Source organism: Streptomyces sp. NPDC006516, from assembly GCF_040611875.1.
Taxonomy (GTDB): domain Bacteria; phylum Actinomycetota; class Actinomycetes; order Streptomycetales; family Streptomycetaceae; genus Streptomyces.
Genome location: NZ_JBEXPD010000009.1, coordinates 1 through 57,671, shown reverse-complemented (window position 1 = coordinate 57,671; position 57,671 = coordinate 1). Strand labels below are relative to the sequence as shown.

At 70.4% G+C, this 57,671-nt stretch carries 45 protein-coding genes (1 of these 45 running past the window's edge); 29 read left to right on the top strand and 16 right to left on the bottom strand.

What is annotated here, in order from left to right; all coding sequences use genetic code 11:
- Positions 1-425, top strand: the final stretch of a protein-coding gene (locus tag ABZY45_RS23285) for a MerR family transcriptional regulator (RefSeq protein WP_356742597.1). 559 nt of this gene lie to the left of the window's left edge; 425 of the gene's 984 nt are visible here — the last part of the coding sequence; its start codon lies off the left edge, out of view; its stop codon occupies positions 423-425.
- 96 nt (positions 426-521) lie between these two features.
- Here the strand turns inward: ABZY45_RS23285 and ABZY45_RS23280 are convergent, their stop codons facing one another.
- Entirely contained in the window at positions 522-1,721 is a 1,200-nt protein-coding gene (locus tag ABZY45_RS23280) for a phospholipase D-like domain-containing protein (protein ID WP_356742595.1), read from the bottom strand.
- A gap of 258 nt (positions 1,722-1,979) precedes the next feature.
- On the opposite strand from ABZY45_RS23280, the gene ABZY45_RS23275 reads away from it, so the two are divergent.
- The 6 genes from ABZY45_RS23275 to ABZY45_RS23250 all read left to right on the top strand — a co-directional run bounded on the left by ABZY45_RS23275 (position 1,980) and on the right by ABZY45_RS23250 (position 8,375).
- Positions 1,980-2,528, top strand: coding sequence for a YciI family protein (locus tag ABZY45_RS23275; RefSeq protein WP_356742954.1), 549 nt, complete (start codon positions 1,980-1,982; stop codon positions 2,526-2,528).
- 128 nt (positions 2,529-2,656) lie between these two features.
- Positions 2,657-3,091, top strand: a complete 435-nt coding sequence (locus ABZY45_RS23270; RefSeq protein ID WP_356742594.1) for a VOC family protein — start codon at positions 2,657-2,659, stop codon at positions 3,089-3,091.
- 535 nt (positions 3,092-3,626) lie between these two features.
- Positions 3,627-4,469: a hypothetical protein gene (locus ABZY45_RS23265; protein ID WP_356742592.1), complete on the top strand. Its 843-nt coding sequence runs from the start codon at positions 3,627-3,629 to the stop codon at positions 4,467-4,469.
- Positions 4,470-4,946: 477 nt separating this feature from the next.
- Complete coding sequence (locus ABZY45_RS23260; RefSeq protein ID WP_356742591.1) at positions 4,947-6,359, top strand: PepSY domain-containing protein; 1,413 nt, start codon at positions 4,947-4,949, stop codon at positions 6,357-6,359.
- Positions 6,360-6,564: 205 nt separating this feature from the next.
- Positions 6,565-7,260 carry a hypothetical protein gene (locus ABZY45_RS23255; RefSeq protein ID WP_356742590.1) on the top strand — a complete coding sequence of 232 codons (696 nt, stop codon included), beginning with the start codon at positions 6,565-6,567 and terminating at the stop codon, positions 7,258-7,260.
- A 443-nt stretch (positions 7,261-7,703) separates the two neighbouring features.
- Positions 7,704-8,375 (top strand): sigma-70 family RNA polymerase sigma factor, encoded by a 672-nt coding sequence (locus ABZY45_RS23250; RefSeq protein ID WP_356742952.1) that lies wholly within the window; start codon positions 7,704-7,706, stop codon positions 8,373-8,375.
- A gap of 155 nt (positions 8,376-8,530) precedes the next feature.
- Here the strand turns inward: ABZY45_RS23250 and ABZY45_RS23245 are convergent, their stop codons facing one another.
- The 3 genes from ABZY45_RS23245 to ABZY45_RS23235 all read right to left on the bottom strand — a co-directional run bounded on the left by ABZY45_RS23245 (position 8,531) and on the right by ABZY45_RS23235 (position 10,685).
- On the bottom strand, positions 8,531-9,067 hold the full coding sequence (locus ABZY45_RS23245) for an isochorismatase family cysteine hydrolase (protein ID WP_356742588.1): 537 nt from the start codon (positions 9,065-9,067) through the stop codon (positions 8,531-8,533).
- Positions 9,068-9,236: 169 nt separating this feature from the next.
- The gene (locus ABZY45_RS23240) at positions 9,237-9,608 is read right to left on the bottom strand and encodes a VOC family protein (protein ID WP_356742587.1); all 372 of its coding nucleotides are present in this window, start codon (positions 9,606-9,608) and stop codon (positions 9,237-9,239) included.
- Positions 9,609-9,797: 189 nt separating this feature from the next.
- Entirely contained in the window at positions 9,798-10,685 is an 888-nt protein-coding gene (locus tag ABZY45_RS23235; protein ID WP_356742586.1) for an SDR family oxidoreductase, read from the bottom strand.
- Between the two features lie 155 nt (positions 10,686-10,840).
- Here ABZY45_RS23235 and ABZY45_RS23230 point away from each other — a divergent pair, with 155 nt between their 5' ends.
- The 4 genes from ABZY45_RS23230 to ABZY45_RS23215 all read left to right on the top strand — a co-directional run bounded on the left by ABZY45_RS23230 (position 10,841) and on the right by ABZY45_RS23215 (position 14,398).
- Positions 10,841-11,746, top strand: coding sequence for a metallophosphoesterase (locus tag ABZY45_RS23230; RefSeq protein ID WP_356742585.1), 906 nt, complete (start codon positions 10,841-10,843; stop codon positions 11,744-11,746).
- Positions 11,743-12,435, top strand: a complete 693-nt coding sequence (locus tag ABZY45_RS23225; protein ID WP_356742583.1) for a 4'-phosphopantetheinyl transferase superfamily protein — start codon at positions 11,743-11,745, stop codon at positions 12,433-12,435. The genes ABZY45_RS23230 and ABZY45_RS23225 overlap by 4 nt, the downstream gene beginning before the upstream one ends.
- A gap of 292 nt (positions 12,436-12,727) precedes the next feature.
- A complete protein-coding gene (locus ABZY45_RS23220) occupies positions 12,728-13,477 on the top strand; it encodes an SDR family oxidoreductase (RefSeq protein ID WP_356742582.1) in 750 nt (249 codons plus the stop codon).
- Between the two features lie 216 nt (positions 13,478-13,693).
- Entirely contained in the window at positions 13,694-14,398 is a 705-nt protein-coding gene (locus tag ABZY45_RS23215) for a TetR/AcrR family transcriptional regulator (RefSeq protein WP_356742581.1), read from the top strand.
- Between the two features lie 210 nt (positions 14,399-14,608).
- On the opposite strand, the gene ABZY45_RS23210 is transcribed toward ABZY45_RS23215, so the two are convergent.
- Entirely contained in the window at positions 14,609-14,986 is a 378-nt protein-coding gene (locus tag ABZY45_RS23210; protein ID WP_356742579.1) for a tetratricopeptide repeat protein, read from the bottom strand.
- A 120-nt stretch (positions 14,987-15,106) separates the two neighbouring features.
- On the opposite strand from ABZY45_RS23210, the gene ABZY45_RS23205 reads away from it, so the two are divergent.
- Positions 15,107-16,072: a pirin family protein gene (locus ABZY45_RS23205; protein WP_356742578.1), complete on the top strand. Its 966-nt coding sequence runs from the start codon at positions 15,107-15,109 to the stop codon at positions 16,070-16,072.
- Positions 16,073-16,469: 397 nt separating this feature from the next.
- Here ABZY45_RS23205 and ABZY45_RS23200 read toward each other — a convergent pair whose 3' ends face one another.
- Positions 16,470-17,273: an SDR family NAD(P)-dependent oxidoreductase gene (locus tag ABZY45_RS23200; RefSeq protein WP_356742577.1), complete on the bottom strand. Its 804-nt coding sequence runs from the start codon at positions 17,271-17,273 to the stop codon at positions 16,470-16,472.
- A gap of 624 nt (positions 17,274-17,897) precedes the next feature.
- On the opposite strand from ABZY45_RS23200, the gene ABZY45_RS23195 reads away from it, so the two are divergent.
- From ABZY45_RS23195 to ABZY45_RS23170, 6 genes are all read left to right on the top strand, one after another.
- Entirely contained in the window at positions 17,898-18,140 is a 243-nt protein-coding gene (locus ABZY45_RS23195) for a DUF2945 domain-containing protein (RefSeq protein WP_356742575.1), read from the top strand.
- On the top strand, positions 18,137-18,478 hold the full coding sequence (locus tag ABZY45_RS23190) for a DUF3140 domain-containing protein (protein ID WP_356742573.1): 342 nt from the start codon (positions 18,137-18,139) through the stop codon (positions 18,476-18,478). The genes ABZY45_RS23195 and ABZY45_RS23190 overlap by 4 nt, the downstream gene beginning before the upstream one ends.
- 187 nt (positions 18,479-18,665) lie before the next feature.
- Positions 18,666-18,863, top strand: coding sequence for a hypothetical protein (locus ABZY45_RS23185; protein WP_356742571.1), 198 nt, complete (start codon positions 18,666-18,668; stop codon positions 18,861-18,863).
- Between the two features lie 173 nt (positions 18,864-19,036).
- On the top strand, positions 19,037-19,363 hold the full coding sequence (locus ABZY45_RS23180) for a plasmid stabilization protein (RefSeq protein ID WP_356742569.1): 327 nt from the start codon (positions 19,037-19,039) through the stop codon (positions 19,361-19,363).
- Between the two features lie 85 nt (positions 19,364-19,448).
- Entirely contained in the window at positions 19,449-20,117 is a 669-nt protein-coding gene (locus ABZY45_RS23175; RefSeq protein WP_356742951.1) for an HAD family hydrolase, read from the top strand.
- A gap of 352 nt (positions 20,118-20,469) precedes the next feature.
- Positions 20,470-21,948 carry an aminotransferase class I/II-fold pyridoxal phosphate-dependent enzyme gene (locus ABZY45_RS23170; RefSeq protein ID WP_356742568.1) on the top strand — a complete coding sequence of 493 codons (1,479 nt, stop codon included), beginning with the start codon at positions 20,470-20,472 and terminating at the stop codon, positions 21,946-21,948.
- 204 nt (positions 21,949-22,152) lie between these two features.
- Here ABZY45_RS23170 and ctaD read toward each other — a convergent pair whose 3' ends face one another.
- From ctaD to ABZY45_RS23145, 5 genes are all read right to left on the bottom strand, one after another.
- Complete coding sequence (ctaD, locus tag ABZY45_RS23165) at positions 22,153-23,886, bottom strand: cytochrome c oxidase subunit I (protein ID WP_356742566.1); 1,734 nt, start codon at positions 23,884-23,886, stop codon at positions 22,153-22,155.
- 339 nt (positions 23,887-24,225) lie between these two features.
- Positions 24,226-26,292, bottom strand: a complete 2,067-nt coding sequence (locus ABZY45_RS23160; RefSeq protein WP_356742565.1) for an iron ABC transporter permease — start codon at positions 26,290-26,292, stop codon at positions 24,226-24,228.
- Between the two features lie 6 nt (positions 26,293-26,298).
- A complete protein-coding gene (locus ABZY45_RS23155) occupies positions 26,299-27,282 on the bottom strand; it encodes an iron-siderophore ABC transporter substrate-binding protein (protein ID WP_356742564.1) in 984 nt (327 codons plus the stop codon).
- Positions 27,279-28,178 (bottom strand): ABC transporter ATP-binding protein, encoded by a 900-nt coding sequence (locus ABZY45_RS23150; RefSeq protein WP_356742562.1) that lies wholly within the window; start codon positions 28,176-28,178, stop codon positions 27,279-27,281. Before ABZY45_RS23150 ends, ABZY45_RS23155 begins: the two co-directional genes overlap by 4 nt.
- Before the next feature lie 403 nt (positions 28,179-28,581).
- Positions 28,582-29,529: a methionyl-tRNA formyltransferase gene (locus ABZY45_RS23145; RefSeq protein WP_356742561.1), complete on the bottom strand. Its 948-nt coding sequence runs from the start codon at positions 29,527-29,529 to the stop codon at positions 28,582-28,584.
- 248 nt (positions 29,530-29,777) lie between these two features.
- Here ABZY45_RS23145 and ABZY45_RS23140 point away from each other — a divergent pair, with 248 nt between their 5' ends.
- The 8 genes from ABZY45_RS23140 to ABZY45_RS23105 all read left to right on the top strand — a co-directional run bounded on the left by ABZY45_RS23140 (position 29,778) and on the right by ABZY45_RS23105 (position 49,929).
- Positions 29,778-31,133 (top strand): lysine N(6)-hydroxylase/L-ornithine N(5)-oxygenase family protein, encoded by a 1,356-nt coding sequence (locus ABZY45_RS23140; RefSeq protein ID WP_356742559.1) that lies wholly within the window; start codon positions 29,778-29,780, stop codon positions 31,131-31,133.
- 146 nt (positions 31,134-31,279) lie between these two features.
- Complete coding sequence (locus ABZY45_RS23135; RefSeq protein WP_356742558.1) at positions 31,280-32,338, top strand: iron ABC transporter permease; 1,059 nt, start codon at positions 31,280-31,282, stop codon at positions 32,336-32,338.
- Positions 32,335-33,396 (top strand): iron chelate uptake ABC transporter family permease subunit, encoded by a 1,062-nt coding sequence (locus ABZY45_RS23130; RefSeq protein ID WP_356742557.1) that lies wholly within the window; start codon positions 32,335-32,337, stop codon positions 33,394-33,396. Before ABZY45_RS23135 ends, ABZY45_RS23130 begins: the two co-directional genes overlap by 4 nt.
- Before the next feature lie 53 nt (positions 33,397-33,449).
- Positions 33,450-34,274: an ABC transporter ATP-binding protein gene (locus ABZY45_RS23125; RefSeq protein WP_356742556.1), complete on the top strand. Its 825-nt coding sequence runs from the start codon at positions 33,450-33,452 to the stop codon at positions 34,272-34,274.
- A gap of 115 nt (positions 34,275-34,389) precedes the next feature.
- The gene (locus tag ABZY45_RS23120; RefSeq protein WP_356742554.1) at positions 34,390-35,448 is read left to right on the top strand and encodes an iron-siderophore ABC transporter substrate-binding protein; all 1,059 of its coding nucleotides are present in this window, start codon (positions 34,390-34,392) and stop codon (positions 35,446-35,448) included.
- Between the two features lie 43 nt (positions 35,449-35,491).
- A complete protein-coding gene (locus ABZY45_RS23115) occupies positions 35,492-37,279 on the top strand; it encodes an ABC transporter ATP-binding protein (RefSeq protein ID WP_356742552.1) in 1,788 nt (595 codons plus the stop codon).
- Between the two features lie 58 nt (positions 37,280-37,337).
- Positions 37,338-48,242: an amino acid adenylation domain-containing protein gene (locus tag ABZY45_RS23110; protein ID WP_356742550.1), complete on the top strand. Its 10,905-nt coding sequence runs from the start codon at positions 37,338-37,340 to the stop codon at positions 48,240-48,242.
- A complete protein-coding gene (locus ABZY45_RS23105) occupies positions 48,229-49,929 on the top strand; it encodes an ABC transporter ATP-binding protein (RefSeq protein ID WP_356742548.1) in 1,701 nt (566 codons plus the stop codon). Before ABZY45_RS23110 ends, ABZY45_RS23105 begins: the two co-directional genes overlap by 14 nt.
- Before the next feature lie 63 nt (positions 49,930-49,992).
- Here the strand turns inward: ABZY45_RS23105 and ABZY45_RS23100 are convergent, their stop codons facing one another.
- Positions 49,993-51,084 carry an alpha/beta hydrolase-fold protein gene (locus tag ABZY45_RS23100; RefSeq protein WP_356742546.1) on the bottom strand — a complete coding sequence of 364 codons (1,092 nt, stop codon included), beginning with the start codon at positions 51,082-51,084 and terminating at the stop codon, positions 49,993-49,995.
- Positions 51,085-51,435: 351 nt separating this feature from the next.
- On the opposite strand from ABZY45_RS23100, the gene ABZY45_RS23095 reads away from it, so the two are divergent.
- Positions 51,436-51,648, top strand: a complete 213-nt coding sequence (locus ABZY45_RS23095; RefSeq protein WP_356742544.1) for an MbtH family protein — start codon at positions 51,436-51,438, stop codon at positions 51,646-51,648.
- Between the two features lie 46 nt (positions 51,649-51,694).
- Here ABZY45_RS23095 and argB read toward each other — a convergent pair whose 3' ends face one another.
- The 3 genes from argB to ABZY45_RS23080 all read right to left on the bottom strand — a co-directional run bounded on the left by argB (position 51,695) and on the right by ABZY45_RS23080 (position 54,838).
- On the bottom strand, positions 51,695-52,678 hold the full coding sequence (gene argB / locus ABZY45_RS23090; protein WP_356742542.1) for an acetylglutamate kinase: 984 nt from the start codon (positions 52,676-52,678) through the stop codon (positions 51,695-51,697).
- Between the two features lie 358 nt (positions 52,679-53,036).
- Positions 53,037-54,428 carry a hypothetical protein gene (locus ABZY45_RS23085; RefSeq protein ID WP_356742950.1) on the bottom strand — a complete coding sequence of 464 codons (1,392 nt, stop codon included), beginning with the start codon at positions 54,426-54,428 and terminating at the stop codon, positions 53,037-53,039.
- 326 nt (positions 54,429-54,754) lie between these two features.
- Positions 54,755-54,838: a putative leader peptide gene (locus ABZY45_RS23080; RefSeq protein ID WP_356742948.1), complete on the bottom strand. Its 84-nt coding sequence runs from the start codon at positions 54,836-54,838 to the stop codon at positions 54,755-54,757.
- A gap of 453 nt (positions 54,839-55,291) precedes the next feature.
- Between ABZY45_RS23080 and ABZY45_RS23075 the strand changes: the two genes are divergently transcribed.
- A complete protein-coding gene (locus tag ABZY45_RS23075) occupies positions 55,292-55,783 on the top strand; it encodes a GNAT family N-acetyltransferase (RefSeq protein ID WP_356742540.1) in 492 nt (163 codons plus the stop codon).
- Between the two features lie 242 nt (positions 55,784-56,025).
- A complete protein-coding gene (locus ABZY45_RS23070) occupies positions 56,026-56,787 on the top strand; it encodes an IclR family transcriptional regulator (protein ID WP_356742538.1) in 762 nt (253 codons plus the stop codon).
- Between the two features lie 144 nt (positions 56,788-56,931).
- Here ABZY45_RS23070 and ABZY45_RS23065 read toward each other — a convergent pair.
- On the bottom strand, positions 56,932-57,671 hold a 740-nt coding region (locus tag ABZY45_RS23065; protein ID WP_356742537.1), incomplete at its 5' end, for an ABC transporter permease.

Below are 57,671 nucleotides of genomic sequence, written 5' to 3'. Positions count from 1 at the left end.
ACGCGTTCGTGGACCGCCCGTGCGGGGGGACCGAACCCACCCAGCCCCATGCGCACAGAGAGGCGGGAGCCCGGGACTCCGCGGTGCTCTACGCGGGCCTTGCCCAGGCGTACACCCTGGCCGCCGAGCGGATGCGCGCGGGCAGCGAGCCGCACCAGGGGGAGGCCCTGGACGGGTTCGTGGAGGCGTACGCGTCGGCCGGCGGCATCTCGGACACCCCGCGTTTCCGCCGGGAGCTCGCCCGCCGCCTCGCGGCGGACCCCCGCATCGACCGGTACTGGGAACTGACGGCCGAGCTGATCAGCCCTCCCGAGGGGAGGCCGGAGCCCACCCCGGGTTCCGCGCACGACTGGCTCCTGGCCGCGCTGCATGCCCAGCAGGGAATCGCGCTGCCTGCCCAGCGGCCCGGCCGGGCGAGGAGCTGAGTCCCGCTGACGGCCGGCTCGTCGAGCGTCCGGCCCCGCGTGAACCGTGGCGACGGCACGGGGCCGCAGGGGTGACCGAACGGGCTTCCGGGCGCGTCAGAGCCAGCGGCGGATGGGCAGGACTGCCGCCTCGCGCATGCGCTGTGCAGTGGAGCGGCGCTTCCACCGGCCGCGCTCGACACGTGTGCTCCGCTTCAGATCCTCCTCGAAGTGACCGTCCAGTGTGGCGGTGAACTCCTTGGCCAGGACCGCGAGCATCACTTCCTCGTCGTGTTCGAGCGAGCGGCGGTTGAAATTGGTCGAGCCGATCAGCGAAGCCACACCGTCCACCGTCAGAGCCTTGGTGTGGAGCATGGTCGGCTGGTACTCGTAGATCTTCACTCCGCAGGCGAGGAGATCCTCGTAGTAGTGCTGCCCGGCCAGCCGGCAGACCCGCTTGTCGGTATGCGGTCCGGGGAGCAGTATCTCCACGCTGACGCCCCGACGAGCCGCGGCACACAGCAGTTCGATGAAGTAGACGTCGGGAGCGAAGTAGGCCGTGGTGAGCCGCAGCCGCTCCTCAGCGGACTCCAGCACCACGCGCAGCAGCGTCTGCATGTCCTGCCAACCGAAGCCCGCCGAGCCCCGGACCACCTGCACGACCGCGTCTCCGTGCGCCGCGGCGCCGACGAACCTGTCCCGTTCGGTGAACAGCTCGTCGTGGCACTCGGCCCAGTTCTGCGCGAAAGCGGCGGCCAGTCCGTCCACCGCCGGGCCCTGTACCCGCACGTGGGTGTCGCGCCACTCGTTCTCGTCCCGGGCGTCGCCGCACCACTCCTCGGCTATCCCGACCCCGCCGGTGTACGCCGTCTCCTCGTCGGTGATGAGGACCTTGCGGTGGCAGCGGTGGTTCTGCTTGAGCGGCGAGAGGTACAACGGCTTGCGGAACCAGGCCACCTCCACCCCGGACTCGTCCATCAGTGCCAGCTGGTCCTTCTCGATCAGCCGGCACCCGAAGCCGTCCAGCAGCAACCGCACCCGCACCCCGGCACGGGCACGTTCCGACAGTGCCTCGGCGAACTGCTGGGCTATGTCACCGCGCCAGTACACGAACGTCATCATGTCGATGGTGTGTTCGGCGCTCCGGATGGAATCCAGCATCGCCGCGAAGATCTCGTCACCGTTGCGGAGCGGATCGAGCGTGTTGCCTTCGGTCGCGGCGATGCCGATCAGGCGCTCCAGCCGCCGCCGGAGCCGTTGCGCGCGGCGCGCGAACTCGGCTTCGTCGAGACTGGTGAGTGTGGATCTCGCATCCATGTCGCGGGACATCTTTCTTCGGTGGGTCAGAGGGACGGGCAGGCCGACTTTACTCCCGTACCCTCGAACGTCTGAGCCTATCGAGTGTTGTGCGACATACGGTTAAGCAGGTGCTTACGGGACATTTCGAGCCTGCAAGTCCCAGCGCCGGCCGGATTTCACCATCGTCGTCCGGGCGCTTGCGCCGCGTCGGTCCACCGATGGCCGCCGCAGCGGAACCCGCTCGACATGTCAGCCTCCGGGGCGAGATCCTCGGGCATGGAGTTCCTCTGTTACCACCGCGACAGGCCCGGCTCCGCGCCGTTGCGCGCTGAGCTACTGGAAGAGCACTGGTCCTACATGGATCGATATGCGAAAGAGATGATCGCCCGGGGCCCGACCCTTGCCGACGACGGCGACACCCCCACCGGCAGTGTGCACGTCGTCGACCTGCCGAGCCCCGCCGCCGCCCGCGCGTTCGCATTCGACGAGCCGAACTACCAGGCCGGCGTCTACCGGGACGTGCTGCTGAGGCGATGGCGCAACACGCTGGGGCGTACCATGTGGGACTTTCCGGGCGGGCCGGAAGGCGGCCGGCGCTATCTGGTGATCGGCCTGGGCGAAGGGCAGGCCGCCGACCTCGCGGTGCCGCCCTGCCGGGACGAGCTGATCGCCTACGGGCCACTGCTGTCCGACGACGGCGCCACCTGGCTGGGCACGGCGGCGTTGGTCCGGGCACCGGGCCCGGACGCGGCGCGCTCCGTCCTGACTCCGAACCGGTATGCCGGTATCGAGGTGCACAACTGGCAGTTCGGCGGGCGTTCGTGACGGCCGGGAGTCCGCCACCGGCGAACGGATCCTCGCGTCGCCGCTGACTGATTGACTGCCCGCCGGGGCGGACCCCGGCGCGGAAGAAATCCGTGGTGACGCCACGGGCCCCGCTCTACGATGGGCCGATGGCGTCGATCAAGCAGGTCCAGGTCACCTTCGACTGCGCGGATCCCGAGCGCGTCGCTCGCTTCTGGTGTGAGGTGCTGGGGTACGTCGTACCGCCGCCCCCGGAGGGGTTTGCTTCCTGGGCCGATTACGATCGCTCGTTGCCGCCGGATCGTCAGGGTGCGTCCTTCGCGTGCGTCGATCCCTCGGGTGCGGGGCCTCGGCTGTACTTCCAGCGGGTTCCCGAGGGCAAGGTCGTCAAGAACCGGGTGCATCTCGACGTGCGGGTCGGCACGGGGCTCGTCGGCGAGGAACGTCTGGCCGTACTCGAGGCGGAATGCGCACGGCTGGTCGCGCTCGGCGCGGTACGCGAGCGGCTGCTGCTCGCGGACGACGAGAACGAGTCCTGCATCGGGATGCAGGACGTCGAGGGCAACGAGTTCTGTCTCGACTGAGTGACCGCACATAAAACCCTGCTCCGCCGGCCCGGTGACGCGCCGGCCCGATCGTCCGGCGGCCTGCTGATCCGCAGGCGCCCGGACGCCCGGCCCGGACCGAGGCGGTCCGAAATGGTCCGAGGGGCTTTCGCCCGGCGCAGCCGCTTGCGAGCGGTCGCGCCGGGCCTGGTCGTCCCGCCGGTGTCGACTGCCCCCGCGACGCACTCAAGTCGCAGCCCGTGCACGGTAGTCGGCGACATCGCCTGGCGCCCGCGACATGCCATGGCGAACTCCCGGAATCTCCGCAGGCGCGTGGTCCACCGCCGTATTCTCCGGACAGCCGTACGCCTTGAGCCCCTGCACGCCTCCGTTGCCGAGTGCCTGGGGGACTGGTGCACGACCTCCCTCGGCGGGTTCGTGGTGTGTCCGGAAACGGAATCGCCTCCCGTCCGGTTCCGAGACCCTTCAGCCCCCGATTCCAACGGAAACACAACACCCCTTAGCCTTAAGTGCAATAGTCTATTCAGCCGAGTTGCATACGAAAGGCGACAACATGACGGTTCCCGAGAGCACTCCTGGCGGTGTGGAGGCCACAACCGCTCTGCTGCAGGCGGAACTTCCGCGACTGGAGGAGCAACAGCAGGCGCTGGAGAAGGACCTCGCGTCGGTCACCGCACGCCTGAGCTCGGTTCGCTCCGCGCTGACCGCGCTGCAGGCCCTCTCCGCCGTGCCGCCGGTCCTGAACGGGACCGCGCCGCGACCCGCCGACAAGGCGGAGCCGCAGCCCGCGGTGTCCGCAGCCGTCGAAGAAGCGACGGCCACCGCACCCGCGGAGCCGTCCGAGGCCAAGGTCACTTCGGTGACGGCCGCGACGAAGGGCACTTCGGAATCGGCCGCGACGAAGGACGGGGCCGCAACCGGCCGCGGAAGTGCTCGCAAGAGCTCCGTCAGGCCCAGCACGCCGGAAACCTCACCGGTGGAGCAGGGAGAGCAGCCGGCGAAGAAAGCAAACGCCAAGCCCGCCGGAACGGCCAAGCCCGCCGGAACCGCCAGGTCCGCCAAGTCCGGTCAGACCGCCAAGTCCGCCAAGCCCGTGAAGCCGGCAAAGGCCGCGAAGGCCGCGAAGGCCGTGAAGCCCGCCCGTGCGCAGAAGGCGTCGTCCGCGACGGCGTCCGCTCCCGCGGTGCCGGAGGGCGGAAGCCTCACGGAGCAGGTCATGGAGATCGTGGCAGCCTCGGGCGGCAAGGCCCTGCGCGCCAGGGACGTCACGGAGGCGCTCGGCCGTGAACTCACCGCGGGCAGCATCAACACCGTGCGCGGCACGCTGGACAGGCTCGTGGCCACATCGCGCGCGCACCGTGCGGGCCGCGGTCTTTACCAGGCGCCCCGCAAGTAGCCGCCGACGTGTGACGCGAGGGCCGCGACGGTGAGCGGTTCGCGTCACACGCCGGTGTCCGGTGTGATGTGCGTTCCGGTGGCCGGCGCAGGGGGCGGCGCTCGCCCGGCTTCCCCTTTTCCGGATTCCGCTGGGCGGCCAGGGCATCCACTTCGCCCACGTACGGGTCCGCGCAGCGCGCGGTGGTCGCTTCGCGGCCGTCGAGGAGCCGGAACTCCATGCCGAGGAACCGCGCGACTTCTTCCGCCCCCACCGGGCTGCGGTGACGAAGTGAGAACGCCTCCTCGCGGTTGAAACGGCGATCGGGTCACGGGGAACCTCCGAATGACCCCGAACTTCCGTGTGGCAGTTTCGGTGTATTTCGGTTCCTGGAACGAGGGTAGTGAACTGCCGGGAACCAGCGCGCCCTCCGAGCCGACTACTGGACCGGCTGACCACGGTCTGCCCGTCCCGTTTCCGCCCGTGAGGAGAGCAGTCATGTCCGTCGAGCCGGCCGTACGACCTTCGCCCGACGGGCAGGAGTCGCGGCAACCCCCGCCACCGGCCGCGCCAGGCCGGGCATGGCTCCGGCCGCTGGTGCTGCGGCTGCACTTCTACGCCGGGGTGCTCATCGCGCCCTTCATCCTGGTCGCCGCGGCGACGGGCCTCCTCTACGCCGGCTCGTACCAGGCCGAGAAGATCGTGTACGCGGACGAACTGCGGGTTCCTGTCGGGAAGAACGAGCTGCCGATCTCGCGTCAGGTGGCGGCTGCCCGGGAGGCACACCCGGAGGGGAGCATCAGCGCGGTGCGCCCGTCGCCGGAGGACGGAGCGACGACGCGCGTGCTGCTGTCCGGAGTGCCCGGGGTGAATCCCGACCACACCCTGGCTGTGTTCGTCGACCCGTACACCGCTGAGCTCACCGGGAGCCTGGAGCAGTACGGCTCCAGCGGCGCCCTCCCTCTGCGCACCTGGATCGACGAGCTCCACCGCGATCTGCACCTGGGCCAGACCGGACGGCTGTACAGCGAACTCGCCGCGAGCTGGCTGTGGGTGATAGCCGGCGGCGGCCTCGTGCTCTGGTTCGGTCGGCGCAGGGCCCGCAGGAAGCTGCGGGGCACGCAGGGCCGGCGGCGCACGCTCTCGTTGCACGGCGCAGTGGGCGTATGGGCGGCGATCGGCCTCTTCTTCCTGTCGGCGACCGGTCTGACGTGGTCGACGTACGCCGGGCAGAGCGTGTCGGATCTGCGCGAGGCCATCGGCCAGACGACTCCGGCGGTCGCGGCCGGTCTCGCGTCCGGGGGTGAACACGCCGGCCACACGCCGGCGGGCGGAACGGGTGAGACGCCGGACGAGGGCGTCGGGCTCGACGCGGTGCTGGAGGCCGCCCGCGCCGAACGACTGTCGAACCCGGTGGAGATCGTGCCCCCGGCCGACGCATCGTCCGCGTACGTCGTGCGGCAGATCCAGCGGAGCTGGCCCGAGAAGCAGGACGCCGTCGCCATCGATCCGTCCAGCGGTGAAGTCATCGACGTGGTGCGGTTCGCCGACTTCCCGTTGCTCGCCAAACTGACCCGCTGGGGCATCGACGCCCATACCGGCGCGCTCTTCGGACTCGTCAACCAGATCGTGCTCGCCGCGCTCACCGCCGGGCTGATGCTGCTGATCGTGCTGGGCTACCGGATGTGGTGGCAGCGAGGGCGGGGATCGGCTTTCGGCCGCCCGATGCCGCGCGGCACCTGGCAGAAGGTCCCGCCCCACATCCTGGTTCCCCTGCTCGCGGCGATCGCAGCCCTGGGGTACTTCGTGCCGCTGCTCGGCATTCCCCTGGCCGCCTTCCTGGCCGTGGACATCGCGCTGGGTGAGATCGCCTACCGGCGGGGGAGGCGTACGTACGCTTCCGCCGACTGACGGCGCCCCTTCGGACCGTGCCGGAACCGCGGGGTACGGTCCGAACTCCCCGGCGTCCCGCGACGTTCGGGAGGCACTCCTGCGCCGCGACGTCCGTGGGTGCGAGTATGGGGCCGCCATGGGACCAGGCCGGTGTTCACGAGCTGTACGGGCTGCGGTGTTCGCAGTCGTCTGTGTGCTGCTCGCTGCCACGGGCCATGTCCTCATGTCGGGAACAGCGGTAGCCGGATGGGCGATATGCCTCGCACTCGCAGGCACGGCTGCGGCAGCCTGGGCGCTCGCGGGACGTGAGCGGGGCCTGTTCGCCGTCACGTCGGCGGCCGTGGTGGCACAGACGGCGCTGCACACCGTGTTCGCTCTCGCCCCGTCTCCCGCCCGGCCTTCACCACAGACGGTCTCCTACGCCCGCCAGTGGGCGGAACGGCTGCTGTGCGGCGAGGGCTCATCCGTGCTCTCCGAGCGGGAGGCAGCCGACGTCGTCACGCACGCGGGCCTGGGCGGGCTGATTCACCAGCCCCCTCCCGGCTTCGAGGCGAGCGGCCACGGCCTCCACGCCATGCACGGCATGACGGCCGACGCGGCCGGGGGAGCGGTACCGGCTGTACACGGCGTCCCCGAGTCCCTCCTGACCTCCTCGACGGGGATGTTCGTGGCGCACCTGCTGGCCGCCGTGCTGTGCGGCCTGTGGCTCGCGTACGGGGAGCGGGCCGCCTTTCGAGTCCTGCGATCCTTCGCGATGCGGCTCTGGACTCCGCTCCAGCTCCTTCTCGCTCTGTCGGCGCCCCCGCAACGGCCTCGCCGGCGCGTCCGGTGTCCCCGCACGGTCCCGGCACCGGCACGGCTCCTGCTCGTGCACAGCATCACCTCGCGCGGGCCACCCACGGGGACAGCTGTCGCATAGACGGCTTGGTTCCCCGAGGCGTGCGCAGAGGATCCGCGGCGCCCCGGGCTTCGGCGCTGCCGTCCGGCAGGCCGCTCCCGTCACCGGCCCCGCCACGCGCGCAGCCGGATCTCCTGTGCCGTAAGGACTTCGTTGCGATGTCCCATGCCCAGTACGTACTTTCCGAGCATCCAGATGCCGACTTCTCCCGCACCGAGCGTTGGCCTGCCGAAGGTGCACACGCCGACCACCCGAGCCCCGACCATCCGTCCGCCGAGCACATCCACCTCATGCGAGCACCCGCCGCTCACTCGCCCACCGCGCATGCGCACCCGGAGCATGGGGACACCGGTCACTCACGCGCCGAACACCCGGCAGAAGCGCGCCCAGCTGTCCCTCACCCGTCGGCCCAGCACCCCTCGGTTCAGTACTCACCGGGCCCGTGCTCACCGGACGGCGAATCGCTGAGGCCCACCTGGCACACGGACGCCTCCGATGCGGTGGCGACCCGGCTCGCGTTGGCGGCACGGGACGGGGACCCCGCGAAAGCTGAGCGTTTCGTGCGCGCGCTCCACCGGGACGTCAGACGCTACGTCGCCCACCTCAGCGCCGATCCACAAGCGGCCGACGACCTCACCCAGGACGTGTTCCTCCGGGCGCTCACGAGCCTCCCCGCCTTCGAGGGCAGGTCCTCGGCCCGCACGTGGCTGCTTTCCATCGCGCGCCGCACCGTCGCGGACAGCCTCCGCCACGCCGCCGCCCGGCCCAGGCTCGCCGATCGCTCCGACTGGCAGAGCGCGGCCGAGCGGAGTCAGCCGTACGACCTGCCGGGGTTCGAGGAGGGAGTCGCCCTTGCCGAACTCCTGGCGGTGATCCCGGCCGAGCGACGTGAAGCCTTCGTGCTCACCCAGCTCCTCGGCCTGCCCTACGCCGATGCGGCAGAAGCAATAGGCTGCCCGGTCGGAACCGTACGTTCACGGGTCGCGAGGGCGCGCACCTCGTTGACGTCGCTGCTGAGGAACGCCGAAGCGGGTCCTGCGACCGCGGCCGTCGTCGCGGTGCGCGGTCCGGCTGACTGGAGGCGGCTGCGTGGCGGCCAGGCGGTTGCCGGAGCGGCGCCGCCTCCCGCCGGGTGAGACCGCCACCGCCGGGCGAGACCGCTTCGCCGGCACGTGGGGAGTGTCGGGTGGACGAGTTCCGACGTCGGCGGGAGACGGGACCCGGCGGCGGTCCCCCTGCAGGCGGGGTGTCGGGGCAACAGAGGGATGGCGAACGCGGAGGCTGTCGCTGCTCAGAGCTCGACGGCCTTGGCGTTCCCCACCGTCGCGCCCATGTTGCGTTCCATCATGCGCAGAGCGGCCACTGCCAGGTCCTCGTGGATGTGTGCCACGGCGTCATCGGGAACGGTCACCTGGAGGTGTCGGATATGCGCGTCGAGGGCGGAATAGAGGACGCACTGCTCGGTGACCTGACCGCAGAGCACCACGCGTTCCACATCCAGTTGTGAAAGGAGATAGGTGAGCGGTGTCTCGTAGAAGATCGAGTGCCTGGCCTTGATGACGAACAGTGAGTTCTCGTCGGGCAGCACCGGCTCGACCAGTTCGCGATGCGGACCCGACAACGTCGTCTCGATGATCTCACCGTGGTGGGACCGCCACTCCCCGAAATTGTCGTTCACATAGATGACGGGGACGCCGCCCTCCCTCGCCCGTCGGATGAGTTCCACGACGTTGGGGAGAGCCGCACGCACGGAGGGGATGAGGTGCTCGGCGTCGGGATGGTCGTACGTGTTGAGCATGTCGATGACAATCAGTGCGCTTCGGCTCATATCCACATGTTCTCACCGCATCGTGCATGGCGTCGTGAAGTCATGGTGTCGTGAAGTCGCTGCCGGTTCTCGAGCCGCACGAAGCGCCGAAGCCCGCGCACGGGGTCCCGAGCGCTCGGCGGCATCGAACCGCAGCGGCGGCGCAGTACGTCGCCGGGGCACCCGTACGTCAGTCGCGGCACAGGCAGAACGGGTGCCCCGCCGGGTCGGCGTACACCCGGAAACCACGCTTTCCGCCCTCGTCGTCGAGGTCCAGTGGAGTGGCCCCGAGTGCCAGCACCTGCTCCTGGGCGCGGTCGATGTCCGTGACGTCGAAGTCCAGATGCGCCTGCTGGGAGTTGCTGTCGCCACGGGGCCACTCCGGTGGCCGGTGGTCCGTGGCCCGCTGGAAGGCGATGCGCACTCCGCCCGGTGCGTGCAGGTCGTACCAGTCCTCGTTGTAGACCGTGACTTCGCCGCCCAGAACAGCCTGGTAGAACGCCGCGAGCGCGTCGGGGTCGGGGCAGTCGAGAGCGACGAGGGAGTACGTGGCGATGGGCATGTCCGAACCTTTCGTCGGCTGCGGGGCGTTCCGTTCCGCCCGGCCGCGGGTCAGGGGCGTCCGTCCTCCATGCGGACTCGGACGGTCGGGGCCTGTCCGGCGTGGGCTGCCGAGGCACCGAGGGCGGGCGCCTCAAGGTGATCTGCGCGCATGCGCGACGCCTTCCCTGAGGCACCCGGCGCATGCACATCAGGGCAGCGGCGTGCCGCCGGTGGCGTTCATGATCTCGCCGGTGATGAAGGACGCGTTCGCCGAGGCGAGGAAGACGTAGGCGGGAGCCATCTCGGCCGGCTGCGCGGGGCGGCCCAGCGGGCTCTGCTTCCCGAATTCCGTGGTGTCGGGCATGGTCGCGGGGATCAGCGGGGTCCATACCGGCCCGGGCGCGACCGCGTTCACACGAATCCCCTCGGAGGCCAGCATCTGGGCGAGCCCCTGCGTGAAGGTGACGATGGCCCCCTTCGTCATGGCGTAGTCCAGGAGGTGAGGGCTGGGCTTGAACGCCTGGACGGACGTGGTGTTGATGATCGAGCCGCCGGCCGGGATGTGCGGCAGGGCTGCCTTGCACAGCCAGAACATCCCGTAGAGGTTGGTGCGCACCACTCGGTCGAACTGCTCGGTCGAGATGGCGGAGATGCCCTCGGGCTGGGACATCTGGTAGGCGGCGTTGTTCACCAGCACATCGATCCGGCCGAACTCCGACACCGCCGTCTTGATCAGCTCGCGGCACTGCTTCTCGTCCCGGATGTCGCAGACCACGGGGACCGCCCTGCGACCGGCCTGTTCGACGAGACGGCAGGTCTCCTGCGCCTCGCCCTTCTCGTCGGGCAGATACGTCAGCAGGACGTCCGCCCCTTCGCGGGCGAAGGCCAGCGCCACGGCCCGGCCGATGCCGGAGTCGCCGCCGGTGACGACCGCCTTGCGGTCGAGCAGAAGGCCATGGCCCTCGTACGAGTCCTCGCCGTGGTCCGGGGGCGGATCCATGGGGCCCGTCCAGCCTGGGTGCTGTTGCTCCTGCTGGGGGAATTCGGGCTGCGGATGGGCCTCGGTCGGATCCTGCGGCTGTCCGGTGTCAGGCATCGCTCTCTCCTTGTCTCGGTCGCGGGCCACGGCCGTGGGGGACATGTGCCGCCGCGTGCCCCGGAGGCGCTCGGTCAATCATCCTGGGCGGACGAACATCGAGCATGTCGAGCGGCGAGCCCCGTACCGCACGGCGAAGACTGTAAATTCGAACAATGAGTCTTGAGACTGGCGCCGTTCCGCACGCGGCGAAGGGGGGCGGCCGGCTTCTCGCGGTGAGCGATCTCCACGTCGGTATCGCCGACAACCGGCCGATCGCCGACCGGCTGCATCCGACTTCCGACGAGGACTGGCTCATCGTCGCGGGGGACGTGGCGGAACAGGCCGCAGAGGTGGAAGCAACCCTGGAACTGCTGGCGGGGCGCTTCGCCAAGGTGGTGTGGACCCCCGGGAACCACGAACTGTGGACCGTGGACAGGGATCCGCTCCAACTACGCGGGCGGGCGCGGTACGAGCACCTCGTTGCGGTGTGCCGCGAGCTCGGCGTGACCACACCCGAGGACCCGTACCCGCTGTGGCCGGGGCCGGACGGTCCCGTGGCCGTGGCAGCCGTGTTCCTCCTGTACGACTACACCTTCAGGGCGCCCGGAACGGCCACCAAGGAAGAATCTCTGGCCAAGGCCCATGAAGCGGGCGTCGTCTGTACCGATGAGTATCTGCTGCACCCCGACCCCTATCCGACCCGGGACGACTGGTGCAGGGAACGAGTGGCACTCACCGAACAGCGGCTGGCCGCGCACGACCCCGACGTGCCCCTCGTCATCGCCGGGCACTGGCCCCTCCTGCGCGAACCCACCTCCGTCATGTGGTACCCGGAGTTCGCCCAGTGGTGCGGCACGGAGCTGACCGCCGACTGGCACACCCGGTTCAACGTCGCGACGGTCGTCTACGGCCATCTGCACATCCCCCGTACGACCTGGCATGACGGTGTGCGATTCGAAGAGGTCTCGATCGGCTACCCCAGAGAGTGGCGGAAACGAGGGCACCCGCGCGGTCTGATGAGGCAGATCCTCCCGTACGACGGTGAGCAGACCTCGTCCGAGGGGAGCGAACGCGCGTGATCGAGCGCCTTGTCCCCGAGTACGTCGCGAGCGCGGACACCTACGACGTGGACGCTCCGGCCGGCAGCCTCTATCCGGAGGAGGAACTACTGATCGCCACGAGTGTGGATCGCCGCAGACACGAGTTCGCGGCGGTGCGCGCCTGCGCGAGACGGGCCATGGCCACGCTCGGCCTGCCACCGGCGCCTGTGCTGCGCGGCCTGCGCGGCATGCCGCTCTGGCCCGCAGGGACCGTCGGCAGCATGACGCACTGCGACGGATATCGCGCGGCGGTGCTGGCCAGGGACTCGGAGGTACGAGCGATCGGCATCGACGCCGAGCCGAACGCACCGCTGCCGCCCGATGTCTGGGAAGTGATATCCCTGCCTTCGGAACGGAAGCGAATACCCACGGGCCCGGCGAATCGCGCGGTCCACTGGGGACGGCTTCTGTTCAGTGCCAAGGAGAGCGTCTTCAAGACGTGGTATCCGCTCACCCGGACCGAACTCGACTTCTCCGAGGCGGACATCACCTTCCACGGGCAGCCGGGCACCCTCCACGCGCACCCGGACACCGCGACCGAAGGCACGTTCACGGCCGAACTGCTGCGCACGGCGCCAGGGATGCCGACGTCGTACACGGGCAAGTGGCTCGTCGACGGCGGCTTCGCGGTGACCGCGATCGTGCTGCCCGCGGATTCGGGTGTGTGACGCGGTCGCGGACGAGCGGTCGCGGCCCGGCGGCAGCGGCAGCGGGAGGGGGTGACGAACGCTGACGCTCGGGGCGGCGGGCGGTGCGATGCGCCGGCCGGTGCGCTCCGTCGCGTCTCAGTGATCTGTCCTGTGGCGGGCCTGCCAAGGAGCAGCGACGCTCCCGCCCCGGGCGGCAAGAGATAGCGACGTTACTCCTTTCGGGGGTAGCGACGATAACGCCATGGTGTTAGCGTTGTTGTCGAAAGGGTTCATGGAACCGGGGCAATCTCTCTGTCGCAGGAGCATCCTCATGACCGAGCAGCACACCACCACCGCCCGCAGGGTCGCCGTCGTCACCGGGGGATCGCGAGGCATCGGCCGTGAAAGCGTCGAACGGCTGGCGGCGGACGGTTTCGCGGTCGTGGTCAACTACGCGGGCAGCAAGGACGAGGCCGACGCGGCGGTGGCGGCCGTCGTCTCTGCCGGAGGCGCCGCCTTGGCGCATCAGGCCGACGTTGCCGACGAAAGGGCGGTTGCCGCTCTTTTCGACGCTGCGGAGGAGGCTTTCGGGGGCGTCGATGTGGTCGTCCACGCCGCAGGCGTGATGGCGCTCGCCCCGCTGGTCGACCTTGATCTGGACGTCCTCGACCGAATGCACCGCACCAACATCCGCGGCACCTTCGTCGTCGGCCAGCAGGCGGCACGCCGTCTTCGTGGCGGGGGCGCGATCATCAACTTCTCCAGCTCCGTGCTGGCGTTGGCCCTGCCCGGCTACAGCGCCTATGCCGCGACCAAGGGGGCCGTCGAGGCGATGACCCTGATCCTGGCCCGTGAGCTGAGGGGGCGCGACATCACGGTCAACGCGGTGGCGCCCGGGCCGACCGCCACGGCGTTGTTCCTGGACGGCAAGGACGAGGAGACCATCGCCGCAATGGCCGCGCAGCCTCCTCTCGAGCGGCTCGGAACCCCCCAGGACATAGCTGAGGTCGTTTCCTTTCTCGCCGGCCCGGCCCGCTGGGTCAACGGCCAGGTGCTGCGCGCCAACGGCGGCATCGCCTGACGAGGGAGTCCGGGTGCACCAGTTCACTGACCGGCGGGAGGGCTCGGCCAGAGGATCGCGGCGCGAGGGGTGTGGCGATGCCGGACGCCGCCGTGGCCACGGACCGGACGAGCGGTGCAGCAGCTCTTGTGCTTCTCCGCGCCACCGCTATGTCGCTGCGCCCGTCCCCTCCGGCCGTCCGCTCGGGCCTGCGCAGCGCTTGGTAGCGTCCCTCCGGTGAGTACACGAGCGCGCATTCTCGAAGTCGCGGCCCAGCTGGTCGCGGAGTCTCCCGACGGGGACATTTCCACGCGAGCCGTGTGTGAGGCGGCGCAGGTCGGAGCGCCGGCCCTCTATCGCCACTTCGGGGACAAGGCGGGGCTGCTGTCTGCGGTCGTCGACCAGGGCTTCGACGCCTACCTGGCGACCAAGCGCGAACGGGGCGACACCACGGATCCCGTCGAGGATCTCCGCAATGGCTGGGACAGTCATATCGAGTTCGCTCTCCGAAACCCGAACCTCTACCGGTTGATGAACTCCCCCGCGATGCGGACGCCACCGGCTGCCGCGCTGGAAGCGCACCGCATATTGACCCGCGACCTGGAGAGGGCGGCCGCTCTGGGGAAGCTGCGCATCGCTCCTGAGCTCGCAGCCCAGATGATCATGTCCTCCACGACGGGTGTCGCCCTGATGCTGGTGTCCAGGCCCGCGACCTTCCCGGATGCGGGGGTGTCGGCGCGTGTGCGCGACGCTGTGCACGCGGCCGTCTTCACCCCGGACGCGCGGGAGGGCAAGCCGGTCGAGACCGACGTGCCCTCCACGGCCGCTCGCCTGAGTGCCTTGATGCGCCGGTCGCAGGGGACCGGGCTCAGCACGGCCGAATCGGCGCTCATGACGGAATGGCTGGACCGAGTGTCGAACGCCGAGCGAACCACCGGCTGACGGGAAGGGGGGCGGGGGAGGGGCGCTGCTGCCGGCTCCGGCTGGGCGAGCGCTTCGCCGACGCGGTCCCCGCCCCCTGTCCCGTCGTGTTCCCGATCTCCCTCAGGATGCTTTGTGGGGGTGAGCAAGCTGCCACCCCTCTGGCCGGGGCGGGCCCCTGCTCGGCCGACCAAGCGTGGGCCTGCTCCGGGATCCGGATCCCGAGGCCTGTCAGTCCTGGACCCTGCCCTTTTGCAAAGCAGATCCGGACCCGAACTCCCCGGCCATGGCGTCGGCCATTCGCAGGTGCGGGGCGGCTTCCGCGTGCCGGCCCTGGCGCTCCAGGGTGCGCCCGAGCATCAGTCGCGCGTAGTCCTCGACCGGGTTGCGCTCCAGCACCTCCCGCAGTTCGGCTTCGGCCTTGCCCAGTCGCGCCGAGTGGTAGTAGGCGCGGGCCAGCAGGAGGCGCGGCGCCACCTGCTCCGGGGCCTCCTGGACGAGCCCGCCGAGGATCCTGGCCGCGGTCAGGTACTCCTTGGCCTCGAAGAACAGCTGCGCCCGGTCCCACCGGTCGGCGGGCGTACCGAACTCGTAGTAGTTCTCGTCCACTTCTCCTCCTCCACCGAAATGCTTACGGACCCGTCAACACAGTGAGGTAGTTAAACATTCCACTAAATTTTCGGCGTGGGGGCCGGTGCTCCACGACCGTCCGGGAATAGGTTGTGCGCCATGAGCAATCTCGATCGCCAGGCCACCCCCTCGGTCTGCGGAGGGCGGGGCTTCGTCGTCGCCGAACCGGTCCGTGAACTCCTCACCCCGCGTCGTGTCCAGCTCGGCGAGTCCACCGAGGTGCGCAGGCTGCTGCCCAACCTGGGACGCCGCATGGTCGGGGCCTGGGCATTCGTGGACCACTACGGTCCCGACGACATCGCAGACGAGCCAGGGATGCAGGTGCCGCCGCATCCTCACATGGGCCTGCAGACGGTCAGCTGGCTGCACGAGGGGGAGGTGCTGCACCGTGACAGCCTCGGCAGCCTCCAGACCGTACGGCCACGCGAACTGGGCCTGATGACCTCCGGCCGGGCCATCAGCCACTCCGAGGAGAGCCCGAAGAGTCACGCCAGGTTTTTGCACGGCGCCCAGCTCTGGGTCGCCCTGCCTGACGCGCATCGGCATGTGGACCCGCACTTCGAACATCACACCGCCCTGCCCACCGTCACGGCACCAGGTCTCACCGCCACTGTGATCCTGGGTGAACTCGACGGCTCGACCTCGCCAGGCAGGGCCTACACCCCGCTCGTCGGTGCAGACCTGGCTCTGGCCGACGGCGCCGAAGCCAGACTGCCGCTGGACCCCGACTTCGAATACGCCGTGCTGTCCATGTCGGGCGAGGCCGAGGTCGACGGCGTCCCGGTGCTGCCCGGGTCGATGCTCTACCTCGGCTGCGGCCGTACGGAACTGCCACTGCGCGCCGCATCCGAAGCAGGGCTGATGCTGCTCGGCGGCGAGCCGTTCGCGGAGGAGATCGTCATGTGGTGGAATTTCGTGGGGCGTTCGCACGAAGAGATCGAAGAGGCCCGGCAGGCGTGGGCGGAGGGCTCCCGCTTCGGCGAGGTGCACGGCTACGACGGCGGCCGACTGCCCGCCCCCGCGCTGCCGCCGGTAGCCCTGAAACCGCGAGGACGGGTCCGCTGACCTGCAATGATGCACCGCTGTAGGGCTGCGTCGCGCGTGGGCTCACCAGCGCAGCCGCACAGGGCGCCACGTTCGATGACGAACCGGGTGGACTGCGACCGCGCTGACCGACGACCGGGGCGGTAGCGGCGCCGCCGGAGCCACACACCAGGTCGGCCCGTCCAGTGACCCGACTGAATCCGGAGCCGGCCGAGTCGCGGGGGTGACGTGTTCGACGTTCTGCGCGCTTTCGGCAACACCACCGACCGCAGCGTATGCAACTGCGTCGACCGCGTGGAGTGACGCTGTTCTGCCCGGGATCCCGATGTGACGTTCTGTCTGGTGTACCGCCGCAGTGAAGACGCGGCCTACAGCGCGGACCGGTCGTGCGGGATCCGGCGACGACGAGCCATGGCGCTCATTCCGGGTTGCCCGAGCCGGGCTCGGCCAGCTGCCGGTGCGCTTCGCCCTTCACTTTGTCGGGGAGCACCTTGTCGGCGATCGCCTGAGCCTTCGTCTTGGCCGAGCCGGTGACGGCTTTCTCCTTGCCCGAGAAAAGGGCGTCGAGGGCTTGCCGTGCGACCTCCGCCGGATCGTCCTTGTCCTGTCGTCCGACCTTGGTGTCGTCCATGCCGGCCCGGTGGAAGAAGTCGGTTTCGGTAGGGCCCGGCATGAACGAGGTAAGGGTGATGCCGGTGTCCTTGAGTTCGTTCTGAAGAGCTTGGGTGAAGGACTGCAGGAACGACTTGGAGGCGTTGTACACCGCCTGGAAGGATCCTGGCATCATCGAGGCGACTGAGGACGTGACGAGAATGCGGCCCTCATTCCGGGTCGCCATGTCGCGCACGACGCTTTTGGCCAGTTGCACCGTAGAGCGGATGTTGAGGTCGATGATCTCCAGCTCGTCCGCCAGGTCCGTGTCCTTGAACGCGCCTCCTTGCCCGACCCCGGCGTTGAGTACGACGACGCTCAACGGCTTTCCCTGGGTCGTGGCGGTGGCGAAAAGGGCGTCGGCCTGCTGAGGCACGCGGAGATCGGCCTTGACGGCCTCGACGTTCGCGGCGCCCGCCGCTCGAACCTGTCGGGCCGCATCGTGCAGGCGTGCGTCGTCCTCGGCGTTGATGACGAGATCGAAGCCGCGTTCGGCCAGTTGCCCGGCCAGTCGCAGACCGATGCCGCTGGAGGCGCCGGTGACCAGGGCGACAGGCCTGGCAGTGGTCATTGCGCTGTCTCCTTCCAAGCGGAGATGCCGGGCGGTCACGCGGTACGCCGGTCAGGGCCGGGAGCGATCGTCTGTCGGGTGTGACGCCGCTGCGCGCGCGTCCGCCCTCTGCCGGTCGCCCTCGCTCTTCATGCGCGCGTCACCCAGAGCGATGCCGTCACTCCGCCTCTTCAACCCTGCGAGTTGCCGGACCTTCGAGGTGATCAACTCTGCCGTTCTGGTCATCGGTCCTCCGTTTCGTGGACGGTGAAACGCGGCGCCCGGCCATTGCGAGCAGCCTGTGCACCGCGGGGCGCCATGAGGGCTGCCAGGCAGGGTGCCCTTCCCACCACAAGCCTGACATATCCCCGCGAACGTCAGCATCGGCCGCGAGTCCTGCGTGACCGCACGGCCACGCCTCTCCCGGCTTGCGGCGATGCAGCCGACTCCCGGAAGGCTGCCGCACCGCTTTCCGGCCAATGCCCCCACTGCCGGACAACAGCCCGCTGGGTGGCCCCGCCGGAGTACGAGCGCCCGGAGGGCGAGCTCCCGCATGCGTGAAGGGCGCGTACCCGAGATGCTGGCGGAGACCGGGCGCTGGTCGGCGTAGCCGTTCTCTGCGCTCACGAGAGAGAGGACGATCCGATGGCAGGCAAGGGCAAGGGCAAGGGCAAGAATCTGTCCAGTGGTGACGACGTGACGTGGAAGAGCCACGGGCAGGAGGTCGAAGGCACGGTCACGCGGAAGGTCGACCGACGGACGGAGGCCGCCGGGCGGACCGTGGACGCGTCCAAGGACGAGCCGCAGTACGAGGTGGAGAGCGACAAGACGGGCAGGACCGCGGTCCACAAGCCCGAGTCGCTCCGCAAGAAGGCCGGCGGCTCTTGAGCGGCGGACAGGGCGAGGAGCGGCAGGAGACCCTGGACCGCTTCGGGGAGGCGGTCAACATGACGGCCGGCGAACTCGAGAAGTGGCTCGAAACGGACCAGGCGCAGGAGGTGGGGCAGAAGAACGGCGGCGGGGAATCGACCGGCCATGCGTCCGGCCGCCGGATCGTGGAGCTCCTGCGCACCAAGAAGGCCGACCTGAGTGACGACGACCTCGCGCACATGCGCAAAGTCGTCGGTTACGTCCACAGGCACACCAAGCAACGTCCCGAGGGGGACGTCACCGAGACCCCCTGGCGCTACTCGCTGATGAACTGGGGGCACGACCCCGAGAAGTAGGTTCCGAGCGCCCTTCCGCCTCGGTGCGTGACGGCCGCCCGGACCGGGCCGCCGCGAGCGCTCCCGCTGCGCCAACGGTGATGGAGACCGAAGCTGGAAGAAGGAGGATCTCGAGGGCACTCGGCCGGAAAGCCGGGATCCCCACGCACCGACCCGATTCCTACGTACGGAGCAGGGAGCGATCGCCATGTCGAATCCGCAGCAGCCGGAGCAGAGGCGCAGCGACAAAGGTGCTGCGACGCCTCAGGGCAGTGCCGAGCTGAAGGCTGAGGAACGGAAGACACCCGGGGGCGGCGGCCGGGCACACGGCACGGACAAGGACGGGGCGAAGGGCGGTGGCCGCGGCGGCGACACTCCGCCCGAGCAGCAGCCCGACCATCCGTGACCACATCGCCGAAAGCACGGGGCCTCTTCAGGCCACGCACGTCGCCGATGTCGCTGTGCATACGCGGAAGCGACTCCGTACGGCCCCCCTCGGGCCCAGGCGTGGCCGGCCGCACCTGGCCGCGCGGATCGGATTCGCCTGCCGACAACAGCGAGCCGGAGAGGGAGGACGGCATGCCTGCTGGATCCAGCGCGAAGCGGGAACGTCAGTACGAACACATCAAGGAGAGCCAGGAGAAGCGTGGCTCGTCCGAGGGGCGGGTCAAGGAGATCGCCGCCAGGACCGTGAACAAGGAGCGGGCCCGGTCGGGCGAGTCGGAGCAGGCCGGCAAGGCGTCGACGCAGGACAAGAAGTCCGCCTACAGCCGCGGGGGCGGACGCTCTCACAAGGGTGCTCAGGGGCCTACCAAGGACCAGCTCTACGAGGAGGCCAAGAAGAAGAACATCGACGGGCGCTCCTCCATGAACAAGGACGAATTGCGCAAGGCGCTCGGCCGCTGACGGCGGTCCGGGCATCACCGGAACAACCGGACCCCGCGGGCCGGGGCGGATGGCCCGTCCCCGGTGAGGAGGGAAGCGGATGAACATCGCAGGCGCGGCGATCTTCGACGTGGACGGCACGCTGACCGACACCAACCACCTCCATGTGGTGGCGTGGTGGGAGGCGTTCCGGCAAGCGGGGCACCTCGTGCCGATGTCGGACATCCACCGGGCGGTCGGGCTCAGCTCCGGAGACCTGATCGAGCGGCTGCTCGGAGCCGACCGCGACGCTGAAGAGGACTCCGCCATCAGTGGCGCACACAAGGTGCTCTACGGGACGTACTACGACCGGCTCCCAGCGTTCGAAGGCGCGAGCGCTCTGCTGCGTGCCCTGGCGGAGCGCGGCTGGCGCGTCGTGCTCGCCACCTCGGCGAGCGGCCCGGAGCTGACGGCCCTGCGCCGAGCGGTGGACGCGGACGATGCCATCTGGGACACGGCGAGCTCGAGTGATGTCGCCGAGGGAAAACCCTCTCCTGAGCCGGTGCGCCTGGCCTGTGAGCTGGCGGGCGTCCGCGCCGGCGACGCCGTGTTCGTGGGCGACAGCGTGTGGGACATGGAGGCGGCAGGCCGGGCCGGGGTGCGTTCGGTGGCGGTGCTGTCCGGCGGCATCCCTCGCGCCGAGCTGGAGCGGGCGGGCGCGGGCATGGTGTACCAGGACGTCGGCGAACTGCTGGCTCACCTGGGCGACAGCGCGTTCGGGCCGAGGGTCTCCTGACGGAGCCCCGGCTCGCACCGCCGGCTGGGTCGTCGCGGGCCTGCCGATGCCCTCGGTGGGGGCCAGGGGCTACGGGCGGTGGTCGGGGAATTGCCAGGAGGGAGCGGCGGAGGAGACCTCGCCGCTCAGGCCCGGCCGGGCGGAGTCGGTGGGCGGCCGTCACGCCAGGTGCGAAGGTGAAGGAACGGGTGGTGCCGGTCAAGGCGAACAGCCGTTGGAGCTGTCCGGGCAGCGGCACGAGCACGATCAGGCGGCTGCGGCCGCTCCCGTCCAGGTCCGCAGATGCTCGTACCGCCCCTTCGGGCCTTCACTTCGCTCGTTTTCGCCCTCCTGTACCGGGAAGCCGCACATCATGGACCACTCGAAAGCTCCCGTCCTGGACGCTCTGAGGGCGTACCAGGCGCAAGAGCAGTTGCCGTTCACCCCGCCCGGCCACAAGCAGGGCCGTGGGGCCGATCCGAGGGTGCGGGCTGTTCTCGGAGACGCTGTCTTCGGCGCGGACATGCTCGCCGTGTCCGGCCTGGACGACCGGACACAGTCGCAGAAGGTCCTGGAGCGGGCGGAAGACCTGATGGCCGATGCCGTCGGCGCGGAACACACGTTCTTCTCCACCTGCGGCAGTTCACTTTCGGTGAAGGCCGCCATGCTGTCCGTCGCCGGGCCGCACGAGAAGCTGCTGGTGGGACGGGACGCGCACAAATCGGTCATCTCCGGATTGATCCTCGCAGGTATTCGCCCGGTGTGGGTCGATCCCCAGTGGGACCCCGATCTGCACCTTGCCCACCCGCCCGCTCCCGAGGCTTTCCGGGCGGCATTCGAGCGGCATCCCGATGTGCGGGGGGCGCTGGTCACCAGCCCCACCCCGTACGGAACCTGCGCCGACATCGGAGCTATCGCGACTCTGTGCCACGAGCGCGGCGTACCCCTGATCGTGGACGAGGCGTGGGGCGCGCACCTGCCCTTCCACCCGGAGCTCCCCACCTGGGCCATGGACGCCGGCGCGGACGTGTGCGTGACGTCGGTACACAAAATGGGGTCCGGGCTCGAACAGGGTTCGGTCTTCCACCTGCAGGGCGAGCTGGTCTCCGCCCAGACCCTCGCCTCCCGCGCCGACCTGCTGGACACCACCAGCCCTTCGGTCCTCATCTACGCGGCGCTTGACGGCTGGCGTCGCCAGATGGTGGAGAACGGCCGTGAACTACTGGACGAGACCTTGGCGAGGGCCCGGCGCGTACGCGCGGCCATCGAGGAGATCGACGGCCTGCACGTCAACGACCGCGACGACTTCTGCGCGCCCGGTCGTGCCTTCGACATGGATCCCCTCCAGGTCTTCATCGACCTGAGTGGGGTGAAGTTCAGCGGCTACGACGCCGCCGACTGGATGCGCCGAAACCACCGGATCAACCTGCACACGTCCGACCACCGCCGGATCAACGCCCAGCTCACCTACGCCGACGACGACAGGACGACGGAGCGGCTCCTCGACGGTCTGCGTGACCTCGTAGCCCGTGCCGGCGAGCTGCCACCGGCCCCGGACATCCGCATCCCGGACCCCGGCGACCTCCGCCTCCAGCAGGCGACGCTCCCTCGCGATGCCTTCTTCGGAGACGTGGAACAGGTTCCCGCGGACCAGGCGGTCGGCCGCGTCTGTGCCGAGATGCTTACCCCCTACCCGCCAGGGATCCCGGCAGCCCTGCCCGGCGAGTTGCTGGACCAGGCCGCAGTGGACTACCTGCGGACCGGTGCCAGCGGGGGGATGCTCGTTCCCGACGCCGCCGACAGCACGATCGGCACGATCCGCGTGTCCGTGCACGATGTGGGCGCGGACTGACCGGACGCCGAAGGGCGGATCCGGCATCCAGCGACCTCCTCGTCGTCATGTAATGTCCCCCGCGCCGTTGCCGGCGGTGGCTTGGGTGAAGTCAGCGAAACCCACGACGGCGACCACCGCTGACCAGCTCAGCCCTCGGGCGCGCCGAGCCCCGCAGGGCCGGTCCGGAGGGCCTTCGGCCGCGTAGCTGACGTGTCGTCGGGTTCACGTGTCGTCGCCGCTCCTGCCCAGGGGATCGGCAAACCCCATGCCAGGTTCGAGTACGTCCCTCCGGCCTCCGTGCCTGGCCTTCTCGAGCTCGGTGACGGCGGGGTGGTGGAGCTCGAACGCGGGCGACTCGGAGCGGATCTTGGGCATGGTGGAGAAGTTGTGCCGCGGAGGCGGACAGGACGTGGCCCATTCCAGGGAGCGGCCGTAGCCCCAGGGGTCGTCGACGTCGATGCGCTTGCCGGTTCGCGCGGTTTTCCAGACGTTGTAGAGGAAGGGAAGCGTGGAGGCGCCCAGGAGGAAGGCTCCGACGGAGGAGACGGTGTTCAACGCGGTGAAACCGTCGGCGGCGAGGTAGTCGGCGTAGCGGCGCGGCATGCCTTCGGCGCCGAGCCAGTGCATGACGAGGAAAGTGGTGTGGAAGCCGATGAACAGGGTCCAGAAATGGATCTTGCCGAGACGTTCGTCGAGCATGGTGCCGGTCATCTTGGGCCACCAGAAATGGAAGCCGGCGAACATGGCGAAGACGACCGTGCCGAAGACGACGTAGTGGAAGTGGGCCACGACGAAATAGCTGTCCGTGACATGGAAGTCCAGAGGGGGTGAGGCCAGGATGATGCCGGTCAGTCCGCCGAAGAGGAAGGTCACGAGAAAGCCGATCGACCACAGCATGGGCGTCTCGAACGACAGCGACCCCTTCCACATGGTGCCGATCCAGTTGAAGAACTTCACCCCGGTCGGAACGGCGATGAGGAACGTCATGAAGGAGAAGAAGGGCAGCAGAACCGCTCCGGTGGCGAACATGTGGTGCGCCCACACGGTCGCGGACAGGCCGGCGATCGCGATCGTGGCGCCGACCAGGCCCACGTAACCGAAGACCGGCTTACGGGAGAAGACCGGGAGGATCTCCGTGATGATGCCGAAGAACGGCAGGGCGATGATGTAGACCTCGGGATGTCCGAAGAACCAGAACAGGTGCTGCCACAGGAGCGCGCCCCCGTTCTCCGCGTTGAAGACCTGCGCGCCGAACTTCCGGTCGGCTTCCAGTACGAGCAGGGCCGCGGCCAGAACGGGGAAGGCGAGCAGGACCAGCACGGACGTCAGGAGAATGTTCCAGGTGAAGATCGGCATCCGGAACATGGTCATGCCCGGAGCGCGCATGCAGATGATCGTGGTGATGAAGTTGACCGCGCCGAGAATGGTGCCGAACCCGGACAGCGCCAGGCCCATGATCCACATGTCGCCGCCGACGTACGGGGTGCGCTCACCCCCGCTGAGCGGCGTGTAGGCGGTCCAGCCGAAGTCGGCCGCGCCCTGCGAAGTCAGCAGGCTGCTGACGACGATGAGCCCGCCGAAGAGGAACAGCCAGAAGGACAGCATGTTCAGCCGGGGGAAAGCCACATCGGGAGCGCCGATCTGCAACGGCATCACCGCGTTGGCGAACCCCGCGAACGTAGGAGTGGCGAAGAACAGCAGCATGATCGTGCCGTGCAACGTGAATGTCTGGTTGTACTGCTCGGGAGACAGGACCTGCAGTCCGGGACGGGCCAACTCCGCGCGCAGCAGCAGCGCCATGACGCCCGCGATGACGAAGAAGAAGAACGAAGCCCCCAGATAGAGGTGGCCGATCTTCTTGTGATCCGTCGTGGTCAGCCAGCTGATCACGACACCACCCCGGCCTCGCTTCTCGACGGGCACCAAGGTGGGTGGTTCGGTGGTGGATACGCCCATGTCCTGGACTCCCCTGAGCGACGGCGAAGCAGTTCGAGCGCGAAGGCCGTGCGGCGGCCGAACTGTCGAATTGGCAACCCCTTGTCTATCGGCACCCGTGTATCGGCGCGGACGTTGACCGCCCGGGCAAACGGGTGACAGGACAGCCAGGTCGGTGGGTTGACGCGATTGCCGCCGGAGTGGGGACGGCGCACGGCGCCGCATCGACGTGATCGGAGTGGCTCATCCGGCAGGCTTGCGCGGCGCTGCCGGGCCCGTCAAGGGCTGATGCCGTCGCACGGTGCGACGACAACTGCCCCCTCGCCGGGCAGGCGAGGGGGCAGCGGACGCATCGGCGCCTCAGCGCCGTGTGCGGACGAGCAGGTAGACGAAGTACGGGGCTCCTATCACCGCGGTCATCAGTCCGGCACCGAGCTGGGCCGGCGCGATCACCGTGCGCCCCGCCAGGTCCGCGAGGCAGACCAGCAGAGCCCCGAGCAGGACCGAGACCGGGACCACCCGCACGTGCCGGCGGCCGACCAGGGCGCGGGCCGCGTGCGGGGCGACCAGTCCGACGAAGCCGATCGTGCCCGCCGCCGCCACCGCGGTGGAGCTGAGCAGCACCGCCACCGCGAGGAAGCCGAGACGTGCTCGGGGAAGGCCGAGGCCGAGGAGTCGCGGGGTGTCCTCGTCGAGGGCGACGAGGTCCAGTTCCCTGCGGCGTACCACTGCCAGGACGGTGCCAACGGCGAGCACGACCGCCACCGGCACCACGTCGGGCATGTTCCGTCCGTAGGTCGATCCGGAAAGCCAGGTGAGCGCCCTCGTCGTGTCGAACGGGTCGCTGAGCACGATCACCAGGCTGATCAGCGCCGCGGCGGCGGCCGACACCCCGACGCCGAGCAGGACGAGCTTGTTCTGCCCGAAATCGCTCCGCGCCGCCAGCCCGAAGACGATCGACGCGGTCACCGCGGCCCCGCCGAACGCCGCTCCCGCGACTGCCCACGAACCGGGGGCCTCCACCGTGGTGACCAGCAGGACGGCGCCGAGACCGGCGCCGCCGGACACACCCAGAATGCCGGGTTCGGCGAGCGGGTTACGGGTCACCGCCTGCACCAGGGTGCCGGAGAGGGCCAGCGCGGCACCCGCGAGGAGTGCGGCGGTGACCCGGGGCACCCGGGTGTCGAGCACGAACGTGACGACCCTGCCGGCCCTGCCCTGGGCCCAGTTCACGACATCGCCGAGCAGCAGCTTCGAGTCGCCGAGGAGCACGGCGGCGACCATCACGCCGACGAGGACGAGGGCGAGGACGACCACGGTGACGAGGAACGCCCGCCGCCCGGGGATCCGCAGCCGGTCCGGAGCCTCCGCCGAGGCGGTGTCGCGGGCGCGGAGTGCCATGACGACGAGGAACACCCCGCCCACCACGGTCGTGACGACACCGGTCGGCACCTCCACCGCGGTGTCGGCGGGTACGACCGCGCGCAGCAGCACATCGGACACCAGGACGAGCGCGGCACCCACGAGCCCTGCCACGGGCATGCTCACACGGGAACGCACCAGCCCTCTGAACCGGCGGGAGAGCGGCCGGACGAGCGCGGGCGCGCAGAGACCGACGAAGCCGATCGGTCCGGCGAGCGTGACCGCCGCCGCCGAGAGGAGGGTGGCGAGCACGACCGTGGTCACCCGGGTTCCACGGACGGGCACACCCAGTCCCCGCGCCGCGTCGTCGCCCAGGGCCAGAGCGTCGACACGCCGGGCGACCAGCAGGAGCCCGACGAAGGCGGCGGCGATGACCGGAGCCATCTGCGCCACGCCGTCGAAGCCGTTCTGGCCGACGCTGCCCTGGTTCCAGGCGTAGAGACCCTCGGTCTGCTGGGGGAACAGCAGCAACAGGGCCTCGGTCGCCGCGTTCAGGCCCAACGCGAGGGCGCTGCCCGCGAGTACCAGTCTCACGGTGCCCTTGCCCAGCCCGGACAGGCCGAGCACGACCGCCGCCGCAGCGAGGCCGCCGACGAACGCGGCGCCGGACGAGGCGAGGAGCGGCAGGGTGGTGCCGGTGGCGGCGAGCACCCCGAGTGCCAGATAGGAGCCCGCGTTCACGGCGAGGGTGTCCGGCGAGGCGAGCACGTTGCGGCTGACCGCCTGCAGGGCGGAGCCGGCCATGCCGAGCGCCAGTCCGACGAGGACGGCGGCGACCATCCTCGGCAGCCGGGAGGCCACGACGACGGAGGCGTCCCCCGCCTCGGCGTTGCCTGTCAGCGCGTCCCAGACCTGCGACGCGCCGACGTCGGCGGTGCCCTGGGTGATGTCGACGGCGGCGAGCACCGCGACGAGCAGCACGAGCGTGGCCGTCACGGCGACCGCGCCCGTCGTGGCCGCGGCGGTGCGGTCACGGCCGACCGCGGTCTTGTCGATGACGGCCACGGTCGGCTACTTCTTCGTCAGGGCGTCGACGAGGGAGTCGATGTACGCCTCCATCGAGCGGGGGCCACCGAACATCCAGACGCCGTCGGGCAGTCGGTGCACGTTGCCGGCCTTCACGAACGGCAGCGACTTCCACACGGCGTTCTTGGCGAGGGGGCCGGTGAAGGTGTCACCGTCGACGTCGTTGGCGACGTACGGGAACTGGACGTCACCGAGGCCGGTGAGCCCTTCGACGTCGGTGGTGGCGAGGCCGTAGGCCTCGTCCCCTTCCAGGGTCCAGGCGTTCTTCAGACCGAGCCGCTCGTTGACGGCGCCCAGGAGCGATCCGCTGGTGTAGGCGCGGATGGAGACCTGGTTCGATGCCTCGTAGCCGTCGGCGGTGGCGATCTCGGCGCCGCCGAGACCTGCGTCCGCGAGGGCCTTCTTGCCCTCGGTGACGCTCGCCTCGAAGTCCTCCTTCAGGGCGTCCGCCTCGTCCTCCTTGCCGGTGGCCTTGGCGATGAGGTCGAGGCCGTTCGTCATCGTGCCGATCTGGTCGGAGGCGTCCGCGGCCTTCACCTCCAGGACGGGCGCGACCTTGCGGAGCTGCTTCACCACGGCCGGCGCGAGGTCGCTGGTGGCGACGACGAGGTCGGGCGCGAGGGCGGCGACGGTGTCGATGCTCGGCTCGCCACGGGTCCCGATGTCCTTGGGGCTACCGGTGAGCGGGGCCGCGGTGTTCCACGCGGTGTAGCCCTTCACGTCCGCGACACCGACGGGGGCGACGCCCAGAGCCACCAGGTCCTCGACCACGTTCCACTCGGTGGCGACGACCTTCGTGGCGGGGCCGTCGAGGGTCACCTTCGTGCCCTTGTCGTCGGTGAGGGTGATCTTTCCCGCGGGCTTGGCCGACGCGGCGGCGTCGTCGGTCGAGGGCTCCGTGGTTCCGCAGGCGGCCAGGGAGAGGGCGGCGACGGCGACGGTGGCCGAGGCGAGGAGATGGCGTCTCATGGGGAGGTGCTGAGCCTTTCGGATCTGGCGTGGTGGCGGCCTATCGCGCGGGTGCGCAGTCTGCCGGTGGAGGGGTCGTGGTCGACGTCGATGCGGATGCCGTAGACGTCGGAGAGGAGGTCCGGTGTGAACACGTCCTCGGGGGCGCCGTCGGCGACGATGCGGCCCGCGTGGAGCAGGGCCACCCGGTCGGCGACGGCCGCGGCCTGGTCGAGGTCGTGCAGCACGACGCCCACGGCGATCCCGTGGTCGTCGGCGAGATCGCGCATCAGGTCGAGGAGTTCGACCTGGTAGCGGAGGTCGAGGTAGGTGGTGGGCTCGTCGAGGAGCAGCACGCCGGTCTCCTGTGCGAGGCAGCTCGCGAGCCAGACGCGCTGGAGCTGTCCGCCGGAGAGCTGTTCGACGCCCCGTCCGGCAAGGTCCTCGACACCGGTGAGGCGGAGTGCCCGGTCCACGGCGGCGGTCCCCCGCGGGTCGGGACGGCCCCAGCGGCCCCGGTAGGGGTAGCGGCCGAAGTCGACCACGTCCCGGACCGTGAGTCCGCCGGGCGTCGAGCGGGACTGGGTGAGGAGTGCGACGCGGCGTGCGAACTCGCGTGCGCCGAGGGCGAGGCCGTCGGTGGCCTCGCCCGTACCGGCGCCGACCGTCAGCGTGCCGCTGCGCGGGCTCTGCAGCCTGGCGAGCGTGCGCAGCAGCGTCGACTTGCCGCTGCCGTTCGGGCCCACCAGGGCCGTCACCTCCGCGGGGCGCAGGGTGATGGACGCCTCGTGTACGACGTCGACCTGACCGTACGCCACGGTCACCCCGTCGGCGGACAGGCCGTGGCCGCCCCTGGGCGGCACGGCGGCAGCCACAAGGGTGTCCACAGCCGTGGAAGTGATCTCACCAGCTCTCATGTCGATTAGGTTAGCCTGACCTTAGCTTTTGGGTAAACGGCCCCCCTCCTCCAACGGTCGGGAGCCGCCGCGGCCGACGAGGGGAGTCCTCGCTCCGACGGGGTCCGGCCGCCGGGGAGACTGCCGCGCCCGGGCGCGCCCTGCCGCACCCGTTTTCGCGCGCGCGGGTAGGTCCGGCACCGCGGGGGCTGCGGCGCCGGCTATGTGTGCGGCGCCAGCTATATGTCAACTCGGAGCTGATACAGCCGAGTTGGTCGAGCCGGTCGGGGTCCGGGGGTGAGGGCCGGAGTGGGAGCCGGCGTACGGCTGTGACGCGGCCCGGATCTGGAGCGGACAGCGGTGCGCGGCGGACTCCCCGGGGGAGGCCGCCGCGCGCGTGTTTCCGGCGTCTGCCGCCGTGATGTCAGGGGCGGCTGGTCAGATAGCCGCCCATGGTGACGAAGTACTCGGTGGCGGGCATCTCCCGGCCGTCCTCGGTGCGTACGCGAGTGATCGCCAGGCCGTGGTTGCGGCCGGTGCGTGCGTCGGAGCCGGCGACGATCACCACACCGTCACCCTCCCGGTAGAAGATGCGGCCGGGCGTTCCGCCGTAGCGGCCCTCGGAGACCACTGCGGCCAGGACCTCCAGGCGCCTGCCCTTGTGGAAGGTGAAGGCGCTGGGATACGGCTCGGACTGGGCGCGCACCAGGCGTTCGAGGTCCTCCGCCGGCCAGCCCCAGTCGATGCGGATGTCCTCGGCGGACCGCTTGTGGAAGAAGCTCGCCCGGGAGCGGTCCTGGGGGGTGAACTCCGTCGTGCCGGAGGCGATGAGGTCGAGTGCGCCGATGGTGACCGGGCCGATCAGGTCGACCGTCTTGTGGAAGAGATCCGTGGTGGTGTCCTTCGGGCCCACCGGAACGGCCTCCTGCCGGACGATGTCGCCTGCGTCGAGCTCGTCGTTCATCATGTGCGCGGTGACGCCCACTTCGGACTCACCGTTGATCAGCGCCCAGATCAGCGGCGAGAAGCCGGCGTACTTCGGCAGCAGCGAGTCGTGCACGTTCAGGGTTCCGTGGCGGGGGAGGCGGAAGATGCGCGGCGGGATCCATGTGCGCCAGTTGTTGGCCACGATGATGTCCGGGTCCGCCTCCCGCAGGCGCTCGAACAGCTCCTCGTCGTCCGGCCGGTTGCGTATGAGTACGGGGACGTTGTGGTCCTCGGCCAGATCGGCGACGGAGTCGCTCCAGATCTTCTCGTACGCGTGCTCGCTCTTGGGGTGTGTCACGACCAGCACGACGTCGTGCTCGGAGTCCAGGAGGGCTTGCAGGGTTCGGTGCCCCCAGGTCTGGTAACCGAACATGACGACCCGCATGGGGTTCCTCCTCAGCGCAGGGATTGACCGATGTTCAGTAAAGCGAGGCTCACCTAACTTTGCAACGGGTGCCTCTGATCGGTCAGTTGACGGCGACGCGGCCGAACTGCTCGTCCGGTTTGCCCTATCGACAGCTCTGCGGGATGAGCTTAGGCTCACCTAAGTTTCGGCGGGCCACTCCTCGGGCGTGCCCGCCTCACAACCTTCCCCACGCCTGATAGGCGGCTTGCCCGCACGATGGGAGTGACATGTCTCAGGTTCTGCCTGGCGACGCACCACAGGTCCACGACCTCATTGGAATCGGCTTCGGCCCCTCCAACGTGGCCATGGCGATCGCGCTCAGCGAGCACAACGCAGGCGCCGGCACACAGGAGACGGTCAGCGCTCACTTCTTCGAGCAGCAGCCGCGCTTCGGCTGGCACCGTGGGATGCTGATCGACGACGCCACCATGCAGGTGTCCTTCCTCAAGGACCTGGTGACGCTCCGGAACCCGACCAGCGAATTCAGCTTCCTCTGCTATCTGAAGAGCAAGGGCAGGCTGGTCGACTTCATCAACCACAAGAACCTCTTCCCCCTGCGGGTCGAGTTCCACGACTACTTCGAGTGGGCCGCGGCCAAGGTCGACGACATGGTCTCGTACGGTCATGAGGTCGTCGGCGTGACACCCGTGCTCCGCGACGGTGTCGTGGAGCACGTGGATGTGACGGTCCGTTCGAACGACGGCCTCGTGGTCCACCGGGCCCGCAACGTCCTCATCGGGACAGGGCTGCGGCCGCTCGTCCCGGAGGGCGTGGAGCGCGGCGAGCGCGTCTGGCACAACTCCGAACTGCTCGCGAAGGTGCAGGGACTGGCCGACAGCGCCACGCCCACCCGGTTCGTGGTCGTGGGAGCGGGGCAGAGCGCCGCCGAGAACGTCGCGTATCTGCACCGCCGCTTCCCCGAGGCCGAGGTCTGCGCCGTCTTCTCCCGCTACGGCTACAGCCCCGCCGACGACAGCAGCTTCGCCAACCGGATCTTCGACCCCGACGCCGTCGACGAGTACTTCGCCGCGCCCGAGGACGTCAAGCGACGGCTGATGGACTACCACGGCAACACCAACTACTCCGTGGTGGACATCGACCTGATCGACGACCTGTACCGCCAGATGTACCAGGAGAAGGTGCTGGGCACCGAGCGGCTGCGCTTCCTCAACGTGTCCCGGCTCGTCGGCGTCGAGGAGGCGCCGGACAAGGTCCGTGCGACGGTGAAGTCCCTGGTCACGGGTGAAGAGACCGTCCTGGACGCCGACGTGGTGGTCTTCGCCACCGGCTACAGCCCTGTCGACCCCCTCGGTCTCCTCGGCGACGTCGCGGACCACTGCCTCCGCGACGAGGAGGGGCGCGTGCGCGTCGAGCGCGACTACCGCATCGCCACCGACCCCGGACTCCGTTGCGGCATCTACCTCCAGGGCGGTACCGAGCACACGCACGGCATCACGTCCGCCCTGCTGTCCAACACCGCGATCAGGGTCGGCGAGATACTCGACTCGTTGCTGGACCGGGGGGTCAAGGCCGCTTCCGACGAGGCCCGGCTGGTCGCGGACGGGTCCGGCTCGGCGGCGTAGGGGACTCAGGTCCGGCCTCGTCTCCAGCTGCGCCCCGCCGGGGACGGGCACGGCTCCCGGCGCGGAGCCGGGCCGGCGCCTCCCGTGCGTGACCTGCCCAACTGCCCATGCCAGCACGGTGGATCAAAGGGATATCGTACGTCGACATGAGCACGACTGCTGTGGAGCGTCCCGCGCCCAGGAGCGCGACGGAGGCCCGCCGACGGCGGGCCGGTGGCCTGGGTGCGCTCGTCGCGGTCCTGGTGATCGCGGCGGCCGTGTCGCTGGCCGTCGGCCCGCGTGCGCTGAGCCCCGGTGAGGTGTGGCACGGGCTGCTCGCGTCCCCGGACGCCGACGAGGGCCTCACCGAGATCCGGCTCATCGTGCAGACGGTGCGGGTGCCCCGGACGGTGCTCGCGGTCGTCGCCGGCATCGCCCTCGGCGTCGGCGGGTCCTTGATCCAGGGGTACACACGCAACCCGATCGCCGACACCGGCCTGCTGGGGGTCAACGCGGGTGCCTCGTTCGCGGTGGTGTCCGTGATCGCCGTGCTCGGCCTCTCCAACCCCTTCCACTACGTCTGGTTCGCGTTCCTGGGGGCGGGGGCCGCCGGTGTCGTGGTGTTCGGGCTGTCGAGCATCGGCCGGGGCGCGGGCAACCCTCTGACCCTCGCGCTGGCCGGGCAAGGGGTGACCGTGTTCCTCGCGGCGATGACGACGGCCGTGGCGCTGTCCGACCAGAAGTCGCTGAACGCACTGCGCTTCTGGAACTCGGGCTCCGTGGCCGGTGTGGGGTTCGACGTCATCTGGCCGGTCACCGCGTTCATCGTGGCCGGGCTCGTACTGGCCCTGTCCACGCTTCCCTCCCTCAACCTGCTCAACCTGGGCGACGACGTGGCGCGCGGGCTCGGGGTGAACATCGCGGTGAGCCGGACCGTCGGCATTCTCGCCATCACCCTGCTGGCCGGTGCGGCGACGGCCGCCTGCGGTCCCATCGCGTTCCTGGGGCTCATGGTGGCCCACGTGGCCCGCTATCTGACCGGTCCGGACTACCGCTGGCTGGTGCCGTACGCGGGCGTGCTGGGCGCCGTGCTCCTGCTGGTCTGCGACATCGTGGGGCGCGTGGTGGTGCGGCCGGGGGAGCTGGACGCGGGCGTCGTCGTCTCCCTCCTGGGCGCCCCGTTCTTCGCGGTTCTGGTGTGGCGAGGAAAGTTCAGGAGCGCATGAACGCGATGGATGTGAAACGGCGGACGATCCCCGGCGTGCGGGTCGGCCAGGTGTCCTTCGTGTGGCGCCCCTGGCTCGTCGGCGTCACGCTGCTGCTGACCGCGGCGGCCTTCCTGGTGTTCTGCCTGTCCATCGCGGTCGGTGACTTCCCCATCGGCCTGTCCCGCGTCATGGCCACGATCGTGGGCCGGGGCGAGCAGGTGGACGAGTTCGTCGTCATGGATCTGCGGATGCCGCGTGCCCTGGCCGGGCTGGTCGTGGGGATCGCGCTGGGGGTCTCCGGCGCCATCACGCAGTCCGTCGCACGCAATCCGCTGGCGAGCCCCGACATCCTGGGGATCACCGGGGGAGCCGGCGCAGCGGCGGTGTGCCTGGTGACGGTGTCGGGCGGTACCGCCGCCGCCGTCCTCAGCACGGTGGGCCTGTCCGCCGCGGCACTCGCGGGCGGCCTCGGCACGGGACTGCTCGTGTACACCCTGGCCTGGCGGCGCGGGATCGACGGCTTCCGGCTCATCCTCATCGGACTCGCGGTGAGCGCCGTCATGGAGGCGATCACGACCTGGCTCCTGGCCTCGGCCGACATCAGGGACGTCGCCCGGGCCCAGGCGTGGCTGGTCGGCTCGCTGGACAACCGGTCCTGGGACGAGGTCCGCCTGGCCCTGTGGTGCACGGTCCTGCTCATGACCGTCGTGGCGTGCGTCGCCTTCCAGTTCAAACCGATGCACCTGGGTGACGACATCGCCGCGGGGCTGGGTGTCCGCCATTCGAGGGTGCGGGCCGTCCTGCTGCTGTGCGCGGTGCTGCTGGCCGCGGCGGCGGTCAGCGTGGCAGGGCCCGTGCCGTTCGTCGCGCTGGTGGCTCCACAGGTCGCGATGCGTCTGGCGAGATGCCCCACGCCTCCCTTGGTGGCGTCGGGGCTCGTGGGCGCGGTGCTGCTGATCGGCGCGGACCTGATCGCGCGTGCGGCGCTGCCCGTCACTCTCCCGGTGGGCGTGGTCACCGCTGCGGTCGGCGGGCCTTTCCTTGTATATCTGCTGGTGCGGGCGAACCTCAGGTAGATGAAGCACTCGATGGACAACCCGGACGAGGGGGGCCCGTGGCGGCTCAGCGCATGACCAGGACCGGATTCCCGGCCGACGACGCCCCACGGCTCGAAGCCAGGGGAGTGTCGGTCGGGTACGGCGGCCGGACCGTCATCGACGGTCTCGACGTCGCGATCCCGCCAGGTCTGATCACGACGATCATCGGTCCCAACGGCTGCGGGAAATCCACGCTGCTGCGCACCCTGACACGACTGCTCAAGCCGACCGGCGGCTCGGTCGTCCTGGACGGCGCGGACATCGTCACGCTCAGGACCAGGGAGGTGGCGAAGAAACTCGGCCTGCTCCCGCAGGCCCCGGTCGCGCCGGAGGGGCTGACGGTGGCCGACCTCGTCGCGCGGGGGCGCCATCCGCACCAGAGCTGGCTGCGGCAGTGGTCCTCCGACGACGCCTCCGTCGTGGAGCGCGCGCTCGCCATGACAGGGGTCTCGGAGCTGGCCGACCGTCCTGTCGACTCACTGTCGGGCGGCCAGCGCCAGCGCGTCTGGATATCGATGACGCTTGCGCAGGGAACCGACCTCCTGCTGCTGGACGAGCCGACCACCTATCTGGACCTGGCGCACGCGATCGACGTACTCGACCTGGTGGACGACCTGCACGAGTCGGGCCGCACCGTGGTGATGGTGCTCCACGACCTCAACCTGGCCACCCGGTACAGCGACAATCTCGTCGTGATGCGAGCGGGGGAGATCCTCGCTCAGGGGCACCCGCGCGACGTGATCACGGCGGAGTTGCTGCAGGAGGCATTCGGGCTCCGGGCCAAGGTGATCGACGACCCGGTGGGTGACCGCCCGCTGATCGTGCCGATAGGACGTACGCACGTTCATCTCAACTGAGGTTTTCCGTACGGAATTTGAACCAGTTAGGCTAGGCTAACCTCATCTCCCTTGGGTAAGGTTTGGCTGCCCTCGGACGGGGTGCAGCGAACGGCGCGAAAGCAGGGGATTTCGGATGCTTTTCCAGAGAACGACGTTTCTGAAGCCATGGCGGCGGGTGGCCGCGACACTGTCGGCCGTGACCCTCGGCGTCGGCCTCCTCGCGGGATGCGGTTCCGATGCGGAGGACGGGGCGAGCGACAAGGCGACCGCCCCGGCCTCGGAAGCCGGCGCCTTCCCCGTCACCATGGAGCACGCGTTCGGATCGACCGAGATCACCAAGGCTCCCCAGCGGGTCGTGTCCGTCGGCTACACCGACGACCAGGCCATTTTGGCGCTCGGCATCAAGCCCGTCGGCATGGTGGACCAGTACCCCAACCCGGCGGGCAGGTCCCCCGACATCAACACCCAGTGGCCCTGGGTGAAGGACAAGTGGGGTGACACGCGCCCCGAGGTCGTCATGAGCAACGGGGACGCCGGCCCCAACTACGAGAAGATCGCCTCGCTGCGCCCCGACCTCATCGTCGCGGTCTACTCCGAGATCGACCAGGCCGCCTACGACAAGCTGTCGAAGATCGCCCCGACCGTGGGCCGCACCAAGGCCGAGAAGGAACTCTTCAGCGCACCGTGGCAGGACAACGCGGTGCACATCGCCAAGGCGCTCGGCAAGGAGGACGAGGGCGCCGCGCTGGTGAAGGGCATTCAGGACAAGCTCGACGCCGCCGCTGAGGCCCATCCGGAGTTCGCCGACCAGACCGCCGTCGCGCTCTCCTGGTACGAGGACTCGGTCGCACCGTTCACCACCACCGACGTACGCGGACGTCTGGTGACGGGCATCGGCTTCAAGGGCACGACCAAGATCGACGAGATCGCCGACGGCAAGTTCTACACCCAGCTCTCCCCCGAGCGCATGGACCTTATCGACGTCGACCGCATCTTCGTCATCAACGACAAGGCTGACCAGGAGGCGCTGAAGAAGTTCGAGCTCTTCGCCAACCTGACCGCGGCCAAGGAGGGGAAGGTCTCCTACCTGCTGGACAGCGAAGGCCCCGCGGTCGGCGCGGCCATGTCCCAGGGCACCCTGCTCTCCCTGCCGTACGCGATCGACGAGCTCGTCAAGTCGGTCGAGCAGTGAAGCCGGGCCGCCTGTCCCGTCGCCGGCCCGGACCGGTCCCTGAGTGAGCGGCACCGACACGCGCGTCGCTCCGGCAACCCTGCGCACGGCGGAGGGGGGCGAGGCCGTCGGATGGGTCGCCGCGCGCTGCCGCGAAGTGCCGTGGCTGACCGCGGCCACCGTGCTCAGCACGGTGGCCGGGGCCACCCTCCAGGTGCTCCCCGTACTCCTGCTCGGCCAGGTGGTCGACGGCGTGGTCCAGGGCGAGGGGCGCTCGGTCCTGGTCACGATCGGGATCCTGATGGGGGCCGCCGCGCTGCTCGGCGCGGGGGCCACCGCGGTGTCGACGTATCTCATCGGACGGCTGGGCGCCGACCTGCTCGCGCGGCTCCGTGAAGGCGCCGTGCGGGCGGTGCTGGGGATGCCGAGCGCACGGATCGAGCAGGTCGGCCGGGGAGATGTGCTCTCCCGCGTCGGTGACGACGTCGCCGTGCTGTCCAGAGGCATCCGCACGGCCATCCCCACGGTCTTCTCGGCGGGCGTGCTCGTCGCCATCGCCACGATCGGCATGTTCGGACTGGACTGGCGGCTCGGCCTGGCCGGCGCCGGTGCGCTCCCCGCGTACGCGCTGGCCCTGCGCTGGTATCTGCCCCGGTCCGCCCCGCTCTACCAGAAGCAGCGGGCGGCCCAGGCCGACCGTGCGCAGGCGCTCATCAGCGGTCTGAACGGGATAGACACCGTCCGGGCCTACCGGCTCGAGGACGACTTCCGGGAGAAGGTAACCGACAGGTCCTGGCGCGTGCGGGAACTCGGGATCGATGTCTTCCGGATCTTCGGCCGGTTCGTCGGCAGGGAGAACCGCGCCGAGTTCATCGGGCTGGTGCTGATCCTCGTCGTCGGGTACGCCCTGCTGGAGGCCGACGCCGCGAGCCTCGGAGAGGTGTCGGCGGCCCCCCTCATGTTCCACCGGCTGTTCACCCCCCTGGGCGCCATCATGTTCACCTTCGACGAGGCCCAGAAGTCCGGCGCGAGCCTGACCAGGCTGGTCGGGGTCCTGGGTGAGGAGGCCGAGGACCGGCTGGTGGGCGACGCTTCCGTGGCGAGGGCGGACGCCGTGCCGTACCCGGTCGTGGTCGAGGGGCTGACCTTCACTTATCCCGGCTCCGACGTGCCGGTCCTGCAAGACGTCAGCCTGACGATCCCGGCCGGAGGCTCCCTCGCCCTGGTCGGGGCGACGGGCGCGGGCAAGTCCACCCTGGCCGCGCTGATCGCGGGCATCGGGTCCCCGCAGGCCGGGACGGTGCGCATCGGCCCGAACGACCTCGCGGGACTGGACGAGGCCGGGGCGCGGGCGCTGGTGAGCATCCTGACCCAGGAGACCCATGTCTTCTCCGGTCCGCTCGCCGACGACCTGCGGCTGGCGGCGCCGGGAGCGACCGACGCGGAACTGGCCGAGGCCCTGCGCACCGTGGGCGCCGACGGCTGGGTCGAGGCGCTGCCCGACGGCCTGAACACCATGGTCGGCGAAGGTGGGGAACGGCTGGACGTCACGAAGGTGGCCCAGATCGCCCTCGCCCGGCTGGTGCTGACGCGGGCACCGGTGGTGGTGCTCGACGAGTCGACCGCGGAGGCGGGCAGCGAAGGCGCCGCCGAGCTGGAGAAGTCCGTACTCGCCGCCTGCGCGGACAGGACCACGCTCTTCGTCGCCCATCGCCTGACCCAGGCGATGGCGGCCGACCGGATCGCGGTCCTGGACGCCGGACGTGTCGTGGAGCAGGGAACGCACGACGAACTGGTCGCCCTCGGCGGCCGGTACGCACGTCTGTGGCGGGCCTGGCGCGAGGGCAGTTGATCAAGTCCGAGTCGGGTGCGAGCCCACTCCCATACGCTGGAAGGACGTTGAGTCTCCGATGGTGGATCCGAGCGCTCGCCTCGTGCTGCTTTCTCCCACGAGTCTGGCCGGCGTACGCAGGCGTACCGGCGACCACTCAGACCGGGCCATCGCCCAGGCATGCGCCGTCGGGCTGGCCTACTGGGCGACGGGGCGCGGTCCCGAGGGCCTGGAACTGACCCCGGGCACGCTGTTCGCCGACGTACTGGGTTGGGTCGCGAACGGCGGCGGCGCTCCCGGTGACTGGCCCGTCGGAGCTGACGGGCGGAGCATCACCGTCCCGGAAGGCGTGGAACCGGCCGACGCGCAACTCGCGCTGGACGACCTGGCGGACTTCCCCGACCGGCCGGTCGGCACCATCGGGCCCTCCAGCCCCGAGGCGCGCATCGAGGCACTGACACGGTGGAACGACACCGAGGCCGATCGCGTCCGCCCCACCATCATGGAGATGTTCCGCGAGCAGGCGCGCCTCCGACCGGACGCAGTCGCCGTCGTCGACGGGAAGCGTTCGCTGACGTACCGTCAAGCTGCGGAATTGTCAGCCCAGTTGGCACATCACCTGGTCGCCGGCGGGCTCACCGCCGAAGAGGTCGTCGGCATCTCCCTGAGCCGCTCCGCTGACATGGTCATCGGCCTGCTCGGCGTGCTCCAGGCCGGGTGCGCCTTCGTCCCCCTCGACCCGCAGTGGCCGGCCGCACGCCGCGCCGTCGTCATCCAGGACGCGCGGGTGGTGCTCCAGCTCAACGAGTCGGGCGAACACGACCCGAACGAACCCGAGGCCGTCCCCGTGGACCTCGGCGACTGGAGTTTCGGTTCCCAGCCCGTCGTGGCACCGGAGATCACCGTGGGCGGGAACGCCCTGGCCTATGTGATCTTCACGTCCGGCTCGACGGGACGGCCCAAGGGCGCGATGATCCGCCACGAGGCGATCAGCGAGCGTCTGCTCTGGCAGGTCGACGAGATCCTGGGCTTCGGCCACGACGACGCCTCACTCTTCAAGGCCCCGCTGTCCTTCGACATCTCCATCAACGAGATCTTCCTGCCGCTGGTCTGCGGCGGCAGGCTCGTGGTCCTGCGGCCCGGCGGTGAACGCGATCCGCAGCATCTGCTGAGCGTGTTGGCCGAGCAGCGCGTCACCTTCACGTACCTGGTGTCGTCCATGCTCGACGTACTGCTGGAGATGGCGGGCGACTCCGGCCGGCTGGACAGTCTGCGGCACGTGTGGTGCGGCGGCGAGGTGCTGACGCCCGAACTGTACGAGCGGTTCCGCACCCGGCTCGGCATCCCCATGTACCACGGCTACGGTCCGGCCGAGACGACCATCGGCGTATCGCACGTCATCTACCGGGGCGAGGCCGAGCGCCTGTCGACATCCATAGGCAAGGCCAACCCCAACACCCAGCTGTACGTGCTGGACGACGAGCTGCGCCCGGTCCCGGTCGGTGTAGGGGGAGAGCTGTACGTGGGAGGGTTCCTCCTGGGACGCGGATACGTGAACGCACCCGGGCTGACGGCGTCCCGGTTCGTCGCGAACCCCTTCGCGGGAGACGGATCCCGGCTCTACCGCACAGGCGACCTCGCACGGTTCGCCCCGGACGGATCGCTGGACTTCCTCGGCCGCGCGGACAACCAGATCAAGATCCGCGGCATGCGGCTGGAGATCGAGGACGTCGAGGTGGGTCTCGCGGAGCACCCCTCCGTACGGCACACCTGCGTCGTCGCGAAGAAGAACTCGGCGGGCGGCACCTACCTGGTGGGATACGTGATTCCGGCCGCCGGCAGCGAGGACCTGACGGGGGACGAGGTCAAGACGTGGGCCGCCGGGCACATGGTGGAGTACATGGTGCCCGCCCATGTGGTCGTGCTCGACGAGTTCCCCCTGACCGCCAACGGCAAGCTCGACCGTGCCGCGCTGCCGGAACCCCGTACGGGAACAGGCACGCTCGTCGCGCCCACCACGGAGAACGAGCGCCTGGTGTGCGCCACGGTCGCGTCGGTACTGCGGCTGGAGGAGGTCGGCGTCGACCAGGACTTCTTCCGGCTCGGCGGAGACAGCATCCTGGCGATCTCGCTGCTGAGCGCACTGCGCGAGGCGGGGCTCCACGTCACGGCACGGCAGATCTTCGCCAACAGTGTCGTCGGCGCGCTGGCCGCGGTCGCGAGCCGCGAGGACGCCCCCGCCGGCGAGACCGGTGACACGCCGGCCGGCCCCGTCGTGGGATCGCCCATCGTGCAGTGGCTCGGTGAGACGACGGACGCGATCGACGGCTTCGTGCAGTCGGTCGTGCTGAACACACCCGCGGACCTCACCACGGACGCCCTCGACCGGATCCTCACCGCCCTCATCGAGCGGCACCACATGCTGCGCGCCAGGCTGGTGCGTGGCGACCGGTGGAGCTTCGACATCCCCGACACGGACCGGGCCGTCGCCGAGTGGCAGGAGAGCGACCTGCCGCCCGACGCGTGCGCCGAACTCGCCGCCGAGGGCCTGGACCCGGACGCCGGTGTGATGCTGCGCGCCGTCTGGCGCCGCCGGGCCCGACAACTGGTGCTCGTGGCCCACCATGTGGTGATCGACGGCGTGTCCTGGCGCATCCTGATGGAGGACCTGGCCACGGCGTGGCGGCAGTACGCCTCCGGCGCCCCGGTGCAGCTTCCCCCTGTGGGGACGTCCTTCAGGCGCTGGAGCCAACTCCTGGAGAGCACCGAGTTCGCGGCGGACCACGCCTTCTACCGGCGACCTCTGCCGGGCCCGGACCTTCCGGTGGGGCGGCGCGCGCCGTCCCCCACCGACACCGTGGCACAGGAGCGGATCAGGATTGTGACGGTCGGCCACGAGGCCACGGCCGCACTGCTGGGCGAGATACCGGCGAAGTTCCACGCCCGGGTCAACGACGTACTGCTGACCGGGCTGGCCGTCGCCCTCGCGCGGTGGCGCCGCGACCTCGGGCAGGACCAGACCTTCGCGCACATCGAACTCGAGGGGCACGGCCGCGAAGGGCGGTTCGTGGCGGAGGCCGCCGGGTTCGAGCCCGAGCTGTCGCGGACGGTGGGCTGGTTCACCACACTGTTCCCCGTCGTGGTGGACCCGGGCGCGGCGCCCGACCCCACCGCGCCGGCCCATCTGGCCGCCGCGCTGAAGGCGGTCAAGGACGACCTCGCCCGGGTCCCGGGCAACGGCCTGTCGTACGGCGTCCTCCGGTACCTGGCCGGTGCCGCCTTCGAGGCCCCGGCTCCACAGGTCCTCTTCAACTACCTGGGGCGCTTCGACTCGGGCACCGCAGGGGACTGGCAGTTCGCCGGCGCCACGGGCCAGCTCGGCGAGCGGCGCGACGCGCGGATGCGTCTGCCCCGCGCCCTGGAGTTCAACGCGATCGCCGAACCCGCGCCGAACGGCGAGTACGAGCTGGTCACCACCATCTCCTGGCCCGACGGCATGTTCACCGAGGAGGACATCACCGCCCTCGGCGCATACCTCCAGGAGGCCCTGACCGGCTTGGCCGCGCTGGAGGAAGGCGGCCACTCTCCCAGCGACTTCGGCCTCGTGCGGCTCACCCAGGCCGACGTCGACGCCCTTGACGGACCGGACCTGCGCGACATCCTGCCCCTGACCCCCCTGCAGGAGGGCCTGTACTTCCACTCCGTCTTCGACGACGACTCACAGGGCAGCTACGTCGAGCAGCAACTGCTGACGCTGGAGGGCGAGGTGGACGCGGACCGCCTCGCCGCGGCGGCGACCCGGCTGCTCACCCTCTGCCCGAACCTCGCGGCGAGGTTCGTCGCGCTCACCGACGGCCGTGTGGTCTCCGTCCTGGAGAGCGGCACGACGGCTCCCTTCACCATCCTGGACCGCCCCGGAATCACCGATGCGGAGATACGCGAACACGCCGAGCGGGACCGTCGTGCCGGATTCGACCTGGCCGAAGGGCCGTTGATGCGGTACACGCTCATCCGGGCGGGAGCGGGGCGCAACGTCCTCGTCCAGACCGTCCACCACATCATCGCTGACGGCTGGTCGGTACCGCCGATGCTGCGCACGCTGCTCGCCGAGTACCACGCGCCGGGAAGCCTGTACCCGCTCGGCGGATTCCCGGACTACGTGCGATGGCTCGCCGGCCTCGACGAGGACGAGAGCGACCGGGTGTGGCGCGAACAGCTCGACGGGCTGCCCGGCCCCTCGCTGGTCGCGGACGGACACACCCCCTCCGACCGGTTCGCGGAGACCGCCGTGGTACCGGCGGACGACATCGACGCGGGCGCACGGTCCGCGGGTGTCCCCCTGAGCGTCGCCGTTCACAGCGCCTGGGCGGTGGCGCTCGGCGGCATTCTGCACACCACCGACGTGGTGTTCGGCTCGACCGTCTCGGGGCGTGACGCGGAGGTGCCCGGCATCGGGGACATGGTGGGCCTGTTCATCAACACCATCCCCGTGCGCGCCCGTTGGGGTGCCGGCACCACGGCGCGTGAACTGCTCGCCTCCGTGCGGGAGCACCAGAGCGCCGTGCTCCCGCACCAGCACGTCTCGCTGGCGAGGATCGGCCGCCGGGCCGACGGCGGATCCCTCTTCGACACCCTCGTGGTCTTCGACGTCGCGACCGACCTGGAAGAGTTGCGGGGACCGGACGACGAAGTGGTGATCACCGGCCTGGTGAACGAGGGCGCTCCCCACTACCCCCTCACCCTGGTGGTCGAGCGCGACCCCGAGGGCCGTCCGCGCTTCAACCTGATCTACGACGCCGCCCTGCTGCGCGAGGCGGGCGCCCAGGCCATCCTGCGCACGTTCACCTCGGCCCTCGACGCTCTGCTCACCCGGCCGGACGCCCACGTCGACGAGCTGGCGCCAGGCCCCGCCCCGGAGCACGGGCAGGTCACCCCGACGACGTTGGACCGGCTGTTCGACACCGCCGCGGAGCGCGGCCCGGACTCCCTCGCCGTCACCCTGTGCGCCCTCGACGGCGGGACCAGCTCGCTGACGTACGCCGAGCTGGCGGACGCGAAGAACGAACTGGCCGAGACCCTGCGCGCCGCTGGAGCCGGACCGGGCCGGCGGGTCGCCGTCGCCGTGCCCCGCTCCCTGGACCAGGTCGTCGCCCTGATCGCCGTCGTCAGCGCGGGCGCCGCCTACGTACCGCTGGATCTGGCCTACCCGGACGAACGGCTGGAGTACATCCTCACCGACTCCGCCCCGCAGGTGGTTCTCGTGGATCCGGGGGAGCGGGACCGGTTCACGGCGCTGCTCGACCGGTGCGGGCTGCCGGCGCGCGTGCTCGTGGCCGGCGAGGAGCCCACCCTGCACGACGAACCGGCGCCGTCCGCAGCCGTGCCCGAGGCCGGGTGGCACGACCCCGCCTACGTCATCTACACGTCCGGCTCGACCGGCAGGCCCAAGGGCGTCGTCGTCCCGCACTCCAGCGTCGTGACGCTGCTCGCCGAGACACAGCCCCTCATGGACTTCGGACCGCACGACGTCTGGGTCCAGTTCCACTCCTATTCCTTCGACTTCGCCGTCTGGGAGCTGTGGGGCGCGCTCACCAACGGCGCCGAGCTGCTCGTTCCCGACTACGGCCTCACCCGCTCCCCGGTGGACTTCCACCGCCTGGTCCGCGAGCGCGGGGTGACCGTCCTCAACCAGACCCCCTCGGCCTTCTACCGGTTCATCGAGGCCGACCGGCACGCCGGTGAGCCCCTCACCGCTCTGCGCCGCGTCATCTTCGGTGGCGAGACGCTGGACCTCGCTCGGCTGCGCGGCTGGGTCGAGCGGCACGGCACCGGTTCTCCCGAACTGGTCAACATGTACGGCATCACCGAGACCACCGTCCACGTCACCCACCGGGTGCTCACCGATGAGGACTTCTACGCCGGCGTCAGCCCGATCGGCGGCCCGCTGCCGGGTCTGGTCACCTACGTGCTCGACGACCGGCTGCGACCCGTGCCGCCAGGCCAGGTCGGCGCCATCTATGTGGCGGGCGACCAGGTGTCGCTCGGCTACTTGGGCAGGCCGGGGCTGACCGCCGGCCGGTTCGTGGCGAACCCGTTCACCGGGGACGGCTCACGGATGTACCACACAGGCGACCTGGCCCGCCGCACGCTGGGCGGCGAGCTGGAGTTCACCGGGCGCGCCGACGACCAGGTACAGCTCAAGGGCTTCCGTATCGAACTGGGCGAGGTCGAGTCCGCGATCCGCGGGCTCGACGGTGTGGTCGACGTGGCCGTCACCGTGGCACCCGAGGGAGACCTTCTCGTCGCCCACCTCGTGGGCCGCGTGCCCGGCGACCTCACGGCCGTCCTGTCCGCGAAGCTGCCCGTGCACATGGTGCCCGGCCGGGTGCTGACGGTGGATGCCCTGCCGCTGACCGTCAACGGCAAGCTGGACCGTAAGGCCCTGACCGAGCGCGCCGCACAGGACGTCAGCCAGCCCACCGCCACCACCGCCGGCGACGACGCGCTCGACGCGCTCGTAGGCATCTTCGCCGACGCCCTGCCGGGCTCCGCCACCGTGGACGCCGACACCGACTTCTTCATGGCCGGCGGCGACAGCATCGTCGCCATCACCGTGATCAACCGGGCCCGGGCTCTCGGACTGCGGATCACGCCCCGCGACGTGTTCCTCCTCAGGACACCGCGGGCGCTCGCCGGACAGCAGGCGACCCACGCACCGCAGGACACGGCCCCCGAACCCGTCCGCGAGGACGGGCCGCTGACGCCCACACCGATCATCCTGCGCCAGCGGGAACTGGGCGGATCGCTCGCCCGGTTCGCCCAGGCCAGGACCCTGGTGGCGGCCGAGGGCACGGGCTTTGCCGACGCCGAACGCGCCGCGAACGCGGTCGTGGCGGCACACCCGGCGCTGCGGCTGCGACTGCACACGACGCACGGGGTCTGGGCACTGCGCACCGAACCGGCCCGCAAGGTCACCGTGGTCCGCAGCCCGGACACGGCCGATGCCGCCACCGCCGCGAACGAGGCCGCCGGCCGACTCGATCCGGAGTCCGGCGACGTCATCGCCTTCACCTGGCTGGAAGCCGGCCGGACCCTCGTGGTCACCGCGCACCACCTGGCCGTCGACGCGGTCTCCTGGCTGATCCTGCTGGACGACCTCGCCGCCGCGATGCGCGGGGCGACGCCGCCGGCGCCGACCACGCCCTACGCCGCGTACGCCGAAGCCCTGAGCACGCGGTCCGGACACGTCACCGAGAGCCTCGGGCACTGGATCACCACCCTCCAGGCGCCCCCCCTGCTCCCCGAACCCGGGAACCTGCGCGAGACGACGGTCGTCCTCCCGCCCGAGGTGAGCGACCGCCTGACCCGCACCGCGCCCGCCGTCCTCGGCATCGGACCGACCGAGCTCCTCTGCGGTGCGCTGCGCACCGCGCTCACCCGGATCCAGACCATGCCCACCGATCTCGCGATCGATCTGGAGCGGCACGGCCGGGTCCCGGTACGGGAGGGCCACGACTACACGCGTACGGTCGGCTGGTTCACCTCCATCGCCCCCGTGCGCCTCACCGCGCACACCGACCCCGTGGCGGCGGCACGCGAGCTCGTCGAGCGCCAGCCCGACGAGCTCGGGCATCTCGCCTACGGCCAGCTGCGCCACCTCAACCCGCAGACCGCCCCGCTGCTGACCATCCGCCCCCAGGTGCTGTTCAACTATCTGGGCCGGGGCGGCGAGACCCAGGCCCCGCGCATCACCGGCGGCGACCAGGGCAGCCCGTACGCCGTCGAGGTCAACGCCTGGACCGACGAGACCACCGGTGGCCTGCATGCGGCCTTCACGCTCGCCGACGGCATCCCCGACGAGGTGACCGAGCACTGGCGGAGCGCGCTGGAACGCCTCGCGGACGCCTCCACCACCGCCGAGCGCACGGCACCGGTGACCCCGCTCCAGCGCGGCCTGTTCTTCCAGGCCCAGATGGCCGGCCCGGCGGGCCACTACGTCGCGCAGAGCTACTTCTCCTTCGACCGGCGCCTGGACGCCGACGCGCTGGCCGAGGCGATGGCGTACGTGATCGCCCGGCACCCGGCCGTGGGTGCGGGCTTCACCACCGACGACCACGGAAATCCCGTCCAGGTGCTCAGTCCGGGCCGGCGGGTCGACGTCCGTACGGTCCGGCTCTCCACGGACACGGAGGTCGACGCCCTGCGCTCCCGGGACCGCGACACGGGGTTCGACCCGGGCGAACCGCCGCTGATCCGGCTGACCGTCGTACGGCTCCCCGGCGGACGTGACGGTCTGCTGCTGAGCTACCACCTGTTGCTGTGGGACGGCTGGTCCCGCGAGATCCTGCTGCGGGACCTCTTCGACGCGTACCGGGCCCTCCTCGCCGGCGAGGAACTGGACGCATCCCCGGCGCTCCCCAGCTTCGAGGACCACGCCCGGACCCTGGCCGCCAAGGACGACGCCGCCTCGGAGCGCTTCTGGGCGGACCACCTGGCCGGCCTCAGCGGCCCCACGCTGCTGGCCGGGGAGCGGCCGTCCTTCCCGGACGAGCTTCCGCGCGCACTCGTCCACACGCTGTCCGCCGAACAGTCGGACCTGGTGCGGGAAGCGGCCAGGGCGCACGGCGTCACGCTGAACTCGGTGCTGACCGGAGCCCTCGGTCTCCTGCTGGGCGCGCACACGGGCCGCAGCGACGCGGTGTTCGGCGTGACGGTCTCCGGCAGAGAGGGAGAGGGACTCTCCGGCATCGTCGGCGTGCTCCTCAACACCGTGCCGATGTGGACGCGGGCCCGGCCGGACGACTCGGTCGGGGCCTACCTGTCGGCCGTGCAGACGGCCAGGGTCGACGCGATGGAACACGAACACCTGGGACTGGGGGAGATCCAGCGGGCCGGGGGGCACGACAACCTCTTCGACAACCTCTTCGTGCTCCAGAACTTCCTGGACATGGACGCCTTCGCCGAGATGAACGCCAGACACGGCATCACCTCGGTGAAGGCGGACGACTCGACGCACTACCCGTTCACCTGGGTGGTCACCCCCGGCGACCGGCTGACGGTCAAGCTGGAGTACCGCGACGGCGACGCGGGGAAGGCCCGCAAGCTCGTCGACGACTACCTGCGAGTCCTGGACGACCTGGCCCGGGCCAGTGGGCCGGTCGGCGCCCTGCCCGGTCTCGCACCGGTCCCGGAACCCGGGGAACGCACCGGCATCGGCACGGACACGGTCGTCGACCGGTTCGACGTGGCGGCGGACCGCGACCCTCAGCGGGTGGCCCTCGTCGCCCATGGATCGGTCATGACCTTCGCACAGCTCCGGGACCGCAGCCGCGCCGTGGCGGGCGTGCTCGCCGGACGTGGAATCGGCCCGGAGCGGACCGTGGGCATCGCCGTCCCCCGCTCCCTCGACTCGATCGTGGCGCTCTTCGCCGTACTGCGGGTCGGGGCGGCGTACGTACCGCTGGAACTGGACCACCCGGACGAGCGGATCGCCTCGATCGTCGACGGCGCGCGCCCGGACGTGATCCTCACCGTGAGCTCCGTGGCACACCGGCTGACCGGCGACCTGATCGAACTCGACCGTCCTCTGCCGCGGGCCGAGCCGTTCGTGACGTTCGAGCCGGACTCTCCCGACCGGCTGCGGCACCCCGCGTACACGATCTACACCTCCGGATCGACCGGCAAGCCCAAGGGGGTGGTGACCGAATACGCCGGGCTCACCAACATGCTGATCAACCATCAGCGACGCATCTTCGAGCCGGTGCTGGCGGACCACGGGCACCGCGTGTTCCGGATCGCGCATACGGTGTCCTTCGCGTTCGACATGTCGTGGGAGGAGCTCCTCTGGCTCGCCGACGGCCATGAGGTGCACATCTGCGACGAGGAACTGCGCCGCGACGCACCCCGGCTCGTCGACTACTGCGCCGAGCACAGGATCGACGTCATCAACGTGACCCCGACCTACGCGCAGCAGCTCGTCGCCGAAGGGCTGCTCGACGACCCCGAGCGGCGGCCCGCGCTGGTGCTGCTGGGCGGGGAGGCCGTCACCCCGGGGCTCTGGCAGCGGCTCGCCGAGACCGAGGGGACAGCCGGCTACAACCTGTACGGGCCCACCGAGTACACCATCAACACCCTGGGCGTCGGCACCTTCGAATGCCAGGACCCGGTGGTGGGGGTGGCCATCGACAACACCGACGTGTACGTGCTCGACCCGTGGCTGAGGCCGCTGCCGGACGGCGTGCCGGGTGAGCTGTACGTCGCGGGCATCGGCATCGCGCGCGGCTATCTCGGGCAGCCCGCCCAGACCGCGCACCGCTTCGTCGCGTGCCCGTTCGGCGCCCCCGGCGAGCGTATGTACCGCACAGGCGATCTGGTCGTGCGGCGGGCGGACGGGAATCTCATGTACCTCGGCCGCACCGACCAGCAGGTCAAGATCCGTGGCCACCGGGTCGAACCGGGCGAGGTGGAGGCCGTGTTCGCGGCCCATCCGGCAGTGCGGTTCGCCGCCGCCGTGGCCCAGCCCGACCCACAGGTCGACGGAGCGTACAGGCTGGCCGCCTACCTCGTGCTGAGCGGCTCCGACCTGGCCACCGTCGCCGCCGAGGCGGGTGCCGGGCTGCCGGACTTCCTGCGCCCGACGCACTACGCCCAGGTCGACCGCATCCCGCTGACCGTGAACGGCAAGGCCGACACGAAGGCCCTCCCCGAGGCCAAACCTCTGGGCGTGCTCACCACGGTGGGGGAGCGCGCCCCGGAGACCGGGACGGAGGCGGTGGTCTGCGAGTTCTTCGCCGAGGCTCTCGACCTCGACGACGACGAGGTGAGCGCGGTCAGCGACTTCGTGTCCCTGGGAGGGCACTCCATGCTGGCGGTGCGCCTGATCGGGCTGCTCCGCCGGGAGTACGGTCCTGTGATCACCATCCGTGATCTGCTCACCCTTCGAACCCCGGAAGCGATTGCCCGCCATCTTGATGACAACTCCTGACACGAAGCGGCCCCGACCCGGGGCCGACATCCTCCGGACCGCCCTGCGCCGCAACGCCGGCGCGGTGGTCCGGGGCACCGTCCTCATGGGTCTCTACCAGGCGGGGGAGACCGCCTTCCCCATCGCGCTCGGCCTGATCGTCGAGAACACCATGCGCGAGCGCAGCCTCGGCTCGCTCGGCCTGTCGATCGCCGGGCTGGCCGTGATCATCACGACCGTCTCGTTGTCGTGGCGGTTCGGGATGCGCGTCCTGCAGAAGGCCAACACGACCGAGGCGCACCGCTGGAGGGTGCGGGTCGCGGCCTGCGGGCTCCAGCCGGTGGCCAGGGACGTCGACCTGAAGTCCGGCGAGGTGCTGACCATCGCCACCGAGGACGCCGACCAGACCGCCGACATCGTCGAGGTGGTGCCACTCCTGGTGAGCTCGCTGGTCGCCGTGGTGGTCGCGTCGGTCGCGCTGGGGCTGGCCGACGTCCGGCTCGGCCTGCTGGTCGTCGTGGGGACCGTCGCGATCCTCTCGGTCCTGAGCGTGATGTCCCGGCGGATCGGTTCGAGCACCCGCGAACAGCAGGCCAGGGTGGCGCGCGCGGGCGCCAAGGTCGCCGACCTGATCACCGGCCTGCGACCGCTGCACGGCTTCGGCGGCAACCACGCGGCGTTCCGGTCCTACCGGAAGGTCAGCACGGAGGCGAAGCACCAGGCGGTCACCGTCGCCAAGGTGAACGGTGTGTACGCCGGAACCGCCCTGGCTCTCAACGCGGTTCTCGCCGCCGCCGTGACCCTGACGGCGGGGTGGCTGGCTTACGAAGGCCGGATCACCATCGGTGAGCTCGTCATGGCCGTGGGGCTGGCCCAGTTCATCATGGAGCCCCTCAAGATGTTCTCGGAGATGCCGAAGTACATCATGATGGCGCGCGCGTCGGCGGAACGCATGGCACTGGTGCTGACGGCGCCGCCCCTCACGGAGCCGGGCTCCGAGAAGCCGGGCGAGGGCGGGGACCTGGAGATCGACGGCGTACGGTACGGGTCGCTGCGGGAGCTGAAGTTCCAGGTGGGGGCGGGCGAGTTCGTGGCGATCGCGGCCTACCAGCCGCGTGCGGCGGCGGATTTGGCGTCGATCCTGGGGATGAACATCCCGCCGCGGGCGTACGGGGGGACGGTGCGGGTCGGAGGCCGGGAGATCGCGGACCTGTCGATGGAGGCGCATCGCGCGCACGTGCTGGTGAACCCCTACGACGCGGAGATCTTCGAAGGCACGCTCCGCACCAACATCGACCCGTCGGGCACCAGCCGTATCGTCCCGGAAGCCGTCGAGGCGTCACTGCTGACCGATGTGGTCGCCCTGCACCGTGAAGGGCTCGACCACGCGGTCCGGGACCGCGGGGCGAACCTCTCCGGAGGCCAGCGGCAACGGCTCTCCCTGGCCCGGGCCCTCGCCGCCGACTCCGAGATCCTCGTCCTGCGCGACCCGACGACGGCCGTCGACGCGGTCACCGAACAGCTCATCGCACGCAACATCGCGAAGCTGCGGCGCGGCCGGACCACCGTCGTGATGACCAGCAGTCCGGCGCTCCTGGACGCCGCCGACCGGGTCCTCGTACTGGACGACGGCGTCGTCGCCGCCGAGGGCACCCATCGCGATCTCCTCGCCTCCGACGCGGACTACTGCCGGGCCGTGGCCAGGTGACCTGGGGTTCCCCGTCCGGATCAGGCCGGGGCACGCGAGCCCGGCATGACCGGGAGGGACGCTCTACCGCTCCAGTGCCCAGGCGACGTCCCTCAGCAGGGCGTGACGCCATCCGGCCCGGTCGTGGTCCGAGGGCGACCGGGAGACCCGCACGGTCGCACCGGCCTGAGCGGCGAGCGCCTCGGCCGCCTCGCAGTGCGGCAGCATGCGCGTCTCGTGCTCGCCCACGTCGAAGGCGACCCGCAGGTGGGACAGGTCGGGGCGCCGGCGCAGACGTGCGGCGAGGGCCCCGCCCGCCGGGCCGCCCAGCGGATCGGGCTTCCCCGGCGCCCCGGGCTCCCACCAGAACGCCGGAGACTGGAGGGCGAGCCGGGACACCACGTCCGGGAACTCCAGGGCCGCGTACATGGCGCTGAGCCCGCCGAGGCTCTGCCCGGCGACCACCAGGCGTTCCCAGTCGGCGGGCACTCCCGACTCAGCGACCAGGGGCGGCAGTTCGTCGCACACCGCCTCCCAGAGACCGGGCGCGCACGCGAACTCGGCCTCCCTGTCCTTGGCCGGGAGGAAGACGAGGGTCACTGCGGGCATGTCACCGCAGGCCACCGCCGAGTCGAACGCCGCCGTCGCCGGATGGAGATGGAGCCAGTCGTCGCCGTCGAGCAGCAGGACGACCGGCCCGCCGCCGCCCGCGGGGTGGACGCGCACGGTACGGCGGCCCCCGAGCCGTTCGCTCGCCCAGCGGATACGGGTGCGCGGGACGGGGAGGACGTCGTCCGCGCCGATGGCGGGCCAGTGCGGCTGCGGCGGCAGTCCCGGCGTCGTGGCGATGGAGCGGTCACCGCCGGCACCGGCCGGGTTGAACGGGTCGGCGTACGCCCCGTCGCCGGCGACGAACCGGTACGTCACCCGCAGCCGCGCGGGCATGCGCACCTCGGCGTACCAGCAGTCCGTGCCGGACCACCGGCGCAGGGGCACCGGGGGAGACCAGCTCTCGAAGTCGATGTACGCGGACGACCCGCGCCAGAGGAACAAGGTCAGCCGGCCGCCGTCCCCGGCGGGGACCGACGCCGGTGCCCCCACCGCAGCCCAGAACGCCTCGGTCCCCGGTGTGCCTTGGAGCCCGTACGCGGCGAAGACGTTCTCGGCGCCCGACATCAAGCCGGGTGCCTGCCCGGTCACGGCCTGCCTGCCGGGCGGGTGGCGTGGCCGCGGTACGGCCTGCCGGCCGACCCTTTCCCGCCGCCGTCCGGGGGGCAGACCCGTTCCATCACGCGTGGCATGAACGTCTCCTTGTGAGCGGCAAGTTGAAAGGCTAAGCTCGCGTTAGATTAGGCGAGCCTAACCTAATCGTCGCCCTCTCTTCCATCCCCGATCCACCGTCCGGACGGGGCCGCCGCACCCTCGGCGTGCCGGTCCCGCACCCGCCCGGGACGGGGCTGCCGACGCACCGACGTACACCCTGACGAGGCCGTCCAGGCCCCGTCGGACCCGAGGAGGAACTGCCGGATGAGCACCAACCCGTTCGACGACCCCGAAGGCCGCTTCCTGGTCCTGGTGAACGACGAGGGCCAGCACTCGCTCTGGCCGTCCTTCGCCGACGTGCCGGGGGGCTGGACCACCGTCCTCGACGAGAACACGCGCGAGGCGTGCCTGGACTACATCGAAGCGCGGTGGACCGATCTGCGTCCCCGCTCGCTCGCCCGGTCGATGGACGCCTGACCCTGCGGCTAACGGCCGCGCCGCGGTGGCGCGGTCCGGTCCGCCGCTACGGTGTGGCGCCCGCGACGGCGCGGCCGGGGACGCCGTCGAAGGGCCCCTCGGACCCGCTGAGCGGCGCGCGTCCCCGCCCCGGCTCCGTGAAGCTGTCGCCGAGCACCACGGTGGTGCCGGGGCTGCTCCCGTCGAGGACACCGCGCAGGACCGCGTGCGGCACCCGGCCGTCGAGCACGTGGGCCTGACGTACTCCGCCCCGGACGGCACGCAGGCAGCCCTCCATCTTGGGCAGCATCCCGCTCGTCAGGTCCGGCAGCATCCTCTGGACGGCGTCCGACGTCAGGCGCTCGATCACTGCCGTGCTGCGCGGCCAGTCCGCGTACACGCCCTCCACGTCGGTCAGCATCACGAGCCGCTCGGCGCCGAGGGCCACGGCCAGGGCGGAGGCGGCCAGATCGGCGTTGACGTTGTAGACGTGTCCGTCCTCACCACGGGCCACGGGGGAGACCACCGGGATGTGCCCCTGGTCGAGGAGCGTGCGAAGCATGCCGGGTTTCACATCCACGACGTCACCGACCAGCCCGATGTCCACGGCGCGGCCGTCCACCCGGGCCTGCCGCCGTACCGCCGTCATCGTGTGCGCGTCCTCGCCCGTCATGCCCACCGCGAAGGGGCCGTGGCGGTTGATGTGACCGACCAGTTCGCGCTGGACCCTGCCCGTCAGCACCATGCGCACCACGTCCATGGTCTCCGGAGTGGTCACCCTCAGGCCCGCTTCGAAACGGGTCTCCAGGCCGAGGCGGCCCAGCATCGAGTTGATCTGCGGGCCGCCCCCGTGCACGACGACAGGCCGCAGACCGGCATGCCACAACCGCACCACGTCGTCGGCGAAGATCTGCTGCAGGCTCGCGTCCACCATGGCGTTGCCGCCGAACTTCACCACGACCGTGCCGCTGCGCGTCCGTTCCGGCCGACGTGAAGCGGTGGCAGCGGGGTCCGGATTCGCTGCGGTGCGTTTCGTGTCGGCCAGTCCCATCTCTCTCCCCATCCCGTCCGCGGGTGCGTTGCGCCGCCCGAGTGCGCCTGATGCCGCCGGTGTGCGGTCACGCCCTCATCGCCTCGCCCCGGTCCGCCGGGTCGGGTGTGTCACGCGGACCCGAGCGGGATGCCGAGGCGAGCGTGCTCCCCGCAGATGATCAGCTGGTCACCGCCCCGCGAACACGGCAAGGTGCCGAGGTGACTGTGACGCGCCCGTGCACGTCTCCAGCTCGCCTCGGATTTACTTAGCTGAGCCTAACCTAAATGAGCGCAAGGCGCTTCCCCGCAGGGGGAGTTGCCCGCAAGGAGAGGGGGCGCGGGTGGCGGGCAGGGGGGTCCCTGCCCGCCACGCGTGATCACTGCGCGGTGATGCGCAGTACGCCGGTCACCGTGCCCTGCAGATAGGCGCCGTCCCGGGCGATCGTGCCCGCCATCTGGAGGGTGTCGTACAGCGACCCCACGCCGACCTTCCCGGAGCGGGTGACCTGTCCGTTCGCGGGGTCGATCTGCACGTAGCGGAACGGGTCGAGCAGGCTCGTTCCCTTGGTGCCCGGGATCAACGGGTCGCGCACCACGGTGTGGAGGAGCCCGTCGGCCGTGGACAGCTTCGGTACGGCGGCCGAGCGCAAGGCGTTGTCCCAGATCAGCGAGCAGCCGGTGCCGTCCGCCCGTACGTCCACCCGTGACAGACCGCCGGCGAAGTCCGCGGAGGCGGGCACGCTGGTCCCTGCCCCCTCGGGGACCGCGGGGTAGGGGTATCCGTAGGTGCCCGCCACGAAGACACTGCGTCCGACCCCCACGGGGGAGTTCTCGCTGCCGGGACCGTTGGCCGCCCGGAGCACCGGGACCGTGCAGACGTCCGAGCCGTCGGCGGTGCGGTAGACCTTCAGGTTCGCCGTGGAGTCGGCGTTGTCGACGATGGTGACGTACTCCGTCCCCGTCCCCGGCCCGAAGAACGTCGGGGTCGATCCGCTGCCCCAGCTGAGAAGGCCGGGTTTACGGGCGGTGCCCCGGTCGTAGGCCTTGCGCCAGACGATTCTCGGGGTGCCGTCCTCGGTGTCCAGCAGGTAGGTGGCGTGGGTGGTCGTGACCGCCGTTCCCTCGGGAGCCGTGGAGATGCTGTTCGCGACACGCTCGCCCGCCGGCAGGGTGAGCGTCTTCACCGTCCCGGTGGAGTCGTCAGCGGTGCCCACCACACCACGACCGGTGGCGAACCACACGCGTCCCTTCCAGTCCGGCGCCAGACCGGTGACCGCGTCGTCCTCCGGTATGACGGAGGCGAGGGACAGGCTGCGGTCGACCGTCAGACTCCAGTCGCCCGCGCTGTCCCGGTGATGCCCTACGCGGAGCAGGCTGCGGCTGCCGTCCGCCACGACCAGCCGGTCCTGGTGGTCGATGTACGCGTACACCCCGCCCAGCAGCGAGCCCTTGGTCAGTTTCAACGTGGTCAGTGAGGAGTTGTCCTGCGGATCGAGCAGATGCACCGTGGGCACCTGGCCGAAGATGGGGGTGCACAGCGCGACGGGATAGCCGTCCGACCCGATAAGTACGGTGGGGCAGGCCGAGGCGAGCGCGGTGCGCGAGGACCCGAGGGTGCCCGCACCCGGACCGGACAGCGGCGTGGTGTCGGACGATCCCGTGTCCCCATGCATGGTGGCGGTGCCGTCGGGGCCCGCGTAGGGGTTGTGCGGTGGCGTCGGGCCGTAGGAGGCGGGCGATGCGGCCGAGGCGGAACCCGCGCAGCTCATCACGAGGGCCGCGAGGAGGGCGCCGACGGGCTTCCAGCGGGTGGTCCGGCGGCGGCCGGGGGAACGGGACACGGAGACGGTCCTTTCGGCAGGGGAAGGGCGAGAAAGGGCTGGGCAGGACAGGACAGTGCGCCGAGTGGCCAACTGCTGGGCTGCGCGGGCGACCTCGGCACGACCAGGGGCGATGCGAGCACGGAGGCGGCGAGCTGGGCCAAGCCGACTCAGGGGCGGCACACGGCTACGACGGCCCGGAGCGGATCGGACCCGGGGGTGAGAACGCCCGGGGCGTCGTCATGGGGCGGGCACGAAGAGGCCCGCCCGCGCCGTCAGCCGGCGTGAAGACAGAGCGCGCCGGCGGTACGCACGAGATCGACGTGTCGTCGTCGCGTGAGATCCTGGCAGCGCTTCATGCGCGTGATCCAAGCAGGTGCGCTGACGGAGCGTCAAGAGCGCGTACCAGCAGGTGGATCGCCGTTGTCCCAGGTGTGGTCCGCGTCAGGCGTTCCGTCGCTCTGCCGGCTGCCGGGCTCCTTGCGGGGTGCGCTGTTCGCGAGCGCGGCCGCCCCGGCGGCCGTGGCGGCCCCACCCGCGTCCAGTACACAGCGGGCCCCCGCCTGCACCTGGCGCAGCGAAAGGCCCCGCCGTCTGGAGCAGTTCTCCGTGACACCCGCGTCCCGGAACGGAGTCGAGCGTGGTGAGAGCCCAGCGGACGTGGGGGAACCCGGCTCTCGCCTCGCCTGGTCCTCGTGGCCGCTGGTCATGGGCCGATGCTGGTGCTCTGACCGCACAGGTTCACCGGATCGTCTGGTTCGGTGGAGAAATCCAGAGGCGTCAGGCGTACTCGTCTGCGAGAGTCGCTCGCTGTGAACAGTGACGATCTTGTGTTTCGGCGTGCGGATGACTCTGATGCGGCCGACATAGCCGATGTGTGGCTGCGTTCTTTCACCGCTGCGCTGCCGACCGTGCGTCGCGCGCATGGTGACGATGAGGTGCGGGACTGGTTTACCTATGTGGTCGTGCCACAGTACGAGACCTGGGTAGCCATTGCGGAGGGCTCTGTAGTCGGGCTTCTGGTCCTCAATGGCGAGGATCTCGAACAGCTTTACCTCGATCCGCCGTGGCGCGGCCAGGGCGTAGGCGACCGGTTCATGGACTTGGCCAAGCAGCAGCGGCCCGACGGACTGGGCCTGTGGACGTTCCAGGTCAACGGACCAGCCCGACGGTTCTACGAGCGGCACGGCTTCATCGCAGTCGAGCACACCGATGGACTGCGCAATGAGGAACATGAGCCGGACGTCCGCTACTCCTGGAAACCCCAGGAACAGGACCCGCAGACGCCGTGGGTGCGGTGGTAGGTCGCCGGGACCCGGTCGGGGTGTGACTTCGGTGCCCAGCAGGATCCGCCGGTGGGGCGGATGCCCAGCGGCCAATGGGAAACTTTCCGTTCGCGTCCCGTGTCTGCGTCCTGCGTCCTGCGTGCGCCCGCGCGCCCGTGGACGGCGGTTGTTCCGCCGTACGGACCGCCCGGGATCATGGGTGGTGCCGGGTGCCGCCCCACGGACGCGGCACCCTGCCCGACCGAGAGGAACCGGACCCCGTGGCCGACGCCAAGAGTTACATCATCGAGTCGCTGGACACCGGGCTGCGTCTGATGCGCCTCTTCCTCACCCACGACACGCTGTCTGTCAGCGCGGCGGCCAGGGAACTCGAGGTCGCCCGCTCCACGGCCCACCGTGTGCTCAGCACCCTGGAAGCACGTGGCTTCGCCACGCGCGACGCGTCGGGCCGTGGCTACTCCGCGGGACCCGAACTGGTCACGCTGGGCCGCCCGGCCGGATATGGCCCCGAGATCAGGAACCGCGTCCAGGTGGTCCTGGACGCGGCGGCCACCGCGACAGGGGAGACCATCAGCACCGCCGCCCTGATCGGTGATCAAGTGATCATCACGGACGGCCGGGAGTCGTCCCACCCGGTCCGTGCTGTCCTGGACACCGGCCGCACCCACCCCGCGTACGCCACCTCGGCGGGCAAGGTACTTCTCGCTCAGCTCACCACCGAACAGGTCTGCGCCCTCTACCCGGAGGAACGGCTGCCCGGGGTCACCGGCCGGACCCTTGTCTCCCGGGCGGCGCTGCTCGCCGAGCTGGTGCGCATCCGGACGTTGGGGCGAGCCGACAGCGAGGGCGAATCGGTGGAGGGGATGAACGCCGTCGCCGTGCCGCTGGCGGGCAACAGCTGGCGTGACAGGCTTGCCCTGATGGCTTCCATGCCGGCGGACCGGGGTACCTCGTCCGTGCTGGCTCAGCATGCCGTGGAGTTGCGCAGGGCCGCCGGCCTCCTGCCGCACCCGCCCGCCTGAACCGGCGGACCCGCGCCCGTGCGGCAGGTTCCTCCGGGAAACGCGAGGAAGCGGTGTACTCCGACAAGGTGACAAGGTGACAAGGTGTCGGAGTACACCGCCCCGAGGCGGACCGGTCCCGAGGTGTCCGCCGGTCCTGGTCAACTACTTCGGGTCGCGAACGAACAAGGACTTGGACCAGAAGTAGCCGAGCGCGGCCAGGGCCAGGCACCAGGCGACGGCGAGCCACCCGTTGTGGCCGATCTCGCTGCCGAGCAGCAGGCCTCGCAGCGTCTCGATGGCCGGGGTGAAGGGCTGGTACTCGGCGATCGGCCGGAACCAGCCCGGCATCGCGTCGACCGGCACGAAGGCGCTGGAGAGCAGCGGCAGGATCATCAACGGCAGCGCGCTGTTGCTGGCCGCCTCGGCGTTGGGGCTGGACAGGCCCATTCCCACGGCGATCCAGGTCAGTGCAAGGGATACCAGGGCCAGGAGCCCGACAGCGAGGATCCACTCCAGGGCGGTGGCGTCCGTGGCCCGGAATCCGATGGCGACAGCGACGGCACCGACGAGGAGCACGCTCATCACGCACTGGAGGACGCTGCCGAGGACGTGTCCGATGAGTACCGACCCGCGGTGGATCGCCATCGTACGGAAGCGGGCGATGATGCCCTCGGTCATGTCCGTGGCGACGGAGACCGCGCTGCCGATCGTGGTGCCACCGATGGTCAGCAGCAGGATGCCGGGGACGATGTACGCGAGGTACTGGGACCTGTCCGCCCCGCCGTCACCGATGCCCGCACTCATCACGTCGCCGAAGATGTAGACGAAGAGCAGCAGGAGCATGACCGGGGTGAGCAGCAGGTTCAGGGTGAGCGAGGGGTAGCGCCGGGCGTGCAGGAGGT

Bases quoted from the DNA above. Each gene is read 5' to 3' on its own strand.
- ABZY45_RS23280 (WP_356742595.1), bottom strand. From the start codon at position 1,721: ATGGATGCGAGATCCACACTCACCAGTCTCGACGAAGCCGAGTTCGCG.
- ABZY45_RS23275 (WP_356742954.1), top strand. From the start codon at position 1,980: ATGGAGTTCCTCTGTTACCACCGCGACAGGCCCGGCTCCGCGCCGTTG.
- ABZY45_RS23270 (WP_356742594.1), top strand. From the start codon at position 2,657: ATGGCGTCGATCAAGCAGGTCCAGGTCACCTTCGACTGCGCGGATCCC.
- ABZY45_RS23265 (WP_356742592.1), top strand. From the start codon at position 3,627: ATGACGGTTCCCGAGAGCACTCCTGGCGGTGTGGAGGCCACAACCGCT.
- ABZY45_RS23260 (WP_356742591.1), top strand. From the start codon at position 4,947: ATGTCCGTCGAGCCGGCCGTACGACCTTCGCCCGACGGGCAGGAGTCG.
- ABZY45_RS23255 (WP_356742590.1), top strand. From the start codon at position 6,565: ATGTCGGGAACAGCGGTAGCCGGATGGGCGATATGCCTCGCACTCGCA.
- ABZY45_RS23245 (WP_356742588.1), bottom strand. From the start codon at position 9,067: ATGAGCCGAAGCGCACTGATTGTCATCGACATGCTCAACACGTACGAC.
- ABZY45_RS23240 (WP_356742587.1), bottom strand. From the start codon at position 9,608: ATGCCCATCGCCACGTACTCCCTCGTCGCTCTCGACTGCCCCGACCCC.
- ABZY45_RS23235 (WP_356742586.1), bottom strand. From the start codon at position 10,685: ATGCCTGACACCGGACAGCCGCAGGATCCGACCGAGGCCCATCCGCAG.
- ABZY45_RS23230 (WP_356742585.1), top strand. From the start codon at position 10,841: ATGAGTCTTGAGACTGGCGCCGTTCCGCACGCGGCGAAGGGGGGCGGC.
- ABZY45_RS23220 (WP_356742582.1), top strand. From the start codon at position 12,728: ATGACCGAGCAGCACACCACCACCGCCCGCAGGGTCGCCGTCGTCACC.
- ABZY45_RS23205 (WP_356742578.1), top strand. From the start codon at position 15,107: ATGAGCAATCTCGATCGCCAGGCCACCCCCTCGGTCTGCGGAGGGCGG.
- ABZY45_RS23200 (WP_356742577.1), bottom strand. From the start codon at position 17,273: ATGACCACTGCCAGGCCTGTCGCCCTGGTCACCGGCGCCTCCAGCGGC.
- ABZY45_RS23195 (WP_356742575.1), top strand. From the start codon at position 17,898: ATGGCAGGCAAGGGCAAGGGCAAGGGCAAGAATCTGTCCAGTGGTGAC.
- ABZY45_RS23185 (WP_356742571.1), top strand. From the start codon at position 18,666: ATGTCGAATCCGCAGCAGCCGGAGCAGAGGCGCAGCGACAAAGGTGCT.
- ABZY45_RS23180 (WP_356742569.1), top strand. From the start codon at position 19,037: ATGCCTGCTGGATCCAGCGCGAAGCGGGAACGTCAGTACGAACACATC.
- ABZY45_RS23170 (WP_356742568.1), top strand. From the start codon at position 20,470: ATGGACCACTCGAAAGCTCCCGTCCTGGACGCTCTGAGGGCGTACCAG.
- ctaD (WP_356742566.1), bottom strand. From the start codon at position 23,886: ATGGGCGTATCCACCACCGAACCACCCACCTTGGTGCCCGTCGAGAAG.
- ABZY45_RS23155 (WP_356742564.1), bottom strand. From the start codon at position 27,282: ATGAGACGCCATCTCCTCGCCTCGGCCACCGTCGCCGTCGCCGCCCTC.
- ABZY45_RS23150 (WP_356742562.1), bottom strand. From the start codon at position 28,178: ATGAGAGCTGGTGAGATCACTTCCACGGCTGTGGACACCCTTGTGGCT.
- ABZY45_RS23145 (WP_356742561.1), bottom strand. From the start codon at position 29,529: ATGCGGGTCGTCATGTTCGGTTACCAGACCTGGGGGCACCGAACCCTG.
- ABZY45_RS23140 (WP_356742559.1), top strand. From the start codon at position 29,778: ATGTCTCAGGTTCTGCCTGGCGACGCACCACAGGTCCACGACCTCATT.
- ABZY45_RS23135 (WP_356742558.1), top strand. From the start codon at position 31,280: ATGAGCACGACTGCTGTGGAGCGTCCCGCGCCCAGGAGCGCGACGGAG.
- ABZY45_RS23130 (WP_356742557.1), top strand. From the start codon at position 32,335: ATGAACGCGATGGATGTGAAACGGCGGACGATCCCCGGCGTGCGGGTC.
- ABZY45_RS23125 (WP_356742556.1), top strand. From the start codon at position 33,450: ATGACCAGGACCGGATTCCCGGCCGACGACGCCCCACGGCTCGAAGCC.
- ABZY45_RS23120 (WP_356742554.1), top strand. From the start codon at position 34,390: ATGCTTTTCCAGAGAACGACGTTTCTGAAGCCATGGCGGCGGGTGGCC.
- ABZY45_RS23110 (WP_356742550.1), top strand. From the start codon at position 37,338: ATGGTGGATCCGAGCGCTCGCCTCGTGCTGCTTTCTCCCACGAGTCTG.
- ABZY45_RS23105 (WP_356742548.1), top strand. From the start codon at position 48,229: ATGACAACTCCTGACACGAAGCGGCCCCGACCCGGGGCCGACATCCTC.
- ABZY45_RS23100 (WP_356742546.1), bottom strand. From the start codon at position 51,084: ATGTCGGGCGCCGAGAACGTCTTCGCCGCGTACGGGCTCCAAGGCACA.
- ABZY45_RS23095 (WP_356742544.1), top strand. From the start codon at position 51,436: ATGAGCACCAACCCGTTCGACGACCCCGAAGGCCGCTTCCTGGTCCTG.
- argB (WP_356742542.1), bottom strand. From the start codon at position 52,678: ATGGGACTGGCCGACACGAAACGCACCGCAGCGAATCCGGACCCCGCT.
- ABZY45_RS23085 (WP_356742950.1), bottom strand. From the start codon at position 54,428: ATGAGCTGCGCGGGTTCCGCCTCGGCCGCATCGCCCGCCTCCTACGGC.
- ABZY45_RS23080 (WP_356742948.1), bottom strand. From the start codon at position 54,838: ATGAAGCGCTGCCAGGATCTCACGCGACGACGACACGTCGATCTCGTG.